At 68.6% G+C, this 57,671-nt stretch carries 49 protein-coding genes and 1 pseudogene (2 of these 50 cut by a window edge); 24 read left to right on the forward strand and 26 right to left on the reverse strand.

Translation table 11 applies throughout. The features are described 5' to 3' along the window. On the reverse strand, nt 1-37 hold the beginning of the coding sequence (locus tag BM372_RS14700; RefSeq protein WP_090956203.1) for a TatD family hydrolase. The gene continues 851 nt to the left of window position 1, outside the view; only the first 37 of its 888 coding nucleotides appear in the window; the start codon lies at nt 35-37; its stop codon lies off the left edge, out of view. Between the two features lie 172 nt (nt 38-209). Here BM372_RS14700 and BM372_RS14705 point away from each other — a divergent pair, with 172 nt between their 5' ends. The 3 genes from BM372_RS14705 to BM372_RS14715 are packed head-to-tail and all read left to right on the forward strand — an operon-like array spanning nt 210 to nt 5,590. After that, a complete protein-coding gene (locus tag BM372_RS14705; RefSeq protein WP_090956204.1) occupies nt 210-1,367 on the forward strand; it encodes an AAA family ATPase in 1,158 nt (385 codons plus the stop codon). Nucleotides 1,368-1,382: 15 nt separating this feature from the next. Beyond that, a complete protein-coding gene (locus BM372_RS14710; RefSeq protein ID WP_090956205.1) occupies nt 1,383-2,993 on the forward strand; it encodes a DUF58 domain-containing protein in 1,611 nt (536 codons plus the stop codon). Beyond that, nucleotides 2,990-5,590 (forward strand): transglutaminase TgpA family protein, encoded by a 2,601-nt coding sequence (locus tag BM372_RS14715; protein WP_090956206.1) that lies wholly within the window; start codon nt 2,990-2,992, stop codon nt 5,588-5,590. The genes BM372_RS14710 and BM372_RS14715 overlap by 4 nt, the downstream gene beginning before the upstream one ends. Nucleotides 5,591-5,608: 18 nt before the next feature. Here BM372_RS14715 and BM372_RS14720 read toward each other — a convergent pair whose 3' ends face one another. Both BM372_RS14720 and rsmI read right to left on the reverse strand, forming a co-directional pair. Next, entirely contained in the window at nt 5,609-7,108 is a 1,500-nt protein-coding gene (locus tag BM372_RS14720; RefSeq protein ID WP_090956207.1) for an NAD-dependent succinate-semialdehyde dehydrogenase, read from the reverse strand. A gap of 204 nt (nt 7,109-7,312) precedes the next feature. After that, complete coding sequence (gene rsmI / locus BM372_RS14725) at nt 7,313-8,224, reverse strand: 16S rRNA (cytidine(1402)-2'-O)-methyltransferase (protein ID WP_090956208.1); 912 nt, start codon at nt 8,222-8,224, stop codon at nt 7,313-7,315. A 65-nt stretch (nt 8,225-8,289) separates the two neighbouring features. Here rsmI and BM372_RS14730 point away from each other — a divergent pair, with 65 nt between their 5' ends. Both BM372_RS14730 and BM372_RS14735 read left to right on the forward strand, forming a co-directional pair. Then, nucleotides 8,290-10,038, forward strand: a complete 1,749-nt coding sequence (locus tag BM372_RS14730; protein WP_090956209.1) for a dolichyl-phosphate-mannose--protein mannosyltransferase — start codon at nt 8,290-8,292, stop codon at nt 10,036-10,038. A 60-nt stretch (nt 10,039-10,098) separates the two neighbouring features. Then, nucleotides 10,099-11,928: an AMP-dependent synthetase/ligase gene (locus tag BM372_RS14735; RefSeq protein ID WP_090956210.1), complete on the forward strand. Its 1,830-nt coding sequence runs from the start codon at nt 10,099-10,101 to the stop codon at nt 11,926-11,928. 68 nt (nt 11,929-11,996) lie between these two features. On the opposite strand, the gene BM372_RS14740 is transcribed toward BM372_RS14735, so the two are convergent. The 5 genes and pseudogenes from BM372_RS14740 to BM372_RS14760 form a co-directional block, all read right to left on the reverse strand. Further along, nucleotides 11,997-13,304 carry a TIGR01906 family membrane protein gene (locus BM372_RS14740; protein WP_256214293.1) on the reverse strand — a complete coding sequence of 436 codons (1,308 nt, stop codon included), beginning with the start codon at nt 13,302-13,304 and terminating at the stop codon, nt 11,997-11,999. 111 nt (nt 13,305-13,415) lie between these two features. Beyond that, complete coding sequence (locus BM372_RS14745) at nt 13,416-14,642, reverse strand: L,D-transpeptidase (protein WP_090956211.1); 1,227 nt, start codon at nt 14,640-14,642, stop codon at nt 13,416-13,418. Between the two features lie 156 nt (nt 14,643-14,798). Then, nucleotides 14,799-16,286 (reverse strand): adenosylhomocysteinase, encoded by a 1,488-nt coding sequence (gene ahcY / locus BM372_RS14750; RefSeq protein WP_090956212.1) that lies wholly within the window; start codon nt 16,284-16,286, stop codon nt 14,799-14,801. 226 nt (nt 16,287-16,512) lie between these two features. Beyond that, nucleotides 16,513-16,719, reverse strand: a pseudogene (locus BM372_RS14755) (Trm112 family protein); the annotation flags it as partial. An 84-nt stretch (nt 16,720-16,803) separates the two neighbouring features. Continuing rightward, the gene (locus tag BM372_RS14760; protein ID WP_090956213.1) at nt 16,804-17,193 is read right to left on the reverse strand and encodes a DUF3499 domain-containing protein; all 390 of its coding nucleotides are present in this window, start codon (nt 17,191-17,193) and stop codon (nt 16,804-16,806) included. Between the two features lie 119 nt (nt 17,194-17,312). Here BM372_RS14760 and BM372_RS14765 point away from each other — a divergent pair, with 119 nt between their 5' ends. Beyond that, a complete protein-coding gene (locus BM372_RS14765) occupies nt 17,313-17,864 on the forward strand; it encodes a metallopeptidase family protein (RefSeq protein WP_090956214.1) in 552 nt (183 codons plus the stop codon). A gap of 53 nt (nt 17,865-17,917) precedes the next feature. Here the strand turns inward: BM372_RS14765 and BM372_RS14770 are convergent, their stop codons facing one another. From BM372_RS14770 to BM372_RS14780, 3 genes are read right to left on the reverse strand one after another with little or no spacing between them, the layout of a single operon-like run. Next, a complete protein-coding gene (locus BM372_RS14770; RefSeq protein WP_256214294.1) occupies nt 17,918-19,579 on the reverse strand; it encodes a DUF5719 family protein in 1,662 nt (553 codons plus the stop codon). Continuing rightward, entirely contained in the window at nt 19,572-23,021 is a 3,450-nt protein-coding gene (locus tag BM372_RS14775; protein ID WP_256214306.1) for a glycosyltransferase, read from the reverse strand. Before BM372_RS14775 ends, BM372_RS14770 begins: the two co-directional genes overlap by 8 nt. Then, nucleotides 23,021-23,563 carry a WhiB family transcriptional regulator gene (locus tag BM372_RS14780; protein ID WP_090956216.1) on the reverse strand — a complete coding sequence of 181 codons (543 nt, stop codon included), beginning with the start codon at nt 23,561-23,563 and terminating at the stop codon, nt 23,021-23,023. Before BM372_RS14780 ends, BM372_RS14775 begins: the two co-directional genes overlap by 1 nt. Before the next feature lie 358 nt (nt 23,564-23,921). Here BM372_RS14780 and BM372_RS14785 point away from each other — a divergent pair, with 358 nt between their 5' ends. Further along, complete coding sequence (locus BM372_RS14785) at nt 23,922-24,626, forward strand: TIGR03089 family protein (protein WP_090956217.1); 705 nt, start codon at nt 23,922-23,924, stop codon at nt 24,624-24,626. Nucleotides 24,627-24,629: 3 nt separating this feature from the next. Here BM372_RS14785 and BM372_RS14790 read toward each other — a convergent pair whose 3' ends face one another. Beyond that, nucleotides 24,630-25,205, reverse strand: coding sequence for a GtrA family protein (locus BM372_RS14790; RefSeq protein WP_090956324.1), 576 nt, complete (start codon nt 25,203-25,205; stop codon nt 24,630-24,632). Nucleotides 25,206-25,418: 213 nt separating this feature from the next. Between BM372_RS14790 and BM372_RS14795 the strand changes: the two genes are divergently transcribed. Genes BM372_RS14795 through BM372_RS14815 form a run of 5 tightly spaced genes read left to right on the forward strand, consistent with a single transcriptional unit; the run spans nt 25,419 to nt 31,089 of the window. Beyond that, the gene (locus BM372_RS14795) at nt 25,419-26,567 is read left to right on the forward strand and encodes a 5-(carboxyamino)imidazole ribonucleotide synthase (protein ID WP_256214308.1); all 1,149 of its coding nucleotides are present in this window, start codon (nt 25,419-25,421) and stop codon (nt 26,565-26,567) included. After that, nucleotides 26,564-27,154, forward strand: coding sequence for a 5-(carboxyamino)imidazole ribonucleotide mutase (purE, locus tag BM372_RS14800; RefSeq protein WP_090956219.1), 591 nt, complete (start codon nt 26,564-26,566; stop codon nt 27,152-27,154). The genes BM372_RS14795 and purE overlap by 4 nt, the downstream gene beginning before the upstream one ends. A 21-nt stretch (nt 27,155-27,175) precedes the next feature. After that, on the forward strand, nt 27,176-28,810 hold the full coding sequence (locus tag BM372_RS14805) for an LCP family protein (protein ID WP_090956220.1): 1,635 nt from the start codon (nt 27,176-27,178) through the stop codon (nt 28,808-28,810). Nucleotides 28,811-28,823: 13 nt separating this feature from the next. Beyond that, nucleotides 28,824-30,113 carry a mannose-6-phosphate isomerase, class I gene (gene manA, locus BM372_RS14810; RefSeq protein WP_090956221.1) on the forward strand — a complete coding sequence of 430 codons (1,290 nt, stop codon included), beginning with the start codon at nt 28,824-28,826 and terminating at the stop codon, nt 30,111-30,113. 4 nt (nt 30,114-30,117) lie between these two features. Next, complete coding sequence (locus BM372_RS14815; RefSeq protein WP_090956222.1) at nt 30,118-31,089, forward strand: lipid II:glycine glycyltransferase FemX; 972 nt, start codon at nt 30,118-30,120, stop codon at nt 31,087-31,089. A 95-nt stretch (nt 31,090-31,184) separates the two neighbouring features. On the opposite strand, the gene glpX is transcribed toward BM372_RS14815, so the two are convergent. After that, a complete protein-coding gene (glpX, locus tag BM372_RS14820) occupies nt 31,185-32,222 on the reverse strand; it encodes a class II fructose-bisphosphatase (protein WP_090956223.1) in 1,038 nt (345 codons plus the stop codon). A gap of 197 nt (nt 32,223-32,419) precedes the next feature. Here glpX and BM372_RS14825 point away from each other — a divergent pair, with 197 nt between their 5' ends. The 3 genes from BM372_RS14825 to BM372_RS14835 all read left to right on the forward strand — a co-directional run bounded on the left by BM372_RS14825 (nt 32,420) and on the right by BM372_RS14835 (nt 35,291). Continuing rightward, nucleotides 32,420-33,136 carry a DUF4245 domain-containing protein gene (locus BM372_RS14825; RefSeq protein WP_371261749.1) on the forward strand — a complete coding sequence of 239 codons (717 nt, stop codon included), beginning with the start codon at nt 32,420-32,422 and terminating at the stop codon, nt 33,134-33,136. A gap of 9 nt (nt 33,137-33,145) precedes the next feature. Next, on the forward strand, nt 33,146-33,760 hold the full coding sequence (locus tag BM372_RS14830) for a carbonic anhydrase (RefSeq protein WP_090956225.1): 615 nt from the start codon (nt 33,146-33,148) through the stop codon (nt 33,758-33,760). Nucleotides 33,761-33,854: 94 nt separating this feature from the next. Further along, nucleotides 33,855-35,291 carry a class II fumarate hydratase gene (locus BM372_RS14835; RefSeq protein WP_090956226.1) on the forward strand — a complete coding sequence of 479 codons (1,437 nt, stop codon included), beginning with the start codon at nt 33,855-33,857 and terminating at the stop codon, nt 35,289-35,291. A 168-nt stretch (nt 35,292-35,459) separates the two neighbouring features. Here the strand turns inward: BM372_RS14835 and BM372_RS14840 are convergent, their stop codons facing one another. Then, nucleotides 35,460-36,128, reverse strand: coding sequence for a vWA domain-containing protein (locus BM372_RS14840; RefSeq protein ID WP_090956227.1), 669 nt, complete (start codon nt 36,126-36,128; stop codon nt 35,460-35,462). 180 nt (nt 36,129-36,308) lie between these two features. On the opposite strand from BM372_RS14840, the gene BM372_RS14845 reads away from it, so the two are divergent. Beyond that, the gene (locus tag BM372_RS14845; protein WP_090956228.1) at nt 36,309-37,037 is read left to right on the forward strand and encodes a TetR/AcrR family transcriptional regulator; all 729 of its coding nucleotides are present in this window, start codon (nt 36,309-36,311) and stop codon (nt 37,035-37,037) included. Next, a complete protein-coding gene (locus BM372_RS14850) occupies nt 37,034-38,725 on the forward strand; it encodes an MDR family MFS transporter (protein ID WP_090956229.1) in 1,692 nt (563 codons plus the stop codon). The genes BM372_RS14845 and BM372_RS14850 overlap by 4 nt, the downstream gene beginning before the upstream one ends. Nucleotides 38,726-38,833: 108 nt before the next feature. Here BM372_RS14850 and BM372_RS14855 read toward each other — a convergent pair whose 3' ends face one another. Further along, nucleotides 38,834-39,304, reverse strand: a complete 471-nt coding sequence (locus BM372_RS14855; RefSeq protein WP_090956230.1) for an NUDIX hydrolase — start codon at nt 39,302-39,304, stop codon at nt 38,834-38,836. 9 nt (nt 39,305-39,313) lie between these two features. Then, the gene (locus BM372_RS14860; RefSeq protein ID WP_090956231.1) at nt 39,314-39,901 is read right to left on the reverse strand and encodes a prepilin peptidase; all 588 of its coding nucleotides are present in this window, start codon (nt 39,899-39,901) and stop codon (nt 39,314-39,316) included. A 58-nt stretch (nt 39,902-39,959) separates the two neighbouring features. Between BM372_RS14860 and BM372_RS14865 the strand changes: the two genes are divergently transcribed. Then, nucleotides 39,960-40,805: a hypothetical protein gene (locus BM372_RS14865; protein WP_177236026.1), complete on the forward strand. Its 846-nt coding sequence runs from the start codon at nt 39,960-39,962 to the stop codon at nt 40,803-40,805. 92 nt (nt 40,806-40,897) lie between these two features. After that, nucleotides 40,898-41,548, forward strand: a complete 651-nt coding sequence (locus BM372_RS14870) for a GNAT family N-acetyltransferase (protein WP_090956232.1) — start codon at nt 40,898-40,900, stop codon at nt 41,546-41,548. 408 nt (nt 41,549-41,956) lie between these two features. Here the strand turns inward: BM372_RS14870 and BM372_RS14875 are convergent, their stop codons facing one another. Beyond that, nucleotides 41,957-43,396: a PhoH family protein gene (locus tag BM372_RS14875; RefSeq protein ID WP_090956233.1), complete on the reverse strand. Its 1,440-nt coding sequence runs from the start codon at nt 43,394-43,396 to the stop codon at nt 41,957-41,959. 234 nt (nt 43,397-43,630) lie between these two features. Further along, nucleotides 43,631-44,392, reverse strand: a complete 762-nt coding sequence (locus BM372_RS14880) for an isoprenyl transferase (protein ID WP_090956234.1) — start codon at nt 44,390-44,392, stop codon at nt 43,631-43,633. 246 nt (nt 44,393-44,638) lie between these two features. On the opposite strand from BM372_RS14880, the gene BM372_RS14885 reads away from it, so the two are divergent. Further along, nucleotides 44,639-45,265 (forward strand): PAQR family membrane homeostasis protein TrhA, encoded by a 627-nt coding sequence (locus BM372_RS14885; protein WP_090956326.1) that lies wholly within the window; start codon nt 44,639-44,641, stop codon nt 45,263-45,265. 258 nt (nt 45,266-45,523) lie between these two features. Here the strand turns inward: BM372_RS14885 and BM372_RS14890 are convergent, their stop codons facing one another. The 3 genes from BM372_RS14890 to mca form a co-directional block, all read right to left on the reverse strand. Further along, nucleotides 45,524-47,848, reverse strand: coding sequence for a thioredoxin domain-containing protein (locus BM372_RS14890; RefSeq protein ID WP_090956235.1), 2,325 nt, complete (start codon nt 47,846-47,848; stop codon nt 45,524-45,526). Beyond that, complete coding sequence (locus BM372_RS14895) at nt 47,826-48,164, reverse strand: hypothetical protein (RefSeq protein WP_090956236.1); 339 nt, start codon at nt 48,162-48,164, stop codon at nt 47,826-47,828. Before BM372_RS14895 ends, BM372_RS14890 begins: the two co-directional genes overlap by 23 nt. A gap of 107 nt (nt 48,165-48,271) precedes the next feature. Then, nucleotides 48,272-49,177, reverse strand: a complete 906-nt coding sequence (gene mca / locus BM372_RS14900; RefSeq protein WP_090956237.1) for a mycothiol conjugate amidase Mca — start codon at nt 49,175-49,177, stop codon at nt 48,272-48,274. Between the two features lie 135 nt (nt 49,178-49,312). Here mca and BM372_RS14905 point away from each other — a divergent pair, with 135 nt between their 5' ends. Next, nucleotides 49,313-49,765 (forward strand): DUF4307 domain-containing protein, encoded by a 453-nt coding sequence (locus tag BM372_RS14905; RefSeq protein WP_090956238.1) that lies wholly within the window; start codon nt 49,313-49,315, stop codon nt 49,763-49,765. Between the two features lie 212 nt (nt 49,766-49,977). Beyond that, a complete protein-coding gene (gene greA, locus BM372_RS14910) occupies nt 49,978-50,472 on the forward strand; it encodes a transcription elongation factor GreA (protein WP_090956239.1) in 495 nt (164 codons plus the stop codon). 87 nt (nt 50,473-50,559) lie between these two features. Here the strand turns inward: greA and BM372_RS14915 are convergent, their stop codons facing one another. From BM372_RS14915 to BM372_RS14930, 4 genes are all read right to left on the reverse strand, one after another. After that, entirely contained in the window at nt 50,560-51,186 is a 627-nt protein-coding gene (locus BM372_RS14915) for a rhomboid family intramembrane serine protease (RefSeq protein ID WP_090956240.1), read from the reverse strand. Nucleotides 51,187-51,191: 5 nt separating this feature from the next. Beyond that, on the reverse strand, nt 51,192-52,430 hold the full coding sequence (ilvA, locus tag BM372_RS14920) for a threonine ammonia-lyase (protein WP_090956241.1): 1,239 nt from the start codon (nt 52,428-52,430) through the stop codon (nt 51,192-51,194). 21 nt (nt 52,431-52,451) lie between these two features. Continuing rightward, a complete protein-coding gene (locus BM372_RS14925) occupies nt 52,452-53,765 on the reverse strand; it encodes an AI-2E family transporter (RefSeq protein WP_090956242.1) in 1,314 nt (437 codons plus the stop codon). Nucleotides 53,766-53,871: 106 nt separating this feature from the next. Then, on the reverse strand, nt 53,872-54,792 hold the full coding sequence (locus BM372_RS14930) for an aldose 1-epimerase family protein (protein WP_090956327.1): 921 nt from the start codon (nt 54,790-54,792) through the stop codon (nt 53,872-53,874). A gap of 181 nt (nt 54,793-54,973) precedes the next feature. On the opposite strand from BM372_RS14930, the gene galK reads away from it, so the two are divergent. Beyond that, nucleotides 54,974-56,134: a galactokinase gene (galK, locus tag BM372_RS14935; RefSeq protein WP_090956243.1), complete on the forward strand. Its 1,161-nt coding sequence runs from the start codon at nt 54,974-54,976 to the stop codon at nt 56,132-56,134. A 20-nt stretch (nt 56,135-56,154) separates the two neighbouring features. Beyond that, nucleotides 56,155-57,393 (forward strand): acetyl-CoA C-acetyltransferase, encoded by a 1,239-nt coding sequence (locus tag BM372_RS14940; protein ID WP_090956244.1) that lies wholly within the window; start codon nt 56,155-56,157, stop codon nt 57,391-57,393. Between the two features lie 120 nt (nt 57,394-57,513). Here BM372_RS14940 and BM372_RS14945 read toward each other — a convergent pair whose 3' ends face one another. After that, nucleotides 57,514-57,671: the final stretch of a Bax inhibitor-1/YccA family protein gene (locus tag BM372_RS14945; RefSeq protein WP_090956245.1), read on the reverse strand. The gene runs 775 nt beyond the window's last position; the window shows 158 of its 933 coding nt (coding positions 776-933); its start codon lies beyond the right edge, outside the window — the gene reads right to left on this strand; it ends in the stop codon at nt 57,514-57,516.

Genomic DNA, 57,671 nt, shown 5'->3' on the forward strand with positions numbered 1-57,671 from the left:
GCGACCGGAACGGAACGGGGGTGAGGGGATTGAGCATCCATCCACCCTAACGGGCGGCCTGATTTCCCCGGAACTCTCTGTCAGGGCCGGCAGTTGTGTTAGTAGTCTGTTAGTACTCCGTTATTTCTCCGTTAGGAACCAGTGAACCCGAGCTGCGGGGCGGCCGTTGCCGGTCCGTTCCGGGACCCGCCAGGGCTGAAAGGCTGCCGATGGATTATCACCGCACCTCCATAGACGACGTCGCCCCCGGCGGAGAGAGCTTCCCGGGCCGGCCCGCCGTGGACTCGAACGCCGCCGGGCACCGGTCCTCGCCGCATAGCCCCGCGGCCATGGACGCCGCGGCGTTCCACGCGGCCAGTACCCGGATCCTCACCGCCATCAACACCGTGATCGACGGCAAGGCCGAAGCGGCACAGCTGGCGCTCACCGTCCTCCTCGCCCAGGGCCATCTGCTCCTCGAAGACGTCCCGGGGGTAGGAAAGACACTGCTGGCCAAGACCCTTGCCCGGAGCATCGACTGCTCCGTCAGCCGGATCCAGTTCACCCCGGACCTTCTTCCGTCCGACGTCACGGGTGTGTCCATCTATAACCAGGCGACCCGGTCCTTCGAGTTCCGCCACGGCGCGGTGTTCGCGAACATCGTTATCGGGGACGAAATCAACCGCGCGTCCGCCAAGACCCAGTCAGCCCTGCTGGAGTGCATGGAGGAGCACCAGGTCACGGTGGATGGCACCTCCTACCGGCTGGATGAGCCCTTCATGGTGGTCGCGACCCAGAACCCCATTGAGATGGAGGGCACCTACCCGCTTCCGGAAGCGCAGCGGGACCGTTTCATGGCCCGGATTTCCATGGGCTACCCCGACCGGGAGTCCGAGATGGAGATGCTCGAGACCCATCAGGCGTCCTCGCCCTTGGCCCGCGTGAGCGCAGTGGTCACCGCCGCGGAAGTGGCCGCCATGATAGCCACGGTGCAACAGGTCTATGTGTCCAGGTCCATCAAGGACTACACGGTGGCCGTGGGACGGGCCACGCGGGAAAGCAAGCTTCTCCGCCTTGGTGCCAGTCCCCGCTCCATGCTGCAGCTGCTGCGGGCGGCCAAAGCCACCGCCGCGCTGGAGGGCCGGGACTTCGTGCTGCCCGACGACGTCGTCAGCGTCGCCGAAGCCGTGCTGGCCCACCGGATTATCCTCGACCGGAAGGCGGCCAGTGCGGGCGAGACGCCACAAAGCGTCATTCGGGCCATCATCGCCAAGATCCCGGTCACCCCGGACGTGGCGGCGTCACCCAACGGGGCGGGCCGCCCAGCCCGAAACAAGGCTTCGGCCCTGGCGCCCGCGCCCGCGCCCCAGCTGCCGAATCCGCATTAGGACGAAGGTTCCGCCGTGGCGTTGAGGGATCGGTTTTCCGGGCACATCTTCAGCACCCGCGGCTGGGGACTGCTTGCCACGGGTGCGATTTCACTGCTGACCGCGCAGATCATGGGGCGCAGGGATCTGCTGGCTCTGGCCGTCCTGCTGCTGCTCCTGCCGCTGCTTGCCCTGGCCGGAACCCGCGTCCTGAAGCCGAGGTTCCGGGTCTACCGGGAATTCAGCCCGTCGCCGGTCGAAACGTCCGCCCGGACCACGGTGCGGCTGGCCATTGCGCGCAACGGGCCGGGAACCGGTCACGCCGTCATGGAGGAGCACTTGCCGGCCCGGTTCGGGGAATCCCCGGTCTTCCTTTTCCCCGCCCGCAGCGCGCCCGGCGGCACCAGCAGCTATGAGTACCACCTTCGCTCGGCCAATCGCGGCCAGTATGTGATCGGGCCCGTCACTGCAGAGTTCAGCGACCCCTTCGGGTTGTCCTTCCACCGGCACGCGATCGACGACGGCGATCTCCTCACCGTGACGCCTGCCGCCGTGGAGCTCCCCGAGACTGGACTGGCCGGCGCCCGCGGGCACGACGGTGTTACTGCCACGCGGATCAGGGCCAACCCGAGCGACGACGACGTCATGACCCGCGAATACCGCCACGGGGATCCGATGCGCCGGGTGCACTGGGCCGCTACCGCCCGGCACGGCGCCCTCATGGTGCGGCAGGAGGAATCCGTCACGACGCCGGAGGCGACGATCATCCTGGACCAGCGACTGTCGGCCTATCCCCACGGCGTGTTTGGTCACGGAGCTTTTTCCTCCGCCCGTCCGGGCAGTTCAGCCCGTGCAGGCAGTTCAGGCAGTTCCGGCAGCGGGGACGGCCATGAGTTACTGACCTGCGACACCTTCGAGTGGTCTGTCACGGCGGCGATGTCGATCGCCGCGCACCTCGCCGAGCGCAGCTACACCCTGCGGTTCCTGGATAGTGCGGGGGCCCCCGCCTTCCGGCAGTCGCCCTCGGCCCCTGATCCCGAGGCGGAGGAGTACGGCGGCACGGCCGGGCTGCAGTCCATCGCGGAAAGCTTGGCCGCCATCCAGCTCTCCGGCCCGCAGCACGCCCACCCGCACCGATACCGCGCCAGCAGTCGCCGCACTTTGCCGGGCCGGCAGTCCCGCCCGTCGGCGGCCACAGCGGGAACCCGCGCCGCATTTGCCGGGCAGGTCACCGGCGGTGGCGGGCAGGTCACCGGCGGTGGCGGGCAGGTCACCGGCGGTGGGTCCTCCGCGTTGACCGGGACCGCCGCGCGCGCCTTCGACGACACCCTGATGGACAAGCTCTCCGCGCACCGGCTGAGGGGGCCGATCCTGGCGCTCCTGGGTAACTTGACCGCGTTCGAGGCCCGGGCCCTGTCCCCGGCGGCGGCGTTCGGCGCCAACGCCTTTGCGCTGCTCGTCACGGACCACCCACACGAGTCCGGCGAGGTCCTCGAGGTAATGGAAGTGCTGCGGCTGGGCGGGTGGCGGGCAGTCGCGGTATCTGCCCGGTCCTCGCTGCCCGACGCATGGGCTGCCTTTGACACGGCGGACGCGGGAGTGTCCGCCGCGGCCGACGTGCGGCGCGGCGCGAGGAGCCGGCCATGACCCTCGCACCGCAGCGCAACAGCGGACCCGACGCAGGAACGTCTGCACCGGACGACCCGACAGTCCAGCCGCCGGCCATGGCGTCCCGGCCGGACGGACCCGGCGCCCAGCCTTGGGTGATGGCGTCCGCCGTCGCCGTCGCCGTCGCGGGTGCCGCCCTCGGATTCAACGGGGTCCTGCGCGGGTGGGCCTGGTACTCCCCGGTGTTCACCACCGTCCTCGCGGTCGCCTTCTCGATGGCGACGCTCCGGGCGCTGCGGGCCCCGAGGTGGATCGTTGCCGCCGGCGGACTGGCGTCCTTGATCCTGGCCCTGACCTTCACGTTTTTCCGGAAGTACAGCATCGCGGGCTTTATCCCGTCGTCGGACACCATGAACTATCTGGAAAAATTCCTCCGGCGGGCCAGCGAGACAGTCCTCGCCGAGAGCACTCCCGTGGCCCCCAACGCTGGAATCGTCATGCTGATTTGCGCCGTCCTCGGGCTTCTGGTGATCCTCGTGGATGCCCTCGCGTTCCCGCTGGGCCTGCCGGCCACGAGCGGACTGGGCATCCTGGCAATTCTCGTGGTGCCGGCCATGGTCAAGCCCCAAAGCGTCGGGGTGCTCGGGTTCGTCGGGGCAGCCGTCGGCTACCTGATGATCCTGGGTTGCAGCCATTGGTTCACGCCGGCCGCCCGCACCCGGGCCGACACAGCCCGCGACCCGGGACAAATCCGGCGTGGCACCGTCACGGCCGCTCTGGCGCTGACCCTCACGCTGTTGCTGCAGACCGTCATTCCGGGCTTTGACCAGGGCACGTTCCCGCAGGGCTCGAGGCTGAACCCGTTCGGCAGCGCCACCGGCCTGAACCCGATGATCAGCCTGGGCAACAGCCTGCGCAGCCCAACCGGAGAGGGCCGGATCACCTTCGCCACGAACGCCCCGGCGGCGCCCTATCTGCGCTCGGTGACGGTGGACAGCTTCGACGGCGATTCCTGGGCGCCCGATGACCGGGAGTCCAGCCGGCGGCAGGGCACCGGCAGGATCGACGCCGGCCTCGATTCCACCGTGACCGAGGTCCGGGTGATCACGGCGGTCAACACGGGCCAGTTCACGAGTCCCTACCTCCCCGCGCCCTACGCCCCGGAGTCGGTTAGCGGCCTCACGGGGCGCTGGAGCTGGGATCCGGCAACGCTCAGCATCAAGGGCGTCGACACCAACTCCCGCGACCAGCAGTATCTGGTCACCTCCGTCGCTCCCCAGCTCACCGCCGGACTGCTGCGGGAAGCCTCCCGGCCGGTCAGCGGGATCCCCGAGCAGTTCCTCCGGCAGCCGGCAAACGTTCCGGAGATTGTCCGCACCACGGCCGATGCCGTGACGGCCGGGGCCACCACACCGTATACGCGGGCCATGGCCATCCAGAACTATCTGCGCTCCGCCGCATTCACCTATTCCCTGCAATCCCCCGTGCAGGGCGGCTATGACGGCAACGGCTTGTCGGTGCTGGCGGACTTCCTGACCCAGAAGAGCGGCTACTGCATCCATTTCGCTTCCGCCATGGCCGTGATGGCACGGTTGCAGGGCATTCCAAGCAGGATCGCCGTGGGCTACGCCCCGGGCCGCTCCACCGGCGCCACCGTGTCCGTCGCAGGTCAGGGCGCGCTGCCGGAGTTCGAGGTTGACTCCCGGGACGCCCACGCGTGGCCGGAGCTCTACTTCCCGGGCCTCGGCTGGGTGCCGTTCGAGCCGACGCCCTCCCGCGGGATCGTCCCCGCCTACGCCACGGAAGCCGCCGCGCCCAGCGGCGCCAGCACCAATGAACGCACCGACGCCCTGACGCCCGGAGACGGTTCCAGCCGGGCGCCCGTCCCCACCTTCGCCCCCGTTCCCCTTCCCGGCGCGGGGACAACCACTGCCGCGGACCCGCGAGCGGCACAGGCGCTCTACGGTGTCGGAGCGGTGCTGCTGCTGGTGCTGCTCGTGGCGTCTCCGCGGCTGGCCCGCGCACGGGTGCGGCGCCGCAGGCTAAGCATGTCGGACCGCGGCAATGGCGGCGGACCGGCGGCGCCGGCCTGGGCGGAACTGCGCGACCTTGCCACGGACTACGGCGTGGCGCCCGTGGCGAGCGAAACACCGCGGCATTTCTCCCGGCGGTTGCGGGTCTCGGGGGCGCTGGGCGAACCATCGGGCGAATCCTTCGGGAAACCCTCCGGCGCGGACAATCCCGGGCAGCGGGCCGCCGCGGCTCTCACTGAAGACTTTGAACGCGAGCAGTACGGCCGCCCGAACCCCACCGCCTGGACTGCCGGTTCGGGGACGGCCGGTGTGGGGACGGCCGGTGTGGGGACGGCCGGTTCCGCCGGGGACATTGAACCCGCGGACCCGTCCGACTCTGCGGCCGCCAGGATTGCCCTGGTGCAGGCCTCGCTGCGGGCCAACGCAACGCTCGGCGTCCGGCTCCGCGCCGAGTGGCTGCCGCCGTCGGTTCTCTCGGGATGGCGCCGGTCGCTGCCGGCGCCCCGTCAGGTCCTGTCGCGAACAGCACAGCGCACCCGGCGCGGTGCCACGGAAGCCTGGGGGCTGATCCGCAACACCGTCCGCCGGGTGCGCCGCGGCTAGTCGGCCGGGCCGGCTGTCTTAGCCGGCGTAGGGGTCGGCGATGCCGATGTACTGGGTGTAGAGGTATTCCTCGATGCCTTCGAGCCCGCCTTCGCGGCCCAGGCCGGACTGCTTGACCCCGCCGAAGGGTGCGGCCGCGTTGGAGACCACGCCGGCGTTCAAGCCCAGCATGCCGGTCTCGAGCCGTTCGCCCATCCGGATGCCCCGGTTGAGGTCCTTCGTGAAGACATAGGCCACCAGCCCGTACTCGGTGTTGTTCGCGAGCCGCACGGCCTCGTCCTCGGTGCCGAAGGTGATGATCGGGGCGACCGGGCCGAAGATTTCCTCGGACAGGATCCGGGTACCCTCGGCGACGCCCTTGAGGATGGTCGGCTGGTAGAAGTAGCCGGGGCCGTCCACGGGTGCGCCGCCTGCCACGGCCACGGCACCGGCGGAGACGGCGTCGGTGACGAGCTCGTGGACCTTGTCCCGGCTCTTCGCATCGATCAGCGGACCCACCTTGGACTCGGCCTCGGTCCCGCGGGCCGTGGTCATGTCCTTCATCTTCGCCGCGAACTTCTCCGCGAACTCATCCGCAACGGACTCGTGCACGATGAACCGGTTCGCCGCGGTGCAGGCCTCGCCCATGTTCCGCAGCTTCGCCAGCATGGCCCCGGCGACGGCGGCATCGACGTCGGCGTCCTCGAACACCACGAACGGGGCGTTCCCGCCGAGCTCCATCGAGGTACGCAGGACCGTTTCCGACGCGTCCGCCAGCAGGCGCCGGCCGACCTCGGTGGACCCGGTGAAGGAGAGCTTGCGGAGCCGGGCATCCTTGATCAGCGGACCCGTGGTCGCCCCCGCCGTGGAGGTCGGAATCACGTTCAGGACACCGGCGGGCAGGCCGGCCTCGAGCATCACGGCCGCGAACAGCTGCGAGGTCAGCGGGGTCAGATTCGCGGACTTGAGCACCATCGTGCAGCCCGCGGCGACGGCCGGGGCGATCTTCCGGGTCGCCATCGCCAGCGGGAAGTTCCACGGCGTGATCAGCAGGCACGGGCCCACCGGCTTCTTCGTCACCAGCAGCCGGGATTTGCCGTCCGGGGAAACCGAGTACCGGCCGAACGCACGCACGGCCTCCTCGGAGAACCAGCGCAGGAACTCCGCCCCGTAGGTCACCTCGCCGCGGGCCTCGGCCAGCGGCTTGCCCATCTCCAGGGTCATCAGCAGGGCAAAGTCCTCGGCCCGCTCCGTGACCAGCTCGAACGCCCGGCGCAGGATCTCACCGCGCTCCCGCGGGGGAACTTTGGCCCAGGACTCCTGGGCCGCGGCGGCAGCGTCCAGGGCGGCCTTGCCGTCCTCGGGACCGGCGTCGGCGATGCTCAGCAGCACGTTCCCGGTGGCCGGGTCCTCGACGTCGAACGTCTTCCCCGACGCGGCCGGACGCCACTCGCCGTTGATCAACAAACCCGTCGGAACAGAGGCCAGCAGGGCGCTCTCTCGCTCCGCGGTAACAATGGGCTGGGCAGTTACAGTCACAACGACTCCCTCGTCAGCAATTCGGTGGTCTCTAGTGTGTTGGCACTAGGTTCTTGGCGCAGCCCATTCCCGCAGGCCCGGGCGGCTGAATTACTGTCACGGTACTGCTGTCCGGACTGGCAAGTCCATGCATGGACGCACTGCCCGCTAGCGAATATGCTGTGCAGCTGCACAAGCGGCAGCGGGCCGCCGTCGGCGGCGGGATTACCGCGCGGCGAGGACAGCGGAATACAGTTCGCGTTTGCTGACCTTGGTGTCCTCGGCCACCGCGGCGACGGCTTCCTTCAGCCGGACGCCTTGGGCGATCAGCCGGTTGACTGCGGCCACGTGGTCCTCCGGGCGGCCAGGTTCGCGCTCGGGGGCGCCGCCCACCACGACGGCGATTTCGCCGCGCACCTCGTTGGACTCGGCCCATTCAAGCAGCTCGCGCAAGGTGCCGCGGATGACCTGTTCGTACGTTTTCGTCAGTTCCCGGCAGACGGCGGCACGGCGGTCGGCGCCGAACCGGTCGTGGAGGGCCCTCAACATCGGTTCGAGCCGGTGCGGTGCCTCGAAAAACACCATGGTGCGCCGTTCGGCGTCGAGGTCCGCCAGCCGCGAGGTGCGTTCGCCTGCCTTGCGGGGCAGGAAGCCTTCGAAGCAAAAGCGGTCGGTCGGGAGCCCGGACAAGGCCAGCGCCGTCAGCACGGCGGAGGGTCCGGGTGCAGCGGTGACGGTGAGGCCAGCCGCCACCGCACCTTCAACCAGCCGGAAGCCCGGATCCGATACGGACGGCATGCCGGCGTCGGTCACCATCACCAGGGTCTTGCCGGCGCGGACCTGCTCCAGCAGGTCCGCGGTCTTGGCTGCCTCGTTGTGCTCGTGATAGCTGATGATCCGGCCGGCCACGGTGATGCCGAGGTTCTGCACCAGGCGGTGCAGCCGTCTGGTGTCCTCGGCCGCGACGATGTCCGCCGTCGTGAGCAGCTCCAGTAGCCGCGCCGAAGCGTCACCGGTATTCCCGATCGGCGTCGCCGCCAGGACGATCCTGCCGGGTGCCCCGTCACCGACGGGAAGATCACCGCCGGGAAGATCGCTGACGGGAAGATCGGGGGAAGTGCTCGGTTCGTGGTCCACAGGACCAGCCTACTGCCGCCGGAGTGGGGCCCGCCGTGCACAGCGGCGAAAGGTAGCATGGCAACGTGACCCAGACCCCCACGCTGCCGCCCGAGGCCGGCCCCGCCGCGTCCCCGCCCTCGGGCCTGCGCCCAGCCGAGGGCAGAGCCGGTAGCCAGGCCCGGGGCCGTTTCCGCACCGGGCGCAATCTCGAGCGGCACCGCTGGATCGGCCGCCCCGCCGAGGCCTTCACGACGGACGCCCTCACCGCGCGCCTGATCGGCGGCATCCAAAGATGGCGCGACTATCCGGCGTCGCTGCGGCTCTGGTACTGGCTCATCCCCACCCTCACGGCAGCCCTGGGCGGTGTGCTGCGGTTCGTCCGGCTCGACACCCCTCGGAACCTGGTCTTTGACGAGACCTACTACGTCAAGGACGCCTATTCATTCCTGGTCAGCGGCTACGAGCGCGCCTGGCCCGACCGGGCGAACGACTCCTTCATCGCCGGCAACCCCGGGGTGCTGCTCAACACGCCGGAGTACGTGGTGCACCCGCCGGTCGGCAAGTGGATGATCGCCGCCGGCATGTGGCTGTTCGGTGCGGACAACCCGTTCGGCTGGCGGTTCGGGGCGGCCCTGACCGGGACGCTGTCCATCTTCCTGCTGGCGCTGATCGCGCAAAAGCTCTTCCGCTCGCTGACCCTCGGCGCGGTTGCCGGCGTCCTGCTCGCCGTGGACGGCCACCACCTCGTCATGTCCAGGACCTCGCTGCTGGACATCTTCCTCATGTTCTGGGTCCTGGCGGCCTTCGGCGCCCTGCTGATGGACCGCGACGACGGCCGGAGGCGGCTGGCAGCCGGGCTCGGCCGACAGGCCGCGGCCTCCGCCACCGGCCGCCCTTCCGCGCTCCAGCTCACGTCCGGCCCCTGGCTCGGCATCCGGTGGTGGCGGCTCGCGGCGGGCGCCTGCCTGGGCCTGGCGGTGGGCACGAAATGGTCCGCGCTGTTCTTCCTGGCCGCTTTCGGCCTGCTCACCGTGTTCTGGGACCTCAGCGCGCGGCGCATCGCCGGCGTCCAGGCCTGGATCAGCGGCGGCATCCTCAAAGACGGCGTCGCTGCCTTCCTGAGCATCGTTCCGGTGGCCGCCGTGGTTTATGGCGCCACGTGGACCGGCTGGTTCCGGTCCAGCGACGCCTATTTCCGGCACTGGGCCGAATCCAACCCCTCGGCCGAGTGGGGCTGGCTACCGGACGCCGTCCGCTCCCTGGCCCACTACCACCTTGAAGCCTACAAGTTCCATCAGGGCCTGAGCGCGGACCACCCGTACGAGGCAAGTGCCTGGAGTTGGCTGGTCATGGGCCGGCCCACGTCCTTTTTTTACGAATCCCCCAAGCCGGGCTCCCCGGGCTGCGATGTGAGCAACTGCACCACGGCCATCCTCTCGGTGGGCAACCCGCTTCTTTGGTGGAGCGCAGCCCTCTGCCTCGGCATCCTGCTGTTCTGGTGGGCGGGGCGCCGTGACTGGCGCGCCGGTGCGGTCCTGGCCGGGGTGGCCGCCGGCTACCTGCCGTGGTTCATGTACCCGGAGCGGACCACCTTTTTCTTCTACGCCGTGTCCTTCGAACCGTTCCTGGTGCTGGCCCTCGTCTATTGCCTGGGGCTGGTCCTCGGCCAGCGCACCGACCCGCTGTGGCGACGGCGGTCCGGGTTCTACGTCGTGGTGCTCTTCGTCGCGGCGGTCGTGCTGCTGTCCGCGTTCTTCTACCCGGTCTGGACTGCCGAGGTGATCCCGTACCAGCAGTGGCGCTTCCGGATGTGGATGCCTTCCTGGATCTAGGGCAGGATTGCAGGGGGAAGTCCGCCGAACTCCGGGCGGACCAGGAATGGAGGCGCGGCTGTGAGAGAAGCAAGCACCGGACTGCTCGTGGAGCTGGATCCCGGGAGCAATGTGACGGACCTGCTCCTGGAGCAGCACGCGAAGGACCCCGTGCATGCCCTGTATTCCCGCAAAGGACCCGGCGGCTGGACCGACGTCTCCGTCCAGCATTTCCTGGACCAGGTCACAGCCCTGGCCAAGGGCCTGATTGCCGGCGGACTCGCCCCGGGCGAGACCGTGGCCGTGATGTCAGCGACCCGGTATGAGTGGACGGTGGTGGATTTTGCCGTCTGGTTCGCCGGCGGGGTCACCGTCCCGATCTACGAGACCTCCTCCGCCAGCCAGGTCGAGTGGATCCTCCACGACTCGGGCGCCCGGCGCGTTTTTGTCGAGGACCACGCCAAGGCCGCCCTCCTCCAGGGAGTCCTGGACGCCTCCACAGTCCTTCGCGACCGGCTCATTGCCGTCATCCGGATGGAGAACGACGGCGCCGCACCGCACCTTGCGAGCCTTGCGGCCGCCGGCACCGGGGTGACCGACACCGAACTCGAACGCCACCGGAGCGCTGCGTCCCTCGCGGATGTCGCTTCACTGGTCTACACCTCGGGCACCACGGGCAAGCCCAAGGGCTGCGAGATCACGCACGCCAATTTCGCCCTGGTAGCCAAGAACGCCGCCCTCTTCCTGCCCGAGATCCTCCTGCAGCCGCGCTCCCGGACGCTGATGTTCCTGCCCCTCGCCCACGTCCTGGCCCGGGCGGTGCAGGTGATCTGCCTGAGCTCCGGCACCACCGTCGGCCACAGCGCGAGCGCCAAGGAACTCCTGGCGGACCTGGCCAGCTTCAGGCCCACTTTCCTGCTGGTGGTCCCCCGGATCTTCGAGAAGGTCTACGCCGGAGCGGCCCAAACGGCTGCCGCTGCCGGCAAGGAGCGCGTCTTCGCCGCCGCGGCGTCGGCTGCGATCGACTATTCCAAGGCCCTTGACGCCGCCTCCCGGGCCACCGGCAAAGGTCCCGGACTTCTCCTGCGGGCCCGGCACCGCCTCTTCGACCGGTTGTTCTACCCCAAGCTCCGGCAGGTGTTCGGCGGCCAGCTGGGCCACGCGGTCTCCGGCGCCAGCCCGTTGAGCTCCAACGACGCCCACTTCTTCCGCGGCGCCGGCATCCCCGTCCTGGAAGGCTACGGCCTGACCGAAACCACGGCGCCGTGCACGGTCAACACACCGGCACGGACCAAGGTGGGGACGGTCGGGATCCCCTTTCCGGGAACGACGATCCGGGTGGCTGACGACGGCGAAATCCTGGTCAAGGGCATTGGCGTCTTCAAGGGCTATCACGCCAATGCGGCTGCCAACGCGGACGCGTTCGTGGACGGCTTCTTCCGAACCGGCGACCTCGGCTCCCTCGACGAGGACGGCTTCTTGACCATCACCGGGCGGAAGAAGGATCTGCTGGTCACCGCCGGCGGCAAAAACGTCGCCCCCGGTCCGCTTGAGGAGAAAATCCGCGAGCACCAACTGGTCGGCCAGGCCGTGGTGATCGGGGACGGACGGCCGTTCGTCTCCGCGCTGGTCAACCTGGACCCGGAAGGACTCCGCAACTGGTGCACGGCGCGCAAGGTGCCCGTGATGGGCACGGCCGAAGCCGCTGCGAACGAGTCAGTCAGGGCTGCCGTCCAGGGCGCCATCGATGAGGCGAACCTGCTCGTCTCCAAGGCCGAGTCGATCCGCAGCTTCGTCATCCTGGACGCCGACTTCACTGTGGAATCAGGACACCTGACACAGTCGCTCAAACTCAAGCGGGGCGCTGTCGTGCGGGACTACGAGGAACACATCAACCGCATCTACGGCTGAGCCCGCCGGCCGCCGGCCGCTCATGCTGGGTGAACTGGCCTGGGTGAACTGGCCTGGGGTGAACCGGCTTAGACGGTATGCCGGGTGCGCAGCGGGTCCCCGGTGCTGCCGGCGGGGCCGTCAGCGGCGCGGCCGGCCGCGCTGTCAACGCTGCCATCCGATACCGGGGCTTCCCCGTCCGCGGATTCGGCGTCGGCGTCCTTCGAGGCCGCGGCCTTCTTCTTGCCCAGTCCGCGGCGCCGGCGGGTGGGCCAGGTCAGGACCAGGGTGATGAGGGAGGCGAGCAGGACCAGACCTCCGATGACGATCCCGGCGTCCACCCAGAACTGGCCGGGGAAGAGCCTGATGAGGGTGTCCTGCAGCGAGAACGTCCAGGTCCCGTTGGCGAAGAAAATACGGTGGAAGTCCGTGAAGAACTGCTCCCAGCCGAGGAAGGCGAGGGTGCCCAGCCCGATGATGATCGCGAGCGTGACGATTGAGCCGGCAAACAAGCCGCGGCGGACTCCCCCGTTGTGGCGCCGCGCCAGGTAGATCACGGCGATCAGGGCCAGCAGGATCAGCAACGTGCCGGCACCGAACGTCGACAGGATGACACCCTTGACGTCGGCCATGTGGCTGACCTCGCCGTCCTTGAACAAGCGCTCCCCGCTTTGGTCGACCAGGTCGCCGAGGTAGCGCGGGCCCGACCAGTTGCTGAGGTAGTCCACGGCGTAGGAGCCGTAAGTCATGCGGTCATCGGTGCTGAAGCCGTAGCCGTCGCCGGGGAAGCCGGGTCGGTTGTATTCCACCCAGAGGAACAACGGGCTGGTGACCGCGCGGACGGCCAGGACCAGCAGGATGATCGGGTAGAACACGGCGAGCAGCACCTGCATCACCCGCGGGAGGACGGGTTTGGCCTTGGCAGCCTGTTCCCGCTGGGCATTACGGCGTTCGACTTCCTCCTGGGGAGGCCGGATCTGCAGGGCCGAGGTCTGCAGCGGCTCGTCCGGGTCGGCCTCCGGCCGCGCGTAGGCGCTTGCACCGGATCGCTCGGATTCAGACTGTCCAACTCCAGGCTGTTCGACTCCGGTCTCGCCGGCACCGGGCCGGACGACGGCGGCCTCCGCCGCCTTGCGGTCCGCCCGGCTCCCCGGCTGGCTGGGTGTGGAGGCCGCCGACGGCGCTGCCGCACCAGCCCCCGCGGCAGTTGCCCCGCCGTCGCCCTTCGTGGCCTCGGGCCCGCCTGCGGCTGTGGCACCCCCGGCACGATTGGCGGCGTCACCGGCAGGCTTGGCCGCCGCCGGTTTCATCCAGTCGAAAGCCGGCTCGTCGGTGTCATCCGTGGGATCCAGATGCGGCTCCGGCCGGTCAGGAGGGGTAGGTTTTGTGTCAGTCACGTGGAGCTTCGCTTCCGTAGGCTTCCGCGCCGCCCGGCCTGCGCCGGCTGCGCAACATATCTGGCTTCGAGCCTACCGTCAGGTGATGAGGCTCGGCGAGGTGCCACCCCGTCAGTTGGCGTATTGGGCCCACGGGATGTTCCAGTCCCCGAAGCCGTCATCGAAGTTGGCGTATTCCCCCTCGGTGTTCACCACCTGAACGACGTCGCCCGTGGTCATGTTGTCGAACACCCATTTGGCGGCCTCCGGCCCGAGGCCGATGCAGCCGTGGGAGAGGTTCGCCTTGCCGATGTAGGGCATCGCGGACTCAGTGGCCTGGTGGATGAACTCCCCGCTGGGCGTCAGGCGCGTGGCGTAGTTGACGTCGAGCTGGCCGTAGTAGGCCGGATCTCCCGGTTTCAGCCCGATGGTGGAGGCGTCCATGTGCTCCACCAGGTGCTTCTCCATGAACACCAGGAAGCCCCTGGCCGAGGGGAACCTCGTGTCGCCCATGGTCGCCGGCCACTGCCCCGCCGGCCGGTCATTAACCTTGACCGAGAACGTATGGGCCTTGGCGTCGGCCACCGCCACCTTCTTATCCCCGATGTGGATGGTCACGGTCTTGTTGAAGTTGCCGACCTGCCCTTTGCCCAGCTCGACGCCGAACATCTTCATGTCCATGGTGATGGTGCTGTTGGCGGCCCAGAAGTTCTGCGGCCGGTACCTCACGGTGTTGTTGTTGAACCAGTGGAAATCACCGGTCTGGCCGGAAGTCGAGGTGACCTTGATGGCTTTTTCGACGGCGTTCCGGTTCAGGACCGGTTCGCTGAAGGTGATCTGCAGGGGTTGGGCGACGCCCACCTTCATGCCGTCCAGGGGGTAAATCGCGGCATCGGCCTCGTTGGCGGTGGAGACGGTCGTGAACGCGCGGGTGTTGTGGGTTTGGCGTCCGGCGTCGTCCACCACGGAGTACGTGAAGTTGTAGCGTGTGTTGAACTTGAGGTCGCCGGAGGAGGTCCAGGCGGCTCCGTCCGCGCTCTGGGTGCCGTCGATGGTGCTGCCGTCATCGCTGGTCAGGGCCACCCGCTCGATGTGCCCGTGCTTCACCTTGAGGGAAACCGGGGCCGCGGGGTTGACCTGCTGGGCGCCGTCGGCCGGGGCGGCGTCCAGCTCCGCGGGAGCCACCACCGGAACGGCCAGGCCCGGCGTCGTCCGGGCCGGCGAACCTGCCTCGGAGGAAATGGCCGCCTGGGCCAGCCCCGGGGCCGCCGCGGCGAAGGCCCCGCCGCCGGCCGCCAGGGCGCAGACCACTGCCAGCAGGGCGATTTTGCGGCCGCTACTCCAGGTTTTCACGGCCATCACAGGACCCGGCCATTTCCATACGTCATCTTGCCAGCATAAGCGAGTTAGCTTGGAAGCCCGGACCGATTCGACCACGATCCGGTTACAAAAGGGACGCCAAAACGGTCACAACATAAGGGCCCCGGGACTTCGTCCGGGGCCCTCGGAGGGTTCCTAGTAGCGGTAGTGTCCGGACTTGTACGGTCCGGCCACTTCGATGTCCAGATACTCGGCCTGCTCCTTGGACAGCTCGGTCAGCTCGACGTCCAACGCCGCCAAGTGAAGGCGGGCGACCTTCTCGTCCAGGATCTTCGGCAGGACGTAGACCTGCTTCTCGTATTCGCGCTCACCCTCCGGCTGGCCGGCCTTGGTGAACAGTTCGATCTGGGCGATCGTCTGGTTGGCGAAGGAGTTGCTCATCACGAACGAGGGGTGTCCGGTGGCGTTGCCGAGGTTTAGCAGGCGGCCTTCGGAGAGGACGATGATGGAGCGGCTGCCTTGTCCCGTGGCCGGGTCCGCCTCGAAGACCCACTCGTGCACCTGGGGCTTGATCTCGACCTTCTTGATGCCGGGGATCCGGGCCAGGCCGGCCATGTCGATCTCGTTGTCGAAGTGGCCGATGTTGCCCACGATCGCCTTGTCACGCATGCCTGCCATGTGCTCGGCCAGGATGACGTCCTTGTTGCCGGTGGTGGTGATGAAGATGTGGCCTTCGGCGAGGACGGTTTCGAGCTTCGCCACCTGGTAGCCGTCCATGGCTGCCTGGAGCGCGCAGATCGGGTCGATTTCGGTGACGATCACGCGCGAACCCTGGCCGCGGAACGCCTCGGCGGCGCCCTTGCCGACGTCGCCGTAACCGCAGACGACGGCGACCTTGCCGCCCATCAGGACGTCCGTGGCGCGGTTGATGCCGTCGGGCAGGGAGTGCCGGATGCCGTACTTGTTGTCGAACTTGCTCTTGGTGACGGAGTCGTTGACGTTGATCGCCGGGAACAGCAGTTTGCCCTGCTCGGCCAGCTGGTACAGGCGGTGCACGCCGGTGGTGGTTTCCTCGGTGACGCCGAGCAGGAGGGAGCCGATCCGGGTCCACTTCTGCGGGTCGGCTTCCAGGGAGGCGCGCAGCACGTCCAGGAAGACCCGGCCTTCGTCGGACTCGTCCTCGGTGGCGGCGGGCACCGCACCGGCGGCCTCAAATTCTACACCTTTGTGCACGAGCATGGTGGCATCGCCGCCGTCGTCCAGAATCATGTTCGGGCCCAACTCCGGGTTGGCGTCGGCGCCGGGCCAGGTGAGGATCTGCTCGGCCGTCCACCAGTATTCCTCCAGCGTCTCGCCCTTCCAGGCGAAGACCGGGACGCCCTGCGGGTCTTCGGCGGTTCCCTGGCCGACCACCACTGCGGCGGCGGCCTCGTCCTGGGTGGAAAAGATGTTGCAGGAAGCCCAGCGGACCTCGGCGCCGAGTGCGGTCAGGGTTTCAATCAGCACTGCGGTCTGGACCGTCATGTGCAGCGAGCCGGCGATCCGGGCGCCCTTGAGCGGCTGGCTGGCGCCGAACTCCTCGCGCAGCGACATGAGTCCGGGCATTTCGTGCTCCGCGAGGCGGATCTGGTGCCGGCCCGCCTCGGCCAGGGAAATGTCCGCAATCTTGTAATCGAAAGTCATGTGAATCCTTTGTTGTGGCCGTGCTTTGCGTGTCTGGAGTTGGGAAATCCCACGGCTACGCCGTCAGGGATTGCCGGGCTGTGCCTGCGGGGTGTTATTCGGCTGCGTGGCGCGGGCTGGCGTCGTTCGGCGCTGTGTCCGTCGGCGCTGTGTCGTTCGGCGCTGTGTCCGTCGGCGCTGTGTCGTTCGGCGCTGTGTCGTTCGGCGCTGTGTCGTTCTCGCCGCCGTCGTGCTGGTCAGAGCGGGCCGCCGTGGCGGCGGGCAGGAGTTCCGGCGGCAGCAGCAGCGGAATGCCGTCCTCGATCCGGTACCGCAGCTTGTTCCCGGAGTCGTCTGCCGTGACGGTGACGAGCTCATCGCCGTCCTGCGCCAGGCCGGACCCGGTGACGGGGCATCGCAGGACAGACAAGAGTTCGGGGCTGAGCTTGGGCATGATGAACACTCCCTGAGGGGCGCCGCGGAAGGCGCCGGTGGCTTACGGCTTTTTGCAGTTTCCACCCTACCGCCAGTTGGCGCCTTAGGACGGTTCGCGAAGGACGCGCAGGTGCCCGCGGCGGGTGCCCTCGGCCGGGGCCGGGGCCTCCAGAGCCGGGTGCAGGGTGCGCTGCCCCTTGGCCGGGTCCGCCGCGGCGGGACGGGAGGCCGCCTCGCGGACGGCGTTGGCGAGGGCCAGGAGATCGTCCGGGCCTGGGCCGGGCGGCGTCGCCGGCATCGCCAGGCGCATGACTTCCCATCCGCGCGGTACGGTCAGGGATTCAGCGTGCTGCTCGCACAAGTCATAGCAGTGCGGTTCGGCGTAGGTGGCAAGCGGGCCAAGGACGGCGGTGGAGTCGGCGTAAACGTACGTCAAAGTGGCCACCGCAGTATTGCGGCAGGCAGACCTCGAACACAGACGAATTGCACCCACGACATCACAGACTACTCCCCCTCCGGGCAGGGCCCGCGCATTGAAACGCCCACAGCCGTGCGACGGCTCGCCGAAGAGTCCATATCGCATAAATCAATCCGCGGGTTTAGAGTCAACGTATGCAGTCATCGCACCACGATTCGGGTTTCACGGTCCGGTTGGCTGACCCCGACGTCCCTCCCACAGGCGCCGGCTCCGCCTCCGACGGCGCACCCTCCACCGGGTCTTCCGTCGGTGTCCGGGGAAAGCACTTCCGGCAGCGCCGCAGGAACCGGCACGGCCGCGGGCTTCGCGGCGAGCTCATGCTGCCCACGCTGCCGGGCTACCGCACCCGCTCCGATCGCTTCGACGACCTCGTCCTGGACTCGGCCGAGCGGCTGCACGACATCTGGGGCAAGCCCCTCGACGGCGTCCGCTTCGCCGTTGACGAGATCCCCCCGGGCCTGGAGCAGCTCGTGGCCGACCACACGCCGGCGCCCATGGGAGCCTTCACCGCCGCCACAGCCGAGGAGGGGCCGGTTATCACGCTGTACCGCCGGGTGGTGGAGCAGGCGTGCGGAGGCCGGGACGAACTCCAGGACCTGGTACACGACGTCGTCGTGGAGTACACGGCGGAGATGCTTGGCGTGCCGCCGGAGTCGCTCGACCCGGTATATCGCCGCCGGTACTAGCCGAACCTGGGGGCCGGCCCGGCGGTGACCCCCCGGACCGCCTGGAGCCGGTGCTAGTAGCCCAGGGTGACTGGCACCTGTTGCTGCCCTGCCGCTTCCGGCGCCACCGCCACCGCGGAAATGTCCTGTCTGCCGTCCCTGCCCAGAAGCAACGCCCCGTAGGCGGGGTCGCCGGCGGCAGACACCACATAGCCGACGAGCGGCGAACCACCCACGTCCGCGGGGACTTTGACGGACACGGTGGTTCCGCCGGCAACGTCTGCGGTGATGGCGGTCCGAATCTTGCCGTCCTCGGTGATTGGCGTGTAGGAGACGGTCGCCTTGCCCGCGGGTGCGCCGAACACGAGTTGCCGGTCGCCCGTGGCTGGCACGGCAACAATGTGCTGGCTGCCCAGCCGGGCCGAGGAGGCGGAGAAGCCGACGTCCGCCGCGTCCTCCGATTTCAGTCCCCGCGTGAGCCGGGCAGTGGCCGCGAAGGAGACATCCGAGCTCGCCGCGACCGTATAGCTGCCGGCCGGCACCCCGGCCAGCGATACCTCGGTGACCGCCCCGGCTTTGGCCGTGACCACCCCGCCGCCGGGCAGCGCCTTCTGGCCGTCGCGCCCATACAGCTTGACCTCAACCACGGCGTCGGCTGCCCCGGGGACGGCGATCTCCAGCGCCGGTCCGGCGTCGGCGAAGCCGGGCTTGGCCGTCAGTGCCGCCAGACCTGCAGGATCCTGGATGTCCAGACCGGACATGACCTGCTGGACCGAGGGCGCGGTGCCCGGGGTGATGAAGTCGATGCCGCCGGGCGTGAGGCCGCGGAGGAGGCTTTGCTGAATGACCGCAGCAACGGGGCCCCCGGTGCTGCGGACACGCACGCCGAGCCGTTCCTGTCCGGGTGCGAGCCCGGCCAGGACAATGGAGCGCGTGCTGCCTGGCGCCACGAGCAGGCCCCGGCTTCCGGGGGCCTGGATCTGGCCCTCGGCACCGTAGAGGTCCAGGCTGACGGTCGCCGGGGTGCTGGAGGCGTTGGCGATGTTCAGGACGGCCGACCGACCGAGGGCCGTGTTCGCGCCGACCAGCCAGAGATCGTTGCCTGGCTGCTGGCAGGCCGCGGCTGCGGAGCCTTGGAGATCCCCGTCCTCGGCAGCGTAGTCCAGGACTGCTCCGGCGGCTGCCTGGCGGTTGTCCTGCGCATCGGCGCTGAGGACGCTGACGTCATCCACCGCCTGGCCAGTGACGACGCCGGCGACCAGCACGGGCGTGCGCGGCGCGGGCGCCGAGGCGGTGGGCGCTGCTGCTCCCTTGGCTATTTCCACGAGCGGGGTGCCCTTGAGCGGGGCGAGCCGGCTGCCGGGAATGGCACCTGCGTTCGAGCCGAGCACGGCGGCGCTGACGGAGGTCTTCGCTGTGGCAGATTCCGGGCTGAATTGGGGGTCGGTGCCCACCGGTGTGCCTTCGAGCAATCGGGCAGGGCCGGGGCACACCCCGACGCTGCTTCCGGCCGGCACAGAGGCAACCGGTGCCTCGAGATGCCGGCTGGCGGGGCTTTGCGGTGCCAGTGACGCCGCCGATACGAGGCCGCCGCCGGCGGCAACGAGGGCGACCGCGGAGAGGATCCCGCCGATCATGCCGGCGCGCGGCACGCCTCGCTTCCGCAGCCCCTTTCCGGGGGTTTCGGCCCTGGCGGATTCAGCGGCCGGATCGGTGGGGATTTCGCCCTTAGACATGCTGGTGTTCCTTACGCAGGGAGCCTTCGTCCCTGGACAGGCCGGTGTTGGACCGGCGGGCAGGCATGGGCAGGGCCAGGAGAAGGGTCAAACCGATCACGACGGTCTGCGCGATTCCGGCCAGGACGGCCCAAGGCGCCTCGTACCGGATGCTCAGCTGGCCGCCTTGGGCGGGCAGCGTGAACGCTTGGGCCCATCCCGACGTCGTGGAGGTCAGGCGGCGGCCGTCAAGCCAGGCGCTCCAGCCCGGATCGGCCCGGTCGGCAAGGACCACCAGCCGGCCCTCCGGGCCGGCCGGGATGCTGCCGGCTGCCGAGACTTCCTCCGACGGGAGCAGTCCGAGGGTCGCACCGCTGCCGTCCACGACGCGGACCCGGTGGGCGACGTCGGAGGCCTTGATGCCGGGCCCGTCCAGCGGGCTAACCCGCCAGAGCCAGCCGGAGCCCGTCTGGCCGACGGCGACCAGACCGGGGACCGCGTCCATGCGGCTGGCCGTCAGTTCGGCGCCGGAATCGGCAATGCGAAGCACCACGAAGCCGACGCCGAGGCGCTCGAGGTCTGCCCGCGGGTCCACGCCCTCGCCGGCCACAATCGTCGCCACAACCCTCCTGAGCGATCCGGCAACGGCGTCGTCATCACGGACCGTCTCCTGGCCCGGCTCCCCCATGATGCTGCGGGCCGCCGCGATCGTGGACAGGGCGTCCAAGGTGGTGCCGGCGCCGCGCATGAGCGAAGCGTCGAAGCTTCCGTCCTCGTTGCTGGAGATCAGGAGCGTCCTGGACTGCTCCGGCCCCTCGCCGCGGTCAACCGCCGTCGCGGGCAGCGTCCGGGCCTGGGCCGGCTGGATGAGCCTGGGGGTACCGAGCCCGGCGGAAACCCCGGCCCCGGCTGCCGGGGTGGCGGGCTGCAGCAGATTTTGCGCGGTCCACACGGCGAACCCGGCAAGCGGAGCGGCCAGGAGCAGGGCCACGGCGGCGACGGCGGTACCGCGGAGCAGGACCCGCCGGGCCCGTCCCGTACCGGCCACCCGGTCGGCGGCGTCCAGCAGTCCTTCCGCCGCGATGAGTGCCGCCCCCAGCAGGCCAAAGGCGGCAGCCGAGACGGCGGGCCCGGGAAACGGCGTGACCAGGACACCGGCGCTGGCACCGGAGGCGACATGCCCGGCGAGCCAGCCGCCGGCCAGCATCAGGACGGCCGCTGCCCACAGGTAGCGCGCGGTCCAGATGCGGCCCGCGAGGACAAGCTTGCGCGGCATGAACAGGGCGGTGAGAGCCAGCAGCAGCACCGGCAGCCCGAGCAGCAGGGCCAGCACCAGGGCCCACGGCACTCCGGCGGGGCCAGCCGAGCCCGTTACCGAGCCGCCAAACGCGCTGAGTCCCCAGAGCCCGGCGCCGGCGTCGAAGTTTAGCGGCTGGCCCAGGGCCTGCTGCCACAGCGGGGCGGCGTCAAAACCGAGCGGCATGCCGGGGTCGGCCAGGAGCGCCCGAGGCCGGTCCAGTACCGAGAAGGCGAACGGCAGGAACAATGCCAGGCTGGGCAGCAGCGCCCACCACACCGTGCGGCCGCGGCGGCCCAGGAGCACGCCGCACCCGGCAATGACGATCATGGACGGCACCAGCAGCGATGGCGCCGCCGCGGTCACCACTGCCAGCGCGAGGCCCGCCGCTGCAGCGGCTGTCCACGAGGGCGTTCCGTTGATGCCCGGGCGGGCGGCCGGCCTGGGCGTGAGCCGGCGCTGGCCCGGAGCCGGGACGGCGTGGACACCGTGGCCGGCGGCCGTGCCGGTCGCCCGGAGCAGCGCCAGGACAAGCACCGGGATCAGAACGTGGGCCAGCAAGGCCCCCAGCCGGCCCTGGTTGAGGGCCACTTGCAGTGCCGGCGCCCCGGCCCAGACCAAGGCGGCGGCCAGGCGCAGTCGCCGGCGCTGGGTCAGGGCACCGGCAGCGAACCAGGCGCCCAGCGCCGAGAGCGGCATGGCAAGGATCAGCAACCAGCCGACGGCGCCGTTGGCGTCGCCGGCTCCGAGGACTCCCAGCACCCACAGGAGATAGCCGAAGGGATCGCCGTGACCCGGAAGCCCGGCACCAAGGCTGATCCACCAACTGGAGGCATGGTTCCAGATCGCGGACAGGTGCACGGAAACGGGGATGAGTGCGCCGCCGGTAACTGCCGGGGCCTGCACGAGGCCCAGCAGTCCGGCCAGCGAGACGGCCGTGGTGATGACTACGGCGAGCAGGGCACCGCCGCCGACCCAACCGCGATCCGCAGTGGCGATGGCGGCGAAGTCGTCGGCGTCGCCGGTGGGCTGATCCGCCAGCGGATCTGGGTTGGCAAGGCCGCTGCCGAAGTCGTCCGCGCCCAGCGCTTCAATCAGGGAGCGCCGGTGGGCCCAGACCTCGCGGCGCGGCGTCTGCAGCCCTTTCATGACGGAGCGACGGACCCGGCGGGTGCGCGCCGCGTTGCGCCGCCCGCGGACCACTGCTGCCGGGCGGGCCAGCGCCGCAAGAGTTGCCAGCAGTTGCGAGAACCCGTAGCCCGGGTCCTTGACGGCAATGCTCAAGACGAATTTGAAAAGGCTGCCCAGGAGGGCGCCCGCGGCGTGCAGCGGGACTTTCCAGGCCGCCGCGTGCTTGAGCCGCAGGTGGACTTGTGCCTTACGCGCGGCGCTCGCGTTGCCCAAGGCGTGGGGACGGTGCGCGACGTGGAACATCTTGGCGCTGGGAACCACCACCACGCGGTGCCCGGCCAGGCGGTTGCGCCAGCAGAAGTCGACGTCGTCGCCGCTTCCGGGAAGTGCCGGATCGAAGCCGCGGAGTTGCTCCCAGACGTCGCGACGGACCAGCATGCCGGCGGAATTGACGGCAAAAGTGTCGCTCCGGCCGTCGTACTGGCCCTGGTCGAGCTCGTCGGCCTCAATCAGCGTCAGCCGCTCGGCCCAGCGGCTGGTGGAGAGGCCGACGTCGATCAGCCGCCGTTCGGCGTGCCAGTCCAGCTGCTTGCAGCCAGCTACCGTCACCGACGGCGCGCGTTCGACCGCATGGAGGAGTTCGGCGAGGGCCTCGGGCGCCGGTGCGGCGTCGTCGTGCAGCAGCCAGATCCAGTCCGAGCACCGCCGGGGGCCCGCGTCACCCTCCCCGCCTGCATCGCCGTTCGGGCCGCCGTTTGAAGTCTCAGGGTCGCCTGCGGGCCACGGCGCGAGGGCCTTGAGACCGGCCAGGACGGCGCCGCCCATGCCGGGCCGGGGCTGGTCGAAGACCGTGACGTTTGCCTTGCCCAATGCCTGTTCGAGCAGGGCCGCAGAGTGGTCGCCGGAACCGGTGTCGACACCAATGACGGCGTCGGCCGGCCTGGTTTGGGCCGCCAGTGCCGCAAGGGTCCTAGGGAGAAAATCACCGCCGTCGTGGGAGACCACGACGGCGGTGACTCGTGCTGCTTGAAGAATTAGACTGCTCGCTTCCTAAGCCGGCGCCGCTCGCGCTCGGAGAGGCCTCCCCAGATCCCGAAGCGCTCGTCGTTGGACAAGGCGTATTCAAGGCACTGGGAACGCACGTTGCAGGCGCCGCAGACTTTCTTGGCGTCGCGGGTGGAGCCGCCCTTTTCCGGGAAGAAGGCTTCGGGGTCGGTCTGGGCGCACAGGGCATCGGTCTGCCAGCCGAGCTCCCCCTCATCGTCGAAGTCCTGCCGGGACGGCAGTCCGATCCAGACCGGCTGCGCGATGGTGTCGGTGCCGGTTGACTGGAGCTCCATGGGCGGGTCGAGGGGATCGTTGTCGTGATCCGGGCCGGCGAGGAGTTCATCGTGCGCTGCGAGGAAGGCCGTGGCCGCGTCCTGCAGGGAATCTTGGGTGCGTTCGTTGTAGCGGTCGGCTGCGTCCGGATCGGCCGGATCTACATACCAGTCACTCGGCACCCCGCGTGAGTGATATTTCGCCGTGGCCTGGCCGGCAACTACGGCATCTTCATGAATACGCTCTGCTAGCCCCATGGCGTCCCCCTTCTGATTTGCAGCCACTGCGAGTCCCCTTGGGCCCCGGTCAAGCGCCGGTTTTGTGCAGTGGCTTTAGATACCTAATTACACGTGTGTAAGTATGCGGGAGTCAAGCCACGGCGGAGATAATAATCAACCTGAAACACAAAGTGGAGGCACGCCACGCCCGGAGTTTTTGGGCGGCGGCCGCGGGAACCCGGGAAATAATCAGGGTACTGAGTACTTTGGGGAGCCTTCGTTGAATACTAGGGAAATTTTTTGCGGCTTCGTCCGGACCCGGCCGGACATGGCCGCCGGCGGGCATGACGGACATCACATCCGAAGGCGGCGGGGTGCACCGTGGCAAGATGAAGCCATGAGCATCCCGGCAATCGAACTGATGGCGGCCCTGCGGTCCGGCCAGTCCACTGCACCCCGACTGACGTGGTACGGCCCCGATTCCGAGCGGGTTGAACTGTCCGGCCGCGTGCTGGATAACTGGGTGGCAAAGACTTCCAACCTGCTCCAGGACGAACTCGACGCGGAACCCGGGACGCGGCTGCGGCTGGATGTGCCGGCCCACTGGAAGTCAGTGATTTTGGCCCTGGCGGCCTGGCAGCTGGGCATGGAAGTGGTCTTCGGGGACGCGCCCGCGGACCTGCTGGCCACTGCAGACCCCGCCGCAGGTGCCGCGGCGGGGGGATTCGACGCGGTTCTCGCGGTGTCGTTGCCGGCACTGGCCATGCGGTGGCCGGGCGAACTGCCCACCGGGGTCCTCGACTATGCCGCCGAAGTCCGCTCCCACGGCGACATCTTCATGCCCCACGTCGACCCGGAAGCGCAACGCCCCGCCCTCCGTGGCGCCGATGGCGCAGCCCATGCGCACGCGTCGCTCCTGGAGGATTTTGCCGAGGCGCACGACGCCGGCCTGCGGCTGCTCGTCCCGGCTGCAGGCGGCCTTGAAGCCGTGCTCGCGCAGTCGCTGGGGGCCTGGAAGGCCGACGGTTCTGTCGTTCTCGTGCACCCCGACGTCGAGGTGACCGGCAAGCTGCGGGCCACCGAACGCATCAGCGGAAGCTGACCGTCAGGCCGGCGGGGCGGGCAACTCCGGGTCCTTGACCGCCGCACTGGCAACGCTGGCACTGGTCTTCTGGCCATGCTCCGCGTGCGGGTGCAGCTCGATGATCTCGTGGTCGTGGGAGAACTCCGGCTCGGCGTCGAGTTCCTGGTTGAATACCAGGAAGCGGTAGGCGAAGAACCTGACCACGGTGGCGACCAGGATGCCGGCGACGCCGGCCAGGAAGAGCATGTTCTTGTCGCTAATGCCGAGCCAGTACTTCGCGAGGGCCGTGAAGCCGGTGGAAATGCCGATCCCGATCCCGTTGATGATGATGAACATCACGAATTCGCGCAGCACATTGGCCTGCCGGCGGTGCCGGAACGTCCAAAAACGGTTCGCGACCCAGGAGAAGACCGTTGCCACGCTGGCCCCGAAGAAGCGGGCCTTGGCCTCGCTGTCCGTCATCGGACCGTGCATCAGGTAATAGGTAAGCCCGTTGTCGATGACGAAAGCGATGCCGCCGACGGCGCCAAACTTGGCCACTTCGCGCCAGAACAGCGAGACAAGCCCGCGCATGCGCTCGGTAAGTGTAGTAATCATGACCCTCCACGGCCTTTTGGAACTGTAGGCCATTGGGCCAAACTCCCATTTTAGCGCCGTTTCCTTAGGAGTCCTCCCCGCCATCGGCCGCGGCTCCGCCCGGTTCACAGGCCTGCGGAGGCCCAATTGCCGGGTTCCCGCGAGGTTTTCGGTAGGCTGGGAGATGTGACTTTTCCTGTAATCGGTGTTGTTGGCGGCGGCCAACTTGCCCGCATGATGGCCCCTGCCGCCACCGCCCTGGGCTTCGAGCTCCGTGTTCTTGCCGAAGGCGAGGACGTCTCGGCGGTCTCTGCCGTGGCTAACGCCCCGGTCGGCGACTACAAGGACCTTAACCACCTGCTCGAGTTCTCCCGCGGCGTGGATGTCCTGACGTTCGACCACGAACACGTGCCCACGGCGCACCTGAGGTCCCTGATCGAAGCCGGCGTCAACGTCCACCCCGGCCCGGATGCCCTGGTCAACGCCCAGGACAAGCTGGTGATGCGCGCCGCGATCGACCGGCTCGAGCTGCCCAACCCCCGCTGGGCCGCCGTCGCCGGTGTTGCGGACCTCGTCGCCTTTGGCGAGGAGATCGGCTGGCCGGTGGTCTTGAAAATGCCGCGCGGCGGCTATGACGGCAAGGGCGTGCGGATCGTAGCCTCGGCCGACGACGCCGCGGAGTCCGCCGGCTGGTTCGAGGCCATGTCCCCGCTGCTGGCCGAGGCCAAGGTGGAATTCAGCCGTGAGCTCTCGGCCATGGTCGCCCGGACCCCGGACGGCGAATCACGGGCCTGGCCGGTGGTGCACACCATCCAGGTGGACGGCGTGTGCGACGAAGTGATCGCGCCCGCTTTGGAGATTTCCCTCGACGTGGCCGCGGCCGCGGAAAACGCCGCCCTCCGGATCGCCAACGAACTCGGCGTGACAGGTGTCATGGCCGTCGAGCTCTTCGAGACCCCGGGGGTGGGTGCCGGCTTCCTGATCAACGAGCTCGCCATGCGCCCGCACAACACCGGGCACTGGACCCAGGACGGCTCGGTGACCAGCCAGTTCGAGCAGCACCTGCGGGCCATCCTGAACCTGCCGCTCGGCGCCACCGACCTGCTGGGCCCCGTCGTCGTCATGAAGAACTTCCTCGGCGGCAACAACCAGGACCTCTTTTCCGCATACCCGGCCGCCCTCTCGAGCGAACCGGCCGCGAAGGTCCACTGCTACGGCAAGGCCGTCCGGCCCGGCCGGAAGATCGGCCATGTCAACCTCGTCGGGACCTCAGCCGCCGACGTCGATTCCGTCCGGCAACGGGCCACCACCGTGGCCGACATCATCCGGAACGGCCGCATCCAATCCGGCACAACGACGGCAACCTCCGAGGAGACCGCATGAGCACCCCCTCCACCAACCCGGCCGCCGGCACCGGTTCGGAAGCCCCCATCGTGGGCCTCGTCATGGGCTCGGACTCGGACTGGCCTGTCATGGAGGCCGCGGCCGAAGCCCTGGCCGAGTTCGGCATCCCGTTCGAGGCCGACGTCGTCTCCGCTCACCGCATGCCGACCGAAATGATCCGCTACGGCCAGAGCGCCCACGAGCGCGGCCTTCGCCTCATCATCGCCGGCGCCGGCGGCGCGGCGCACCTTCCCGGCATGCTCGCCTCAGTCACGCCGCTGCCCGTCATCGGTGTCCCCGTGCCCTTGAAGACGCTTGACGGCATGGATTCGCTGCTTTCCATCGTGCAGATGCCCGCGGGTGTTCCGGTCGCCACCGTCTCGATCGGCGGGGCGCGCAACGCCGGCCTCCTGGCCGTGCGCATCCTGGCCTCGGGCACAGACGAACTCGCACTCCAGCTCCGGGCCGACCTGGTGGACTTCGCCCAGGAACTCAACGACGTCGCCACCCGGAAGGGCGCGAGCCTGCGGCAAAAAGTCAGCGAAGTGTTCGCCGACGGAAACGTCACCCCGCGTAGCAGCCATTAAGGTAGCCATCAAGGATCCCGCATGAGTAACAGCTACGCCCCCACGCACCGCCAGGAACAGTCCCTGGTGGCGCCGGGCGACCCGGTCCGGTACCCGTCAGGCGCTCCGGCGCCCGTGCTGACCAAGCGGGCGTTCATGCTGGTGCTGATGACGCTGCTGGTTCCCGGCAGCGCCCAGGTCGTCGCGGGAAACCGCCGGCTGGGTCGGGCGGCGCTGCGAGTGACCGGAACGGTTTGGGCGCTGGCCCTGCTTGCTATGCTGCTCCTGGTCGTGTCCCGCTCCACGCTGATTAACATCCTCGCCGGCCAGATCCCCTCGCTCATACTGGTGCTCGGCCTCGCGCTGCTGGCCCTCGGCTGGGCCGGCCTGTTCCTGAACACCCTGCGGCTGATCCGGCCCGGGACGCTAGCCCCCCGGGTCCGTCCCGCGGTGGTGCTGGCGCTCGTGCTGGCCATGATCCTCAGCAGCGGTTCCCTGGGCTACGCCGCCTATCTGCTCAACGTCGGCCGCGGCGCCATCGGCAGCATCTTCGGTTCCGGCCCCACCCTCGAGCCCTCCGACGGGCGGTACAACTTCCTGATGATGGGCGGCGACGCCGGGGCCGACCGCACAGGCCGCCGCCCGGACAGCCTCTCCGTGATCAGCGTGGACGCCAAGACCGGCAGCACGGCAATCATCTCTGTGCCCCGCAACCTCCAGAACGCCCAGTTCAGCGCCGAATCGCCAATGCGCCAGGTGTATCCGGACGGGTACAACTGCGGTGACGAATGCCTGATCAACGCGATCAACACCGAGGTAACCAACGAGCACAAGGACCTCTACCCCGGGGTGGCCGATCCCGGCGCGCAGGCAACCCTCGAAGCCGTGTCCGGAACGCTCGGCATCAAGGTCCAGGCGTACGTGCTGGTGGACATGGACGGTTTTTCCAAGCTCATCGACGCCATGGGCGGCATCCGGATCAAGGCCGGCGGCTGGGTCCCGATCAGCGGGCCGATGGTGGATGAAGCCAACGGCATCCACGGCATGCCGGACGGCTGGATCCCGGCGGGCGACCAGACCCTGGACGGCTTCCATGCCCTCTGGTACGGCCGGTCCCGGGAATTCGTGGACGACTACGCCCGCATCCAGCGCCAGCAGTGCGTCCAGCAGGCCATGCTGAAACAGCTCGACCCGGCAACCCTGCTGGCAAAGTTCGAGGACATCGCCAAGGCCGGCACCAAAGTGGTCGAATCCAATATCTCCGCCGGCCAGCTCGGCAGCTTCGTCGACCTTGCCATGAAGGCCAAGGGCAAGAACGTCAACCGCCTCACCATCGGCCCCCCTGACTTCAACGCCGCCTTCTCCACCTCCCCGGACTTCGACATCATCCATGCCAAGGTCGCCGCGCTGTTGGCCAACCCGTCCGCCGCCGCCGATGACACCTTCCGGCAGCCCGGAACCGCCGCCGGACCGATCTCCGCGGCAGGGGCGATCTCCGCGGCAGGGGCGCCGGCCGCCCAGGCTTCCCCGCCATCGCCGTCGGACTTCACTCCGGTGACCACCACGCCGGAGGGCGAGCCGATCACCGAAGAGATGCTCAACCAGTTCAAGCGCAACGGCGACGAGCAATCCATCCGCGACCTCGTCGCCACCAACGGCCAGTGCGCACCCCTCTAGACAAGGACCGGCAATGTACGAACTTGAAAACGTCCTCCGGCCCTATGCCTGGGGCTCGCCCACGGCCATCGCCGACCTGCTGGGCCGGCCGGCCTCCGGCGGTCCGGAAGCGGAGCTTTGGATTGGCGCCCACCCGGACTCCCCGTCCCTCGCCCTGACGCCGGCGGCCGCCGGGGCGGGGCGGCACTCGCCCGAAGCGCACGACGGCGGCCGGCTGGCACTGGACGCACTGATCGCCGAGGACCCGGAGCACTGCCTGGGCGCCCGGAGCGTGGCCGAATTCGGTCCGCGGCTGCCGTTCCTGCTCAAGGTCCTCGCGGCCGAGACCCCCCTATCCCTGCAGGTGCACCCCACCGCTGCCCAGGCCCGGGATGGCTTCGCGCGCGAGGAAGCCGCCGGCGTCGGCCGCACCGCACAGGACCGCAACTACAAGGACGCCTTCCACAAGCCGGAAATGATCCTGGCCCTGACCCCCTTCGAGGCCCTCTGCGGGTTCCGCCCGGCCGCCGAATCCCGTGCGGTGTTCGACCATCTGGCAGCGTGCTTCGAACTGGCCGGGCTGGATCTCCCGCCGCTTGTTCCACAGCTGCTCAAGGACCTGGCGCAGCCGGACGAACCGGCAGCCCTGCGCGCCGCCTTTGAACGCCTCATCGCGGGCGGCCCGGAGGTCTCCGACGCGACGGCCGTGATCGTCACCGCCCTGGCCTCGGGTGCTCCCATGGCCGGGCACGAGGCCGAGCTCTCCACCGTGGCCGTGCTCAATGACCAGTACCCGGGAGATCCGGGCGTGCTGATCTCACTGCTGCTGAACCGGATCTCCCTTGCCCCCGGTCAGGCCGTCTACCTGCCGGCCGGTAACGTCCATGCCTACCTGCACGGCCTCGGCATCGAGGTCATGGCCTCCTCGGACAACGTGCTCCGCGGAGGACTCACCCCGAAATTCGTGGACGTGCCGGAGCTGCTCAAAACGGTCGCGTTCGAGGCAGTCGACGTGCCGATGCTTGCCGCCGAAACCACCATGCTGGACCAGGAGCTCTTCCGGCCGCCGTTCCGGGAATTCCAGCTCCAGCGGATCGAACTGGCGCCGGGGGCGGAGCCCGTGCCGCTGGCGCAGTCCGGCGCCGCCGTCATCATCGTCACCGGCGGCACTGTCCGCCTCGACTCCCCGAAGGGCGAGCTGCGGCTGGAACGGGGCGCCAGCGCCTTCCTGCCCGCCGCGGAGGCCCCGGTGAACGTCCATCCCGTCTCCGGCGCCACGGGCCCGGCCCTGGCATTTGCCGTCACCACCGCATTGGAAGCCTGACACCATGGACTATTTCCTGCAGAGCCCCTCGTGGGCACAGTTCCAGCGTGCGCAGGGCCGCACGGTCCACGAACAGACCGGTCCCGGGTGGAGTTTCCTCGCGGTCGAGGAATCCAACCCCGCCGGCAAATTGCTGTACTCCCCTTACGGGCCGGTCGCCGAATCGCTGGACGCCTTCGACGCAGCGCTGGCGGCCCTGACGGACCTCGCCCGGAACAGCGGCGCCGTGTTTGTCCGGATTGAGCCGGTCACGGCAGGGTTCGCCGCCGCCGACGCCGACGCCGTCCTGCGCAGCCGCGGCCTGCAGCCGGCGCCGGCCAGCCAGCAGCCGGAGCTCAGCTGGATTGTGGACCTCGACCGGGATTTCAAGGACGTCCTGGCGGACATGAAGCCGGCGAACCGGAACCTTTACCGCAACATCCACAAAAAGGGCGTGACCTTCCGCTCCAGCCAGGATCCGGCGGAGATCACCGTCCTCTTGGAGTTCCTGCACATGACGGCGGCCCGCAACGGCTTCAAACCGCAAAGCGACGAATACTTGAGCCAGGTGGCCCGCGTGCTGATGCCGGCCGGCGCCGCGACGCTGTTCATCGCCGAGCTCGACGGCCACCCCATCGCCGCCGCCCTGGCCTACGATTCGGCCGACACACGGACCTACGCCCACGCCGCCCTGGACGACTCGCACCGCAAGCTCAGTGCGGGCGTTCCCCTGCTGGTCACACTGATCGCGGACGCTCAGGCGAAGGGCCTCAAGCACGTGGACCTCTGGGGCGTGGCGCCCGCGGACCAGCCCGACCACAAATGGGCCGGCTTCACGGCCTTCAAGAAGTCGTTCGGCGGCCGCGAGATCGCCTATCCCGGAACCTGGGACCTGCCGGTCCGTAAGGTCCGCTACGGCAGCTACCAGCTGGCCCGCAAGGGCGCCCAGCTTGCGAAGAGGCTGCGCTCCCGGTCCCGGTCCCTCGCCAACCGCTGACGGACGCCCGGGATTAAGACGGCGAATCCCGGGACGCGAGGGCGTCCCGGGATTCTGCGTCTTGTCATTACCGCGCAGGCTAGCTGCTGCAGCGGCTAGCTCTTGCGGGCGTAGCCTTCCCACTTGCTGGCCTGGTGCTCGCCGTCGACGAAGCGGATGGTGCCGGACTTGGAACGCATCACGATGGACTGCGTGAGGACCTTGTCCTTGGAGTAGCGGACGCCCTTGAGGAGGTCGCCGTCGGTGATGCCGGTGGCGGCGAAGTAGCAGTTGTCGCTCGAGACGAGGTCGTTCGTGGACAGGACCCGGTCGAGGTCGTGCCCGGCGTCGATCGCCTTCTGCTTCTCGTCGTCGCTGGTCGGCCACAGCCGGCCCTGGATCACGCCGCCCAGGGACTTGATGGCGCAGGCCGCAACGATGCCTTCCGGAGTTCCGCCGATGCCCATCAGGGCGTCGACGCCGGTCCCGCTGCGCGTGGCGGCGATGGCCCCGGCAACGTCGCCGTCCATGATGAACTTCGTCCGCGCACCGGCCTCGCGGATTTCCTCGACGAGGGGGCGGTGCCGGTCGCGGTCCAGGATCATGACGTTGAGCTGGTTGACCTTGACGCCCTTGGCCTTGGCGATCAGGTGCAGGTTCTGCTTGACCGGCAGGCGCAGGTCAACCATGTCGGCCGCTTCCGGACCGGTGACGAGCTTTTCCATGTAAAACACGGCGGACGGGTCGAACATGGACCCGCGTTCGGCCACGGCCAGCACGGCCAGTGCGTTGTTGATGCCGAGGGCCGTCAGGCGGGTTCCGTCGATGGGGTCGACGGCGACGTCGACCTCCGGGCCGGTGCCGTCGCCGACACGTTCCCCGTTGAAGAGCATGGGGGCTTCGTCCTTCTCACCCTCACCGATGACCACTACGCCATTGAAGTGCACGGTCTGCAGGAAGGACCGCATGGCGTCAACGGCGGCGCCGTCGGCCTTGTTTTTGTCGCCGAATCCGACCCAGTGGCCGCCGGCGATGGCCGCGGCCTCGGTGACGCGGACAAGTTCCAGTGCGAGGTTGCGGTCAGGCTCGTCGATCCCGACGGCGAGCGAGGGGGAAAGCGTGGAGTACTTCTGGGGCAGGGGCGCTGGTGTCACGTGAACCTCTTCTTCGAGTGGCGGTCGTTGAACCCGTACGGCCAGGAAAGACCCGTCGCGGTGATTCGTCTGTTATTGATCATAGTCGGGGCGAGGTCTGCAGGTCATGGGATGACCGGCGCGTGACGCACTGCACGCTCGGGCGCCCGCTGGGCCGCGAATGTGGAATCGGCGCGGACATGGGCGACTATAGAAGGGTGAGTGAATTGCAGGACACCTCCCCCGCAGCCCCCGGCTCTCCGGCTGGCCGCACCCCCGCGGCAGCCCCGGATGCTTCCGGACAGCCGCCGGTAAAGCCCGTCATCGCCGCCGCGGCGGCCAAACGGGCCAATGCCTCCGTGATGGGGATGATCATCGCCCTGGTGGTGAGCATCGCCGCGTTCCTGCCGATTGTCCTCATGAACCCGGCGCCCAAAACCGACGGCTACCGGCCGAACATCAATGTCAGCGCCGTCGCGCAGAACGCGGCAGGTGTGGCGGGATTCACACCCGTGGCGGCCGATACCGGCGACACATTTCGTGCCAACTATGCCCGCTGGGAGTCCGGTGCGGGCAGCGGCGTCCCTGCCTGGGAGGTCGGCTACCTGACCCCCAAGGACTCCTTCATCGGCTTGGTGCAGACCCGCCAGGCCAACCCCACCTGGCTCCTGCAGCAGACCAAGAGCGCGCCGGTGACCGGCACCCGCAACGCCGGGGGCCGGGACTGGGAACTGCGCGACACCGGCAAGGGCGAAAAATCCATGGTGCTGGCCGAACGCGGCACCACCGTCATCCTGTCCGGATCCGCCACGCTGGATGAGTTCTCCAGCCTGGCGGCCGCCGTCGCGAAGTCGCTTGAAAGCAATCCGCCCGCAGGCGAGCCGGTCGCAACACCAGGCGCAACAGATTCCCCTTCGGCCAGCCCTTCGCCGTAAAGTGGCGACGTGGCTACTTATCTGACTCCCGCGCTCGCTTGGCAGCGTCTCCGTGAAGGCAACCAACGGTTTGTGGCCGGCACGGCCTCACACCCCAACCAGGACGCCTCGCGGCGCTCGTCGCTGGTCGAAAACCAGCACCCCTTCGCCGTGATCTTCGGCTGCGCCGACTCCAGGCTCGCCGCCGAAATCATCTTCGATCTAGGCCTCGGGGACGCCTTCGTCGTCCGCACCGCCGGCCAAGTGATCGACGACGCCGTGCTCGGCTCGCTGGAATACAGCGTCAGCGAACTGGACGTCCCGCTGATCGTCGTATTGGGACACGACAGCTGCGGTGCCGTCACGGCAACCAAAGCCGCCGTGGAGACCGGCCAGATGCCGGTCGGTTTCATCCGCAGCCTGGTGGAGCGGATCACTCCGTCCGTGCTGACGTCCCTGCGTAACAATCAGACCGACGTCAACGACATGGTGGTTGAAAACGTCAAGCAGACCTCGCAGAGGCTGGTGGACAGTTCCCGGGTGATTTCCGGCGCAGTGGACAGCGGCCGCACAGCCGTGCTCGGCCTGGCGTACAGCCTTGCTGACGGCCGAGCCGACCTCGTCTCCAGCATCGGCCGGCTCTAGCCTCGATTTCCCAGCCGCGGCCGCCGGGGCGGCTGCCGCGGCTGGGGCCGTTCACGGTTTTCGATGGGACCCCCACTCCCAATAAGCTAGCTCCATGACTTCCACAGATGAGTTGAACACCGAAGAGTTCCGCATTGAACACGACACGATGGGCGAAGTCCGCGTTCCCGTGAACGCCCTGTACCGCGCACAGACGCAGCGGGCAGTCGAGAACTTCCCCATCTCCGGCAAGACGCTGGAGCGCGCCCACATCGAGGCTCTGGCCCGGGTGAAGAAGGCTGCCGCCCAGGCCAACGCCGAACTGGGGGTGCTCGATGGCGAGCTCGCCCAGGCCATCGCCGACGCCGCCGACCAGGTGGCGGCCGGCCACTACGACGGCGACTTCCCGATCGACGTCTTCCAGACCGGGTCCGGCACGTCCTCGAACATGAACACCAACGAGGTCATCGCCGAGCTCGCCTCGCGTGCCCTCAAGTCCGCCGGAAGCGACAAGGTTGTCCACCCGAACGACCACGTCAACGCCTCCCAGTCCTCCAACGACGTCTTCCCCACTTCGGTCCACGTCGCCGCCACGTCGGCACTGATCAACGACCTGATCCCGGCGCTCGGCTACCTGGCAGAGTCCCTGGAGCGCAAGGCCGCCGAGTTCAAGGACGTCGTGAAGTCCGGCCGCACCCACCTCATGGACGCCACCCCGGTAACCCTGGGCCAGGAGTTCGGCGGCTACGCCGCCCAGGTCCGCTACGGCATCGAGCGGATCAACGCCTCCCTCCCCCGCGTCGCGGAGGTCCCGCTCGGCGGAACCGCCGTTGGCACCGGCATCAACACCCCCGCCGGTTTCCCGGAACGCGTGATCGAGCTGCTGGCGGCCGACACCGGGCTTCCCCTGACCGAGGCCCGCGACCACTTCGAAGCCCAGGCCAACCGCGACGGCCTCATCGAGGCGTCGAGCCAGCTGCGCAACATCGCGATCTCCTTCATGAAGATCAACAACGACCTCCGCTGGATGGGCTCCGGGCCGAACACCGGCCTCGGTGAAATCGCCATCCCGGACCTGCAGCCGGGCTCCTCGATCATGCCCGGCAAGGTCAACCCCGTCATCTGCGAAGCCTCCATCATGGTTTGCGCCCAGGTGATCGGCAACGACACCGCCATCGCCTGGTCCGGCACCAACGGCGCCTTCGAACTGAACGTCGGCATCCCGGTCATGGCCGCCAACCTCCTCGAATCCGTGCGCCTGCTGGCCAACACCAGCCGCGTCATGGCCGACAAGATGATTGACGGCATCACCGCCAACGTGGAACGCGCCCGCTTCCTCGCCGAGGCCTCACCCTCGATCGTCACGCCGCTGAACAAGTTCATCGGGTACGAGAACGCGGCCAAGATCGCCAAGAAGGCCGTAGCCGAGGGCCTGACGATCCGCGAGACCGTCGTCTCCATGGGCTTCCTGGAGCGCGGTGAACTGACCGAAGAGCAGCTCGACACGGCCCTGGACGTCATGTCCATGACGCGTCCGCCGCACAAGGCCTAATCAAAAGAGGCCTAATCAAAAAGGCCTAGTCAAAAAGGCCTAGTCAAAAAGGCCTAGTCAGAGGGCCGTCACGACCCGTCACGGCCCAGCCCGGCGACCGGTCACACCGGAAGCTCATTCCGGCGGCCGGCACCTTTCCAGCGAAAGGCGCCGGCCGCCGTCGTGCGTCTACGGGCCGGTCTCCTCCCCGCCGGCCGCTGCACGTTCCTCGGGCGTGTAGGCGGCTGCGGCCGAGGCCTCGGCCAAGCTGGCGCCGGCGATCCGCGCCTCGCGCAGCCGCCGGGTCTTGGCGGACTGGACGGAAAAGGCGGCATCAACGTTGCCTGCGGCGTACGTCAGTGCGTCTTCGGCCCGGATGCCCAGGCCGCCGGCGGTGAGGACCGCGTCCTGGTTGGCGCCCAGATACGTGAACTGCCAGCCCCACTGGTCCTGCTGCCGGTGGACCAGGGCTTTGACGAGGTCGGCGGTGGCCTCGCGCGAGGAGTTCTCGTGCCCGTCGGTCAGCACGGCCACGAGAACTGTCCCGGGGCGCTGCTCCTCCGGAAGGGCCGCGAGTTCAGCACCGGCTTCCCCGATCAGGCGGACCATCGCATCGTGCAGCGCCGTGCTGCCCCGCGGCTGCAGATCCAGGGCCGGGACGTCCTGGATGTCCACCGACGCATAAACACGCTCGTACGTGTCATCGAACTGCGCCAGCGAGAGCCTGCACCGGCCCGCCACGGCCTGCTGCTCCCGGATGAACGCCGCAAACCCGCCCACCGTGTCATCCGCGATGGCGCTCATGGAGCCGGAGCGGTCCAGGAGGACGTATACGTGCGTCAGGGCTGAATCAGTCATGCTTCCCCATTTCCGGCCAGGACTGGGCTGCTGCCGCGTCGGGGCCACCTGTTGCCAGCGGAAGAGCTGGACAGGAGGAGAATACGGCGGGGCTGCGACATTCTGCCGGCGGGACGGGCAGCGCAGAGACACCCGCCAAACATTTTGCACTGATGTGGGTTTAGTGCAAAAATACACTTTATGAATCAGAGTGCAATTGGCGAGGGGGGTCTCCGCGAGCGCAAGCGGGCCGCGACGCGGGCGGCGGTAACCGCCGTCGCGCGTTCCCTGACCGCCGATCGCGGCCTGGGCGGCTACACCGTGGAGGAAGTCTGCGAACAGGCGGGCATTTCGCGCCGGACCTTCTTCAACTACTTCCCCACCAAGGAAGATGCGATCCTCGGCCACGTCGACGACGACTTCCCGGAAGAGGTGGTCGAGCGGTTCATAGCCGGCGGCGCCGGCTCACCCGCCGGCGAAATATCTGCGTCGCTCCTCGCCGACCTCGTGCGGCTCTCCCTCGACCTCGCCGAACGGATGAGCGGCTCCGAGGAGGAAACCCGCCAGCTGATCGCCGTGATCAAGAAGGAACCCCAGCTGATGCTCCGGATCATCGGCGCCTCCGAGGAACGCGAGGCGGAATTCGCGCGGCTGCTCGCGGCCCGGGAAGGCGTCCGGGCCGACCATCCCGTGGTCCGCATGGCCGTGGCCCTCCTGGGAACCCTCGCCAGGAAGACCAGCGCCGGCTACTTCTCCGAAGGCAACACGCGCACATACAAGGACATGCTCCTGGAAAACATCACCGCAGCCCGAACGCTCTTCTCGCTGCCGTTCGACCTGCCAGTCGACCCGCCCGGGCCGGACCAATCCGCATCCAAGCATTACCAGCCCAAGAATCCCCAGCCCAACCCTTCCGAAGGAGCGCAATGAGCGCCGCCGTCTCCGCCAAGCCAGCAGCCGAACCGCTGCTGCTGACCCAGAAACGCATCTGGATCATCTTCTCCGCGCTCATCGCGGGCATGCTGCTCTCCAGCCTGGACCAGACCATCGTGTCCACGGCCATGCCCACCATCGTCGGCAAGCTCGGCGGCGTGGAGCATCAGGCCTGGATCACCACCGCCTACTTGCTGGCCACCACCATCGTGATGCCGATCTACGGCAAGTTCGGCGACATCCTGGGGCGCCGGAACCTGTTCCTCGTAGCCATCGGGCTCTTCACGCTCGCGTCTGTCGGCTGCGCCTTCGCCACGGACTTCTGGGGCTTTGTGATCTTCCGCGCCGTCCAGGGCCTGGGCGGTGGCGGCCTGATGATCCTGTCCCAGGCCATCATCGCCGACATCGTCCCGGCCAAGGAACGTGGCAAGTACATGGGTCCGCTGGGCGCCATCTTCGGCCTGTCCGCCGTCGCCGGGCCCCTGCTGGGCGGTTTCTTCGTGGACCACCTGACCTGGGAATGGGCCTTCTACATCAACATCCCGATCGGGATCGCCGCGTTCACCATCGCCTGGTTCACCCTCACGCTGCCGAACAAGAAGGCCGAGAAGCGGATCGACATCCTCGGCGTGCTGCTGCTCTCCGCCGCCACCACCTGCCTGATCTTCTTCACGGACTTCGGCGGCAAGAAGGACGAAGGCTGGGATTCGCCGCTGACGTGGGCCTTCGGCGTCGGACTCGTGCTCGCCGCTTCCGCCTTCGTTCTGGTGGAGCGCCGGGCCGAGGACCCCATCATTCCCATGAGCCTGTTCAAGAACCGCATCTTCGTGAACTCCACGGCCATCGGCTTCACCCTGGGCCTGGGCATGTTCGCGGCGATAGCCTTCGTGCCGACCTTCCTGCAGATGTCCTCCGGCACCTCCGCCGCGGAATCCGGCCTGCTGATGCTGCCCATGATGGTAGGCCTCATGGGCATGGCCATCTTCTCCGGCATCCGGATCTCCAAGACCGGCAAGTACAAGCTGTTTCCGGTCCTCGGTGCCGTCCTGACCATCGCGGCGATGCTGTGGCTGACCACACTGACGGCCGCCACCCCCATCTGGGTCATCTGTGTCCAGCTCTTTGTCTTCGGCGCCGGCCTGGGCTCGATCATGCAGGTGATCGTCCTAGTGGTGCAGAACTCCGTGCCGGCTGACCAGATCGGCACGGCCACCAGCACCAACAACTACTTCCGCGAGGTCGGCGCGTCCCTGGGCGTCGCAGTGTTCGGCTCCATCTTCACCACCCGGCTCTCCGAGTCCCTGACCAGGGCCTTCACCGGGGCCGGAGCCTCGTCGGACCAGGCGTCGCAGTCCACCCGGACCCTGGACCCGCAGGCCCTCAGCCAGCTCCCGGCCCAGCTCAAGGACGCGATCGTCAACGCCTACGCCGATTCGCTCGCCCCCGTCTTCTGGTACCTGCTGCCGTTCCTGGGCATCGCCTTGATTCTGGCCCTGACCCTTAAGCAGATTCCGCTCTCGGACACCGCCGGAATGGTGGCCCGCGGAGAGGCTGTGGGCGGCGAGGAAGCTGAACGGCTGGAGGCGGAACGGGCCGCGGCCCGCCACGCCGCAAACAGCGCCGGCGGCACGGACCACGCAAGCCTCACCACCGACGACGGCGAGCCCAGCCGCCTGCGCGGCTGACCATCCGGCAGCCGTCCGGCGGCTCAGCCAAGGGGCGCCGCAATCTTTGGGGGTTGCGGCGCCCCTGCTGCTTGCCAGCAGGGTTAATGCCGGCAGTCCGCCGACCGGTCAGTGCCGGTAGTGGACCCCCGCCGCCGGTTCACTGGCCCTGCGGATCATCTCCAGGTGCCCGGTCATGAGCTCAGGGAACTCCCCCGGCCGGAACCAGCCGACGTCCAGGGATTCGTCATCGTTGACCCGGGCCTCGCCCGAGACAAAACAGCAGCGGAACACCAGGGTCAGGAAATGGCACACATCCCCGTTGGGATAGCGCGTCGGGCTCCCGGCATCGACCGAAACCAGCCGCTCCGCGACGGCCACCACGCCGGTCTCTTCGAGGATCTCCCGCAACAGTCCAGGCGCGGGCTCCTCGCCCGGCTCCAGAATCCCGCTGATCAGCCCCCACTGCCCGTTGTCGGCGCGCCGGCCGAGCAGGACCCTGCCGGCGTCGTCGAACACCACTCCCCGAACGGCGGGAAGCCAGAGCGCCTCGTGTCCGATCTTCTCGCGCAGTTTCAGGATGAATTCAGGGGTGGCCATGCTCCCAGCCTAGGCCGCCGGTATCAGCAGCATGGCGGCCGCCGTGCCTGCCAGCATGAACGGCCCGAATGGAATGGCCGACTGCAGGTTGCCTCGGCGGGCGGCGAGCAGCCCGAGGCTCCACAGCCCGCCCAGAATGAACGCGGCAAAAGTTCCGGCAAAGACGTGCCCCCAGCCCAGGAATCCCAGATACATCCCCAGGACACCTGCCAGCTTCACGTCACCGAACCCCATTCCCGGCGGATACACCGCGTGCAGGAGGAAATAGAAGAGCCACAGGGCGGCCCCGCCGGCGAGCACACGCAGCCCCGGCACGCCGAACAGCCCAGCATCGCCGGTGGCACCAACGCCGTGGCCGCCAACAGCTTGGTCCGCAATAGCCCGCCCGCCGGGGAGCAGCTGGCTGGCGGCCGCGCCCAGCAGGAGCAGCCCGACGATGGCATAGGACGGGACGACGATCCGGTCCGGCAGCAGGTGGTGCCGGACATCGATCACCGTCAGCCGAACGGCCATGACGGAGAAATAGGCGCACGCGGCCAGCGCCAGCCAGAAGGCCAACGGGTTGGCGGCGCCCAGGTTGCCGAGTCGTTCGATCACCCTCGGATGCTACTGGATATTCCCCCGGCTCGGTGATGCCCGCGCGTAAACTGTGGATATGGCCGTATGGGACAGCAGGAACCGCCGCGGACCGCTGGCGCCACGCGACCCGGCGGACCAGGCTGCCGCTTTCCGGGACCTGTGCCGGTCCTCGCCCTGGAAATGGCAGTCGCTCAGGTTTGAGTACGTGGACCGGCCGCTCACCGGGACCGCAGGTGCCACGCCGTCCGCCGCCTCCCCCGGCGACCTCGTCAGGGCCTGGCTGCGCAGGCCCGGCGCCTTGCGGCTGGAGACCGTTGACGGACTGGTTCTCGGCAGCACCACCGGCATCAATGATTCACGCGGCGGCTTCTACGTCAGTTCCACCCGGAAAACGTGGCTTCTGCCGCCGCACCTGGTCACCCCGGTGTACGACGACGACGGCCTCGTCCGCCGCCGCCCGGAGGCGGCCTACGGCGAGCCGTCGTTCGGGAACGGCCGCTTCGCCGCCGTCCTGGACCCCGTGGAGCTCGCCGGGAACGCGCCGGTCCCGCTGGAATTCCCCAATTCCAACGCCGTGGAACTGGGCCCCATCAAGGAGGTTGACCACGAAGGCCGCCCCGCCCTGGAAACCACGGTCAGTCCCAACACCTCCTACCGTCCCGCCGACCCCGCGGCCCCGCTCTGCCGCCCGGGAAACACCGTGCTGAGGATCGACGCCGGGACCGGCGTGTGCGTTGCGAGCCGCTGGCTGGACGCCCCGGCCGCCGGCGATCTGCCAGCCGGCGACGCCCGGGCCGGCTACGGCCACTGGCTCAGGATCCTGGGCGTCGACGAATACATGCTCGATGACCTGTTCCTGGCCGAGTCCATGAACCTCACCGACGTCCGGCGGCACATCAGCTGGGATGTCCCGGCCGAGTAACCGCCGTCGCCAAGCATCGACGGCGGGGGGCCCGGCCCGCGGGCGCAGCGGAGTGACTGGCACCGGCCACCCTGCGCCGTTAGGCTTCCCGGATGACCGACCCCGCCTCGTACTGGCCACCCTTCGGCCTGACCCTGACCACGCCGCGCCTTGTACTGCGGCCCATCCGGGACGAGGACATTCCCGCCGCGGTCGACGCGGCCGCCAGCGGCATCCACGAGCCGGGCCGGAACCCGTTCAGCACCCCGTGGACCGAGGCCCCGCCCCAAGAGCTCGGCACCAACATGGCCCAGTGGTACTGGCGGTGCCGGAGCGGCATGACCCCTAACGACTGGACGCTCCTGCTTGGCATCTGGCACGAGGACGACTTCATCGGCTGCCAGGACATCGCTGCCAAGGACTTCGCCATGCTCAAGACGGTCACCACGGGTTCCTGGCTCCGCCGGAGCGTCCAGGGCAGCGGCCTCGGCAAGGAGATGCGCGCCGCCGTCGCCCTTTACGCCTTCGACCACCTCGGCGCCGAAGTCGCAGAATCCGAGGCCGCCGCCTGGAACCAGCGGTCCCTGGGCGTCTCACGCTCCCTCGGCTACGAACCGAACGGCATCACCCGCGCCAACTGGGCCGGCAAGACGCAGGACGTCCAAAAAGTACGCCTCACCCCCGCCGCGTTCCATCGCCCCGCCTGGCAGCTGCAGGTACAGGGCCACGAAGCCCTCGCGAAGTACCTGGGCCTCCCCGTTTAGCGCCCCACCGTCGCTGCGCTGCCGTGGTTGGGTTCGCCGGGCGGCGGTGTCCCGCCGTCGCTTAGACACCTCCCGTCGCTGCGCTGCGGTCGCTGGGCGACCTTCGCTTCGCTTTGGTCGGCGATGCGCTCCTTAGCGGGACCCCGCCGCCCGTCTAAGGTGAGCCGCTTACTCGCCGCGACAGGTCGCAACGGTGACACGCGCACGGCCGGGATGCGGTCTTTCGTAAAGGAGCGCATCGCGGCGCATCGGACCCCGGAGGTCGCCCAGCGACCGGAGTGGGTCCCCATGCGTCGTGTCTAAGCGACGGCGAAAGGCCGTGTCCCGGCAAACCCAACCACGGCAGGCCCAACCACAGCGAAGGGCCGCGGCCGGCAAACCGGACCACGGCCCCAGCCCGGGGCGAGCCTAGATCTCCGCCCCCTCGAGCAGTTCCGTCACCAGCGCGGCGATCGGCGAGCGCTCCGAGCGGGTGAGGGTGATGTGGCCGAACAGCGGGTGTCCCTTGAGCGTCTCGACGACCGCGGCCACGCCGTCGTGCCGCCCGACCCGCAGGTTGTCGCGCTGGGCGACGTCGTGGGTCAGGACGATCTTGGAGTTCTGGCCGATCCGGCTCATCACCGTCAGCAGCACGTTCTTCTCCAGGGACTGGGCTTCATCAACGATCACGAATGCGTCGTGCAGCGAGCGTCCGCGGATGTGGGTCAGCGGCATGACCTCCAGCATGCCGCGGTCCATCACTTCCTCCACGACTTCCTGGCTGACCAGCGCGCCCAGGGTGTCAAAGACCGCCTGCGCCCACGGGTTCATCTTTTCCGCTTCGGATCCGGGCAGGTAGCCCAGTTCCTGCCCGCCCACCGCGTACAGCGGCCGGAAGACGATCACCTTGCGGTGTTCCCGGCGTTCCAGGACCGCTTCGAGTCCGGCGCACAGAGCCAGCGCGGACTTGCCCGTCCCGGCCCGGCCGCCGAGGGACACGATGCCGACGGACGGGTCCATCAGCAGGTCGATCGCGAGCCGCTGCTCGGCGGAGCGCCCGTGAAGGCCGAAGACGTCGCGGTCCCCCTTGACCAGCCGGACCTGCTTGTCCGCCCCTACCCGGCCGAGGGCCGAGCCGCGATTGGACAGCAGCACCAGCCCGGTGTTGGTCGGCATCTCGGCTGCTGCCGGGATGAAAACCGGTTCGTGCCCGTAGAGTGTGGCGACTTCTTCCTCCCCCGCATCGACCTCGGCGACGCCGGTCCAGCCGGAGTCCTTGACGAGTTCGTTGCGGTATTCGTCGGCCAGCAGCCCCATGGCGGAGGCCTTGACGCGCATTGGCAGGTCCTTGGACACCACCGTGACGTCGCGGCCCTCGTTGGCCAGGTTCTTCGCCACCGCGAGGATGCGGCTGTCGTTGTCCGCCCCGCGGAAGCCGGCGGGCAGCACCTCGGCGGAGATGTGGTTCAGCTCCACCATGAGCGTGCCGCCGTCGTGGCCGATCGAGATCGGCCGGTCCAGGCCGCCGTGCTCGAGCCGCAAGTCATCCAGCAGCCGGAGGGCCTTGCGCGCGAAGTAGCCCAGTTCAGGGTCGTGGCGTTTGCCTTCGAGTTCGGTGATGACGACGATCGGCACGATCACCTCGTGCTCCGCGAAACGCAGGAGGGCCCGCGGATCGGAGAGCAGCACGGAGGTATCGATCACGAAGCTGCGGGCCGTGCCCCGATGTTCTGTTCCTTCCCCGGAAACAGCAAGACCGGCCGCGGCGGACTCCGCTGCACCGGTCTTTGAGGTGGCTCGCTTGGCGCGAGAGGTAGCTTTCTGTCCCTGATCGTTAGTGACGTCGGGCAGTTGCTCAGAAATAGCCACATCGACTCCAGCCCCGGGGCAGATGCCCGGAATTGTTATTGGTGAGGCGGCTCGGCCTGAAGGCCGGACTCGGCCTCCCATACATCCGGTGCGACTATCCGCTCCATGTACTGGCCTCCCCGATCGGCCGGCGAATTGCCCGCCGATGGGATTAACGTACGTCTCCGGCACCCTGTTTGTCCGATAATTTTTCGGCGATTCTTGTTGCCGTCCTGTGAACTCGGCGTGAACGGCTCAGGCGCCGAAGCGGCGCTGCCGGCCGGCGTAATCGCGCAGGGCGCGCAGGAAATCCACCTTGCGGAAGGCCGGCCACAGTGCCTCGCAGAAGTAAAACTCACTGTACGCGCTTTGCCACATGAGGAAACCGGAGAGCCGCTGCTCCCCGGAGGTGCGGATCACGAGGTCCGGATCCGGCTGGCCGCGCGTGTAGAGGAACCGGGAGATGTCATCGACGCTCAGCCCATCGGCCAGTTTCCCGATGTCCGCTTCCCGGGCGACGGCGTCGTGCAGCAGTTCCCGGACGGCGTCGACAATCTCCCGCCGTCCGCCATAGCCGACGGCGACATTGACGTGCAGCTTTTCGTGGGCGGGCGTGCGGGCCGTCAGATTGTTCAGCCGCTCGGCAAGATAGTCCGGCAGCAGTTCGGGGGCGCCCATGGCGTGCACCGAGATGTCGGCGTCCTCGTCCAGCCGGTCCAGGGTGTTGGCGATGATACCCATCAAGAGGTCCAGTTCCTCCCCGGAGCGGTTCATGTTGTCCGTGGAGAGCATGTACAAGGTGACCACCTGGACGCCGAGTTCCTGGCACCAGCCGAGAAATTCGTGGATCTTGTCCGCGCCTGCCTGGTGCCCCTGGCTCGTGGGGGCGTTGAACTGGCGCGCCCACCTCCGGTTGCCATCCACCATGACGCCGATGTGCCGGGGAATCCGTTCCGGGTCGAGGGAGCGCTGCAGTTTGCGCTCATAAAAGCCGTAGAGGAACCCGGGCAATTCCATCCGGAGATTTCACCTGGCTTCCTTGAGTGCTTTTCAGTCCACATCCAAGGCTACCTGCACGAGGACCCTGCCGCGTGCAGGACCGCCACCGGACCGCCCTGCAGCACTTGTTACTGGTCGGTAACTTACTAGTCCGTAAGTTATTATTGGGGGATGGAAAGCAACGGTCCAGAGCCCCGGCCGAAGCGTCAGCCAGGAGAGGCAACGCCCGTGGACGACGCGGCAGTGAAGCTTGCCGAGCTCCTGATGATCAAGCCCAAATGGCGGGGCTGGATCCACACGGTGACCGCCCCGCTGGCACTTGCCGCCGGGCTGGTGCTGGTGATTCTGGCTCCCACGCCAGACTTGAAGATCGCGTGCGCCGTTTATGCCATCACGGGTGTCCTGCTTTTTGGCGTCAGCGCCGTCTACCACCGTGGGAACTGGGCTCCGAGGGTCAAGATGGTCCTGAAGCGGCTGGACCACACGAACATCATGCTGGTTATCGCCGGAACCTACACGCCCCTCGCCTGGGCGCTACTGGACCGTCAAAAAGCCGAAGTGCTGCTCTGGGTCATCTGGTCCGGGGCCATCCTCGGTGTGCTGTTCCGCGTGCTGTGGACCAACGCCCCGCGGTGGCTCTACGTGCCCATCTACATCGCCCTTGGCTGCGGGGCGCTGTTCTACCTGCCGGATTTTTTCGCCGCCAATGCCGCCTCAGCCGTGCTGATCTGCGTCGGCGGCGCCCTGTACATCACCGGCGCCGTCTTCTATGCACTGAAGAAGCCGAACTTCAGCTACCAGCACTTCGGCTTCCACGAGCTGTTCCACGCCCTGACGGTCCTCGCTTTCGCCGCGCACTACATCGCCATTGCCATCGCGGTCCTGAGCTGACGTTCCCGGCCTAAGCCTAGGATCACCGCTGCTCCCCCGGCCCGAACCGGCTGCCCGACCCGCCTGCCTGCTTGCCTGCCTGCCTGCGCGGGTTGTCCCCACCTTTGGCAACCCGATGCCGGGACTCACCGGCGGTTCGGACCGACACGCCGGGCGAGGCCCCCAAAGGTGGGGAAATTCCGACGTCGAGGGCGGGTCAGGCGACCAGGACACCGTCGCAATCGAACACCACCAGCTCAAAGCCGTACTGCGGAGACATCAGGACATCCTAGCCAGTTGCTCGCGCAGCCCTTCGACCGACGCCGCCGGCCGGTCACAGACCATGCCGCGGCACAGGAACACCTGCGGACCGCCGTCCGGGGCGGCGCCGCGGCCCCGCAGCAGCGGCACGGGCCGGGCCGCGCCGTCGTCCTGGACCGCGACCACCAGCCCGGGGCTGGCGGAGAGCAGCAGTTCCCGGTGGAGCGCAGCCCGTTCCGGGGTGTCCGGCCCGGCAACGGCAGCCTCGACCGGACCGGCGAGCGCGGCCTGGGCGGTGGCGAGCAGCCAGCCCGCCACCCTGGGCGCCTGGGCCGCGAGCGGCGGCAGAACCGAGAGGATGTTGGCGGCGAGGGTGCGGTGTTCGAAGGACCCAGACAGGGCTGAGTGGGTCAGGAGCGCCCCGGCCAGCGCGGCGGCACCGCTGGGAGCGGCGCTGTCGAACAGCTCCAGGCCGTCCCGGCCACCTTGGGCAGCGGTGACCTGCACCGACTCCCCCGCAGTGTCCTTCAGGCCGCCGTCGGAGGCGAACCGGTCGCGGGCCGCCTCCAGTATGGATGCGGCCAGGTCATACCAGCGGGTGTGCCCCGTAACCGAGTAGAGCGCGAAGAGTCCTTCGGCGCAAAAAGCGTAGTCCTCCAGCAGGCCGCCGATTCCGCGCGCGGCCCCGCCGTGGGAGACGCGGATGAGCCGGCCGGCGCCGTCGCCGGGCAGCTGCCAGTGCACGCGTTCGAGATACGCCGCGATCCGCTCCGCGGCGTCTACAAGCTCCGGCCGTCCCAGGACGGCCCCGGCGTCAGCGAGTGCGGCGACGGCCAGTCCGTTCCAGCCGGCCACCACCTTCTCGTCCCGGCCTGGCTGCGGGCGTCCTAAGCGCGCCTGGGCCAGCACCGGGCGGACCCGGTCCCACAGTTCGGCGTCGCCGCCGGATATCTCCGTGCCCGGGTGCAGCGGAGAGCCGTCGGCGGTGACGCTGCCCGGTGTGCGGACATTCATGAGGTCCGCCACGGCCGCACCGTCTTCCGGCCCCAACAGTTCCTCGAGCTCGGCCGGGGTCCACAGGTAGGTTGCCCCCTCGGCGTGCACGCCGTCGACCACCGTATCGGCATCCAGCGAAGACGCCAGGGCCACCACCTCGGGTTGTTCCCCGTTCGTGTGGTCCGGTGTAACATTCGGCGCCGTGCCCTGTGCGGGGGCTGCATTCGGGGCTGCATTCGGGGCTGCATTCGGTGCTGCCTCCGCCGCCGGCCCAGGCGGCAGTCCGAGCCGGGAGAGGAGCCAGTCGGCGGTCTGGCCGGCAACGCCCGCGGCCTCGGCCGCCGGGTATTCCGGTGTGCCACCAAGCCTGACCCAGTGGACATAGACGCGCAGGAGCTGGGCGTTGTCGTAGAGCATTTTTTCAAAGTGCGGCACGGACCAGTCGCCGGTCACCGAATAGCGGGCAAAGCCGCCGTCGAGCTGGTCGAACAACGCCGACCGGGACATCGCCGCCATGGTGCGCCCCGCCATGTTCCGGGCCGCCGCCGCCGTATCCGCCGCTCGGCTGTCCTCGCCCCCGGCGCCCGGGGGCCCAGCGTCCTCGTCCCTGAGGACCGATCTGACGGCGGCGTGCCGGATCAGGAATTCGAGCACGGCCGACGGCGGGAACTTGGGCGCGCCGCCGAAGCCACCGTGGACCTGGTCTTCGGACCGGGACAGGGCGCCGACAGCCGTCCCCAGAAGCGCCGCATCCAAGGGCTGGGGCGGCCCGTCGAACCGTACCGCGGCTGCCGGCGCTGACGCGGCGATGCCGCTCGCCAGGGCGGCGGCATTGGCTTCGACGGCGCCGCGGCGCTTGGTCCAGGCCTCGGTCACGGCTTCAAGGACCTGCCGGAAGGAGGGCCGGCCCGGCATCGGCCGGGGAGGATAGTAGGTGCCCGCATGGAAGGCCCGGCCATCGGGCAGGAGGAAGACCGACATGGGCCAGCCGCCCTCTCCGCTGATCGCCTGCGTAGCGGTCATGTAGACCGCGTCGACGTCGGGGCGCTCTTCGCGGTCCACCTTGACGGCGACAAAGTGGCTGTTCAGGTACTCGGCAGTGTCCTGGTCCTCGAAGGATTCGTGGGCCATGACGTGGCACCAATGGCAGGCCGCATAGCCGATCGACAGGAAGACGGGCACGTCCCGGGCGGCCGCGGCGGCGAAGGCGGCATCGCCGAACGGCTGCCAGTGGACAGGATTGCCCGCATGCTGGCGCAAGTAGGCAGAGGGTTCCGCGGCCAGGGCGTTCGAGGCCCCGGGCTGCGGGTCGGGTGAACCGCGGTTAGCGGTTTCCGGGTCCTGCATCACCGTTGACCTCCGGCCGGGAAGCCCGGCCGTCGGTGGGATAGCCGGTGCCGTCGGCATGGAATTCTGTGCCGGCGGCTGAGGTGCCTGCATTCCCGGCGGCCATGCGCTCGGCCTCCACCTGCGCCCGGTAGCGGACCCGGCGGATGCGCCGCACCATGTCCACGATCAGCAACGCGGTCAGCACCACAATGAAGGCAGTGAGCAGGAAGCCCAGCAGGCCAGGGGTGACCTGGTCCTCGGACAGGCCCGGGCGCAGCGACGGCGTGGGGGTCGGCGCCGGGGATGTTGCCAGGGCGATGAGCAAGGAATGCACGGTGAAAACCTTCTGTGGAAACTGGTGTCTGTTCTGCGGCGTCTTTGTTTGCAGTGTCTTTTCTACACCGGGACTTTTCTACGCCGGATAGAAGAGCTCTTCACCGTCTATCTTAGCCCGGCGAAGAGGTCCTTTTCCGGCAGTTCTGAAGAGACCCGGGACTCGATCAGGGAATAGTCCTCCCACGGCCAGACCTTGCGCTGCATGGCCGCGGAAACAGCGAAGAAGAATCCTTCCGGGTCCACCTGGGTCCGGTGGCACCGGAGCGCGTCGTCGCGGGCTTCGAAGAAGTCCCCGCACTCGATCTGCGTGGTTGTGGCGTGCGTGGGCATCGGCGGGGTGTGCCCCTCGGCGTCGGCTTCCAGCCAGGCGGCCAGCCGCTCGGCATACGGGGACTGCAGGCCGGCCTCTTCCAGCGCAAAGTGGAGCGCGCGGAAACGCTCCGGGCTGAAGGCCCGGTCGTAGTACAGCTTGCTGGGGGCCCAGGGCTGCCCGATGCCCGGGTACCTTGCGGGGTCACCGGCCGCCGCGAACGCTTCGACGGCAACCCGGTGGGCCATGATGTGGTCCGGGTGCGGATAGCCGCCGTTCTCGTCGTAGCTGAGGATCACGTGGGGCTTGAAGTCCCGGACCAGCCGGACCAGCGGCGCGGCCGCCAACTCCAGCGGCTGAAGCGCAAAGCACCCTGGCGGCAGCGGCGGCAGGGGGTCTCCCTCTGGCAGCCCTGAGTCGACGAAGCCGAGCCAGCGCTGCCGGACGCCCAGGACCTTCGCCGCGGCATCCATCTCCAGCCGGCGGGCCCCGGCCATGTCACGCTTGGGGTGCGGCTTATCCTCCATCGCCGGGTTCTGGATGTCGCCGCGCGAACCGTCGGTGCAGGTGGCCACCAGGACATCCACACGCGAGGCGGCGTACATGGCCATCGTGGCCGCACCCTTGCTGGATTCGTCGTCGGGATGGGCATGGACCGCCAGCAGGCGAAGCGGTGCTGACGGGCTGGGGGCTGCTGTCATCGGCGGACGGCTCCTCTTTCTGCTGTTCTGCTGTTCTGCTGTTCTGCTCTGTTCGGGCGGATCTGTTGCGGCTACTCCATAAAGGCGGACGCCGCGGCGGAAATATCCCGGTCCGATCCACACTAAACTGGACTGGTGACTTTCAAGGATCAGCCTGCCGCGCCGGCACCCACCAGCCTAGCCAATCGTTACGGCGGCCAAAAGCGCGCGCTGACCCGCAAAGGCAAACGCAACATCCTGATCGCCGGCCTTGCCGTGGGCATCGCCTTTCTGGCCTGGGTTTCGGTTTCGGCGGCCACCGCCAGCGTCAGCTTCAAGGACATCGGCTACAGCACCCGCGATGCCACCCTGACGACGATCGACTTCCAGGTGACCAAGGACCCCGCGGCGGACGCGAAATGCGCCGTCAAGGCCATGGATTCCAAGTTCGCGATCGTCGGCTGGAAAGTGCTGGACATCGGGCCAAACGCGGCCGACGTCGGCACGGACGGCGGGCGCACCACCGCGCACCGCACGGAGCTGCACACGGAATCCCAGGCGGTCTCCGCCGTCGTGGACAGCTGCTGGATCCCCTCCGCCGGACAGTAGGCCCGGACAGTAGGCCGGCACGGGCGGGCACCGGCCGGGCACCGCCAGCGGACGGCAACACGGTGTGACCCACACCGCAGCACTCTTTGGTTTGTCCACCAGGATTGACTACAATGGATCAATACCTTTCCCCCGCTGAGCTGGTTACTGCGTTCTAGAAGTGGCCACCGTGGCGGGGTCTTTGCTTGTATGACCACCCAAAGGAGAAGTCCGTGTCTACCCCCAACAGCGCAACTGCGGCTTGGCTCACCCAGGAAGCTTTTGACCGCCTGAAGGCAGAGCTGGACCACCTTTCCGGCCCCGGCCGGGCAGAAATCGTCCAGAAGATCGAAGCCGCGCGCCAGGAGGGCGACCTCAAGGAAAACGGCGGCTACCACGCCGCCAAGGAGGAACAGGGCAAGATTGAGGCCCGCATCCGCCAGCTCACGGTACTTCTGCGCGACGCCCACGTCGGCGAGGCCCCCGCGGACGACGGCATCGTGGAGCCGGGCATGATCGTCGTGGCCCAGATCGCCGGCGACGAGGAGACCTTCCTCCTCGGCTCCCGGGAGATCGCCGGCGACTCGGACCTGGATGTCTTCAGCGAGAAGTCCCCGCTCGGCGCGGCCATCGTCGGCCACAAGGAGGGCGACAAGCTCAGCTACACCGCCCCGAACGGCAAGGACATCACGGTGGAGATCATCTCCGCCAAGCCGTACGTCGGCTGACGCCGCACGGTGACATTCCTGAGCGGAACGTTCGACGCCGGTCTCCCCTTCGCGGGGAGGCCGGCGTCGTTTTTTGGGCCAGTGGGGTCAGCGTCCGGCGGCGAGCGGCCGGCCGCGCCGGGTGCTCAGCAGCAGCGCCGCGACCACGCCGCCGATCGCCCCGCCCAGGTGGGCCTGCCACGAGACGAAACTTGCCACCGTGGGCAGGACGCCGAAGAGGATGCCGCCGTAGGCCATGAAGAGCATCAGGGACAGCACGATCTGCCACCAGTTCCGGTTAACGAAACCGCGGACCAGCAGGAACGAGAACAGGCCGAAGACCAGTCCGGACGCGCCGACGGTGACACTGGAGCCGCCGATGAGCCACACCGCGATCCCGGACGCCAGCCAGCTGGCGGCCAGGGCTGTGATGAAGACCCGCAGGCCGGACAGGAACACGAGGAACCCAAAGATGATCAACGGAAGCGTGTTGGACATCAGGTGCGTGAGGTTGGCGTGCAGCAGCGGGAACGTCAGGATGTCCAGGATTCCGTCGAGGCTGCGCGGCCGCAGCCCGAAGGTGCGGTTCAGAGAGTGGAATAACGCGATGTTGACCATTTCGATCAGGTAGAGCAGCACCACGAAGGAGCCCACCACCAGCAGGCCCCGGCGGGCCCGCACCGCGGGCGTATCCCCCGATCCCGGCTGCCCGCCCGGGGACGCGTCCAGCACCACGCCCCCTAGTGCACCACGATCGGCTGGAAACCCTCGGCCCGCAGCGCCGCAAGAACCTGGCTGCAGTGCTCATGGCCCTTGGTTTCCAGGTTGACCGTGATGGAGACGTCGCCCATGCTGATCGAGCCGCCAACCCGGGTGTGGTCCAGGCCCGTGACGTTGGCGTCGTTTTCGGCGATGATGCGGGCAATCGTGGCGAGCGAGCCGGGACGGTCATCGAGCATCATGCGCACGGTCATGTAACGGCCGTCAGCTGAGAGGCCGCGCTGGATCACCTTGAGCATCAGCATGGGGTCGATGTTGCCGCCGGAGAGAACCACCGCCACGGTGCCGGGATTCTCGATCTTGCCCTCCATCAGCGCCGCGACGCCGACGGCCCCGGCGGGTTCAACCACCATCTTGGCGCGCTCCAGCAGGAAGATCAGCGCCCGGGCCAGGGCGTCTTCACTGACGGTGACGACGTCGTCGACCAGCTCGCGGATGATGCTGAACGGCAGTTGGCCCGGCCGGCCCACGGCGATGCCGTCGGCCATGGTGGAGACTTTCTTGAGCGGGACGAGAGCGTCCGCGGCCAGCGACGGCGGGTAGGCGGCGGCGTTCTCAGCCTGGACGCCGATGATCCGGATGTTCCGGCCGAGTTCCTTGGCGCGTGCCTTTACGGCGACTGAAACCCCGGCGAGCAGGCCGCCGCCGCCGACGCCCATGAGGATGGTGTCGACGTCGGGGACCTGTTCGAGGATTTCCAGCCCGACCGTCCCTTGGCCGGCGACGACGTCGACGTCGTCGAAGGGGTGGACAAAGACGGCGCCGCTTTCATCGGCGTAGCGCTTGGCTTCGGCAAGCGCCTCGTCCACGTTGTGGCCGTGCAGCACCACCTCGGCGCCGTGGCCGCGCGTTGCGGCGAGCTTGGGCAGCGCGACGCCGAGCGGCATGTAGATGCGGGCCTTGATGCCCAGGCTCTTCGCGGCGACCGCAACACCTTGGGCGTGGTTGCCGGCGGAGGCCGCGACCACGCCGCGCTGTTTTTCGGCGTCGGAGAGCTTGGCCATGCGCACATAGGCGCCACGGACCTTGAACGAGCCCGCACGCTGCAGGTTCTCGCATTTGAAGAAGACGTCTGCGCCCACCTGAACGCCGAGGGCCCGGGAGGATTCCACGGGCGTCCGCGTAATGATCCCGTCGAGCAGCTTCTGCGCCTCCAGGACATCGTCCAGCGTGACGGGCAGGCTCTCTAGGGTGTTCACGAACTATTCTCCTTCTTCGGATCAGGCGTCGGTGCCGCGTCCGGCATCGCTGCCGGGAGCACCGCTGGTGGGTGCGGCGTCCTCGCGGCCGGCGGTGCTGCCGGGCAGGCGGACGTCTTTGAAGGTGGCTCCGGTGCCGGGTTCGAGGGCAGGGTTGCCCTCTTCTCCCGAGGTTTCCAGCACCTCCTCATGTTCCCACGTTCTGCCGGCAATGTAGCGAATTGACGAGTTTGCTACGGCCAGGAGCGGAACGGAGAAGAGCGCGCCCGGGATTCCGGCGAGGTAGGAACCCGCCGCGACGGACAAGATGACGGCCACGGGGTGGAGGGCTACGGCCTTGCCCATGACGAGCGGCTGCAGGATGTGGGCCTCGAGCTGCTGGACGCCGAGGACAACCGCCAGCATGAACAGGGCGTTCACGGGGCCGTTGGCTACAAGTGCCAGCAGCACCGCAATGGCGCCTGTTACCAGCGCGCCAACCACCGGGATGAAGGAACCGAGGAAGACCAGGACGCCCAAGGGCAGCGCGAGCGGCACACCGAGGAGGGCGGCGCCGACGCCGATTCCTACAGCGTCCACGAAGGCGACGAACATCTGGATGCGCGTGTAGCTGACCATGGACGCCCAGCCGCGGCGCCCCGCGCCGTCTGTGGCTCGGCGCGCCCTTCGGGGCAGGAGACGGACCAGGAAAGCCCAGATCCGGTCGCCTTCGAGCAGGAAGAAGATCAGCACGAACAGTGCCAGCACCAGGCCGGCGGCGAAGTGCCCGGCCGTGCTCCCGAACGTCAGTGCGCCGCTGAGGATGCTGCTGCTGTTGTTCTGCAGCGCGGCGGCGCCCTCCTCGATGTATTTGTCGATCTGTGCGGCCGTGAGGTGCAGCGGGCCTTCCGAAAGCCACGTCTGGACCTGATGGACACCTGTGAGCGCCTGGGACCACAGCTCACCGAACCCCTGGATGAGCTGGCGCCCGACCAGGGTCAGCGCGCCGACGATGGCGCCGATGAAGCCGAGGATTGTGATGGCGACGGCGAGGCCCTTGGGCACGTGGCGCCGGACGAGCCAGCGCGACACCGGGCTGAGGAGCCCGGCCAGGAGCGCGGCGACGAGCACCGGGATGATGAGGAAGCTGACGTGGCTGAGCATCCAGATTAGAGCCCCGACCACGAGCAGGATCAGCCCCATGCGCCACGCCCAGGCGGCAGCGATCCGCACGCCATAGGGAATGTCCTGGTCGATCTCGCGGTCGGTCCGCGCCCGGGACCCGGCCCGGGAGGCGGTCCCGGTCGCGGCGATGACGGGGTTTGCGGGGAGTGCGGCGTCCTCTGCTGGAGTCATAGCCCCATAATTCCCCAGCGACCGGTTAATAGGAAACCAGCAACGGCCTGCCGGGTCAGTGCGCGGGGTCAGTGCGCGGGGTCAGTGCCCGGTGTCAGTGCGCGGGTCAGCCTGCGGTGGCAGTGAGCGAGGCGGAGATGCCCCAGTTCATGGCGAACTGCTCCCCCGGTGCCAGCCAGCGCAGGCCCTCGCCGCTGTTGAACGCGTTGGCCGGCCCGGTCATCGGCTCGATCGCGACCGCCTTCGTGCGGCCCGGGAATTCTGTCGTCACGAAGACATGGACGTAGCCGCAGCCCGCGTCCTGCCACAGGCTCACGGTCCGCCCGTCCGGGGACCGCAGCGTGTGCCGGGCGACGCCGCCGTCGAAGGCCAGGTCCGTGTACGCCGAATCGAGATCCAGGGACCCCACCAGCCGCCCGCCGCGCAGGTCGAAGTCGCCGCTGACCGGCTCGGCGCTGCGCGGGATGAGGCGGTCATCGGCCACAATCCGGGTTCCGGCGTCCACGCTCACGGTGAGTTCCTCGCTGGGCACGTCACCGAGACGCAGGTACGGGTGGGCGCCGAGCACGAACGGGGCCGGTTCCTGCGAGTCGTTGATGAGGGTTTGGCGCACGGCCAGCCCGAGGTCCTCGGTCAGTTCGTAACGGACCCGGTGCCGCAGCAGGAACGGGTAGCCGTGCTGCGGGAAAATGGCCGCTTCCAGGGTGACGGAGAATTCGTCCTCGTCTACCAGTTCATAGGAGGAGTTCCGCAGCAGCCCGTGGCTGGCGTTGTTGCGGGAGACCTCGGTGATGTCGAGCTGCAGTTTCTTGCCGTTGAGGTGCCAGACACCGTCTTCCACCCGGTTGGCCCACGGCGCCAGGGTGATGCCGGTGGCACCGGGCGGGATCTGGGCATCGCCATAGGTCTCCGTGAGGGCCGTGCCGCCGCGGCTGTAGAGCCGCAGTCCGGCGGCGAGTTCGGTGACGACGGCCAGGGCGTCGCCGCGCCGGAGCTCGTATTGCCGGCCGGTCGCGTACCGCCGCATGGCGTCACCGGCGCCGGATGCAGTGCCTGATGCAGTGCCGGATGCAGTGCCGGATGCAGTGCCGGATACAGTGCCGGATACAGAAGGTGTCGCTGAGGAGTCCATGGTGACCACCGTACAGAGCAGGCCGGCAACCCGTATACCTTGGTTCCATGACTTCGAGCAGCGCAGGTCCCAGGCCATGAACCCTTCCCTGGACAGCGGCGGAATCGCCGCCAGGTTTGAGGAGGTCTTTGGCGCCCGGCCCGACGGCGTGTGGCGGGCACCGGGACGGGTCAACCTCATTGGCGAGCACACCGATTACAACGAGGGCTTCGTCCTGCCGTTCGCGATCGACCGGGCTGCCCGGGTGGCGGTCAGGGTGCGGCGGGATTCGACCGCGCGCATGCTGTCGACATTTGGGAACCAGGGGCTGACGACGGCGGACACCGGTTCCCTGTCACGCGCGGGCGCCCGGGGATGGACCAAGTACCCGCTGGGCGTCATCTGGGCACTTCAGCAGGACGGGCACCGCGTTCCCGGAGTGGACCTGCTGCTGGATTCCGATGTGCCGCGCGGTGCCGGCCTGTCATCCTCCCATGCCATTGAATGCGCCGTGATTTCGGCATTGAACGAGCTAACGGCCGCCGGCCTCTCCGTCCAGGACATGGTGCAGGCGACGCAGCGGGCGGAAAACGACTTCGTCGGCGCCCCCACCGGCATCATGGACCAGTCCGCCTCGCTCCGGGCCACGGCCGGGCACGCCGTCTTCCTCGACTGCCGGGACCAGGCCGTCCGCCTCGTTCCGTTCGACGCCGACGCCGCCGGGCTGGTGCTGCTGGTCATCGACACCAAGGTCTCCCATTCCCATGCCGGCGGCGGGTACGCGGCCCGGCGGGAATCGTGCGAACTGGCCGCCGAGGTGCTCGGCGTACCGGCCTTGCGCGACGTCGGGCTCGAGGACCTCGGGGAGGCCAGCGGCCTCCTCGACCTGGAGACGTTCCGTCGCGTCCGTCATGTCGTCACCGAGAACGACCGCGTGTTGCAGACGGTGGAACTGCTGGACACCATGGGGCCCGGCGCCATCGGTCCCCTGCTGGATGCCTCCCATGCGTCGATGCGGGACGACTTCGAGATCTCCTGCGCGGAGCTGGACCTTGCCGTAGACACGGCGCGGTCGGCGGGCGCCATCGGCGCCCGCATGACCGGCGGCGGTTTCGGCGGTTCAGCGATCGCCCTCACCCCGGCGGGTTCGGCCCAGCAGGTGCGTTACGCCGTCGAACAGGCCTTCGCCCGGGCGGGGTACGCCGCGCCGGAGATCTTCAGCGTCCGCCCCGGGGCAGGGGCCATGCGGCTGGCGTAGGCGGGGCGTAGTCTGGGCGCATGAGCGAAGCCGTCATCGTCTCCACCGCCAGGAGCCCGATCGGGCGCGCCTTCAAAGGCTCGCTGAAGGACGAACGGCCGGACGATCTGGCCGCCGCCATGGTCACGGCGGCCCTGGCCCAGATTCCGGCGTTCGAAGCTGCCGCGGGGCCCGGCCGCGGACTGGATGACATCTATCTGGGGTGCGCCGAGCCCAGCGGCGAGGCCGGCTCCAACATGGCCCGCGTGGTCAGCATCCTGGCCGGGCTGGACAACGTTCCCGCCGCCACGATCAATCGCTTTTGCGCCTCCAGCCTGCAGACGCTCCGGATGGCGTTCCACGCTATCAAGGCGGGCGAGGGCCAGGCGTTCGTTGCCGCCGGCGTGGAGTCGGTGTCCCGTTACCGGGAATGGGCCGGTGCGGGCGAAACAGACGCGGGCACCCACAACCCGCGGTTCACGGCGGCACGCAAACGCACCGAGTCCCGCGCGGCCTCAAACACACCGTGGACCGACCCTCGCCTGGGCGGCCGGATGCCGGACGTGTATATCGCCATGGGCCAGACCGCCGAGAACGTCGCGACAAGCTATGGGATCAGCCGCGCGGAGCAGGACGACTGGGCGGTGCTGAGCCAGAACCGGGCCGAGACGGCCATCGCCGCCGGGTTCTACTCCCGCGAAATCACGCCCTATACCCGCGCCGACGGCTCGGTGGTGGACCGCGACGATTCACCGCGGCCGGGCGTGACGGCCGAAGCCGTCAGTGCCCTGCAGCCGGTCTTCCGCAGCGGCGGCACCGTGACGGCCGGGAACGCCTGTCCGCTCAATGACGGGGCGGCCGCCGTCGTGGTCATGAGTGACACGCGCGCCCGCGAGGTGGGGCTCGAGCCGCTGGCCCGGATCGTTTCCACCGGTGTCAGCGCCCTGTCCCCGGAGCTGATGGGGATGGGACCGGTGGAAGCGACCCGCCGCGCGCTCGAACTCGCCGGACTGACGATCCGCGACATCGATCTCGTGGAACTCAACGAAGCTTTCGCGGTCCAGGTGGTGGCGAGCGCACGGGAGCTGGCCATTGAACCGGACAAGCTCAACGTCCACGGCGGCGCTATCGCCCTCGGACACCCCTTCGGCATGACCGGCGCACGCATGACCACCACCCTGCTCAACGGGCTCCGCGCCCGGGACGGCACCCTGGGGCTGGCCACGCTCTGCGTCGGCGGTGGCCAAGGCATGGCGGTGGTGCTGGAGCGACTCAGCTGACGCCACGCGGACGCAAGAACAGGCTCCCGCGGCGGCTGAAACAGCAGCTTAAACGGAAGAGCCCCGCCATGCGGCGGGGCTCTTCACTGTATTAGCGAACCGTTCCAGGAACGACGGCGGTTATTCGTCGCCGCGGAGGATGGCCAGCAGGCGGATGATCTCGACGTAGAGCCAGACCAGCGTGACCGTGAGGCCGAAGGCGGCGGTCCAGGAGAAACGCTGCGGGGCCCCGGCGCTGATGGCCGCCTCGATGGACGTGAAGTCCATAATCAGGGAGA

Origin of the sequence: Arthrobacter sp. ov118 (assembly GCF_900116495.1) — a bacterium.
Taxonomy (GTDB): Bacteria; Actinomycetota; Actinomycetes; order Actinomycetales; family Micrococcaceae; genus Arthrobacter.

Bases quoted from the DNA above. Each gene is read 5' to 3' on its own strand.
- BM372_RS14705 (WP_090956204.1), top strand. From the start codon at position 210: ATGGATTATCACCGCACCTCCATAGACGACGTCGCCCCCGGCGGAGAG.
- BM372_RS14715 (WP_090956206.1), top strand. From the start codon at position 2,990: ATGACCCTCGCACCGCAGCGCAACAGCGGACCCGACGCAGGAACGTCT.
- BM372_RS14745 (WP_090956211.1), bottom strand. From the start codon at position 14,642: ATGGCCGTGAAAACCTGGAGTAGCGGCCGCAAAATCGCCCTGCTGGCA.
- ahcY (WP_090956212.1), bottom strand. From the start codon at position 16,286: ATGACTTTCGATTACAAGATTGCGGACATTTCCCTGGCCGAGGCGGGC.
- BM372_RS14765 (WP_090956214.1), top strand. From the start codon at position 17,313: ATGCAGTCATCGCACCACGATTCGGGTTTCACGGTCCGGTTGGCTGAC.
- BM372_RS14770 (WP_256214294.1), bottom strand. From the start codon at position 19,579: ATGTCTAAGGGCGAAATCCCCACCGATCCGGCCGCTGAATCCGCCAGG.
- BM372_RS14780 (WP_090956216.1), bottom strand. From the start codon at position 23,563: ATGGGGCTAGCAGAGCGTATTCATGAAGATGCCGTAGTTGCCGGCCAG.
- BM372_RS14785 (WP_090956217.1), top strand. From the start codon at position 23,922: ATGAGCATCCCGGCAATCGAACTGATGGCGGCCCTGCGGTCCGGCCAG.
- BM372_RS14790 (WP_090956324.1), bottom strand. From the start codon at position 25,205: ATGATTACTACACTTACCGAGCGCATGCGCGGGCTTGTCTCGCTGTTC.
- BM372_RS14795 (WP_256214308.1), top strand. From the start codon at position 25,419: ATGATGGCCCCTGCCGCCACCGCCCTGGGCTTCGAGCTCCGTGTTCTT.
- purE (WP_090956219.1), top strand. From the start codon at position 26,564: ATGAGCACCCCCTCCACCAACCCGGCCGCCGGCACCGGTTCGGAAGCC.
- BM372_RS14805 (WP_090956220.1), top strand. From the start codon at position 27,176: ATGAGTAACAGCTACGCCCCCACGCACCGCCAGGAACAGTCCCTGGTG.
- manA (WP_090956221.1), top strand. From the start codon at position 28,824: ATGTACGAACTTGAAAACGTCCTCCGGCCCTATGCCTGGGGCTCGCCC.
- BM372_RS14815 (WP_090956222.1), top strand. From the start codon at position 30,118: ATGGACTATTTCCTGCAGAGCCCCTCGTGGGCACAGTTCCAGCGTGCG.
- BM372_RS14835 (WP_090956226.1), top strand. From the start codon at position 33,855: ATGACTTCCACAGATGAGTTGAACACCGAAGAGTTCCGCATTGAACAC.
- BM372_RS14840 (WP_090956227.1), bottom strand. From the start codon at position 36,128: ATGACTGATTCAGCCCTGACGCACGTATACGTCCTCCTGGACCGCTCC.
- BM372_RS14845 (WP_090956228.1), top strand. From the start codon at position 36,309: ATGAATCAGAGTGCAATTGGCGAGGGGGGTCTCCGCGAGCGCAAGCGG.
- BM372_RS14850 (WP_090956229.1), top strand. From the start codon at position 37,034: ATGAGCGCCGCCGTCTCCGCCAAGCCAGCAGCCGAACCGCTGCTGCTG.
- BM372_RS14855 (WP_090956230.1), bottom strand. From the start codon at position 39,304: ATGGCCACCCCTGAATTCATCCTGAAACTGCGCGAGAAGATCGGACAC.
- BM372_RS14865 (WP_177236026.1), top strand. From the start codon at position 39,960: ATGGCCGTATGGGACAGCAGGAACCGCCGCGGACCGCTGGCGCCACGC.
- BM372_RS14870 (WP_090956232.1), top strand. From the start codon at position 40,898: ATGACCGACCCCGCCTCGTACTGGCCACCCTTCGGCCTGACCCTGACC.
- BM372_RS14880 (WP_090956234.1), bottom strand. From the start codon at position 44,392: ATGGAATTGCCCGGGTTCCTCTACGGCTTTTATGAGCGCAAACTGCAG.
- BM372_RS14885 (WP_090956326.1), top strand. From the start codon at position 44,639: ATGATCAAGCCCAAATGGCGGGGCTGGATCCACACGGTGACCGCCCCG.
- BM372_RS14890 (WP_090956235.1), bottom strand. From the start codon at position 47,848: ATGCAGGACCCGGAAACCGCTAACCGCGGTTCACCCGACCCGCAGCCC.
- mca (WP_090956237.1), bottom strand. From the start codon at position 49,177: ATGACAGCAGCCCCCAGCCCGTCAGCACCGCTTCGCCTGCTGGCGGTC.
- BM372_RS14925 (WP_090956242.1), bottom strand. From the start codon at position 53,765: ATGACTCCAGCAGAGGACGCCGCACTCCCCGCAAACCCCGTCATCGCC.
- BM372_RS14930 (WP_090956327.1), bottom strand. From the start codon at position 54,792: ATGCGGCGGTACGCGACCGGCCGGCAATACGAGCTCCGGCGCGGCGAC.
- galK (WP_090956243.1), top strand. From the start codon at position 54,974: ATGAACCCTTCCCTGGACAGCGGCGGAATCGCCGCCAGGTTTGAGGAG.
- BM372_RS14940 (WP_090956244.1), top strand. From the start codon at position 56,155: ATGAGCGAAGCCGTCATCGTCTCCACCGCCAGGAGCCCGATCGGGCGC.